Consider the following 57,671-nt stretch of genomic DNA (forward strand, 5'->3'; position numbering starts at 1 on the left):
AGAAGGTAACCCTCCTCTGGGTGAGCAAGGCATGTTCTGCATCAGCGGCGGACGCCCATTTATCGAGAAATTAAAGAGAGCCGCGGCGGGAGCCAGCGCGATTATCGCCTGGGGAACCTGCGCGTCCTGGGGCTGCGTTCAGGCGGCCCGGCCTAATCCAACCCAGGCGACACCTATCGATAAAGTGATCACCGACAAACCGATCGTCAAGGTCCCCGGTTGCCCCCCCATCCCGGATGTCATGAGCGCCATCATTACTTATATGGTGACCTTTGATCGTCTGCCTGACCTGGATCGTCTGGGACGCCCACTCATGTTTTATGGCCAGCGCATTCACGACAAATGCTACCGCCGCGCGCATTTTGATGCCGGTGAGTTCGTCGAGAGTTGGGATGATGACGCCGCCCGTAAAGGATACTGCCTGTACAAAATGGGCTGTAAAGGGCCAACCACCTATAACGCCTGTTCTACCACCCGCTGGAATGGTGGTGTCTCCTTCCCGATCCAGTCTGGTCACGGTTGTCTGGGATGTTCAGAGAACGGTTTCTGGGATCGCGGTTCGTTCTATAGCCGTGTGGTCGATATTCCACAGATGGGTACTCACTCTACCGCCGATACCGTGGGTCTCACCGCCCTCGGTGTCGTAGCCGCAAGTGTGGGCGTGCATGCTGTCGCCAGCGCCGTGAATCAACACAACCGACATAAACAGCAATTAGCAGAAGCCGGACAACAGCAGTCAGACAAAGAGGACAAACAGGCATGAGTAACCAGTATCAAACCCAGGGATATACAGTAAATAATGCCGGTCGTCGTCTGGTTGTAGACCCCATTACCCGTATCGAAGGACACATGCGATGCGAGGTAAACATTGATGAGCAAAACATCATTACTAATGCAGTTTCCTGCGGCACCATGTTTCGGGGCCTGGAGATTATTCTTCAGGGACGCGACCCGCGTGACGCCTGGGCGTTTGTCGAACGTATTTGCGGAGTATGTACCGGCGTACATGCGCTTGCATCGGTCTATGCCATTGAAGATGCCATTGGCATCAAAGTGCCCGATAACGCCAACATCATTCGTAACATCATGCTGGCCACACTGTGGTGCCATGACCACCTGGTGCACTTTTATCAGTTAGCCGGAATGGACTGGATTGACGTCCTGAACGCCCTGAAAGCCGATCCGCGCGCAACATCACAACTGGCGCAGAATCTCTCTTCGTGGCCGATGTCATCACCCGGCTACTTCTTTGACGTACAAAACCGTTTGAAGAAATTTGTCGAAGGTGGTCAGTTGGGGATCTTCCGTAACGGTTATTGGGGACACCCTCAGTACAAACTGTCGCCGGAGGCCAACCTGATGGGTTTTGCCCACTATCTGGAAGCCCTCGATTTTCAGCGCGAGATTATCAAAATCCATACCGTGTTTGGCGGTAAGAATCCCCATCCTAACTGGATTGTCGGCGGCATGCCGTGCGCTATAAACATCGATCAGAGCGGCGCGGTAGGCGCTGTCGATATGGAACGTCTCAACCTTGTTCAGTCGATCATCACCCGCACGGCCGACTTCATCAACAATGTGATGGTCCCTGACGCACTGGCCATCGGCCAGTTCAATAAGGCGTGGAGTCAAATTGGTACCGGACTGTCTGATAAATGCGTATTGAGCTACGGCGCTTTCCCGGACATCGCTAACGACTTCAGCCAGAAGAGTCTGCTGATGCCTGGTGGCGCTGTCATTAATGGCGATTTTAAAAACGTGATGCCAGTAGATCTGGCCGATCAGCAACAGATTCAGGAATTCGTAGATCACGCCTGGTATCGTTACCCTGACGATCAACTGGGCCGCCATCCGTTCGAAGGTATCACAGAGCCATGGTATAACCCGGGCGACGTCAAAGGCAGTGATATTCATATCCAGCAACTCAACGAGCAAGAACGCTATTCCTGGATCAAAGCGCCTCGCTGGCGTGGCCACGCCATGGAAGTTGGACCGTTAGCGCGCACGCTGATTGCCTACCACAAAGGAGATGCCGCCACGATTGAATCAGTAGATCGAATGATGTCCGCGCTCAACCTGCCATTATCGGGTATTCAGTCAACGCTGGGTCGCATCCTGTGTCGCGCACATGAAGCACAGTGGGCCGTGAGTAAACTGCAATACTTCTTCGACAAACTGATGACCAACCTGAAAAACGGCAATCTGGCTACTGCCAATACCGATAAGTGGGAACCTGCAAGTTGGCCGCAACACTGTCGCGGTATCGGTTTTACCGAAGCGCCTCGCGGAGCATTAGGGCACTGGGCGTCGATTCGCGATCATAAGATCGATCTGTATCAGTGTGTGGTTCCGACAACCTGGAATGCCAGTCCGCGCGACCCCAAAGGACAAATTGGTGCCTACGAAGCGGCATTGATGGGAACCCGGATGGCAATCCCGGATCAACCACTGGAGATCCTGCGAACTTTGCACAGTTTCGATCCCTGTCTGGCTTGTTCAACCCACGTACTCGGCGACGACGGCAGCGAACTCATCTCAGTCCAGGTACGCTAAGCGTTAAGGAAAGTAACGATGACTGGAACGACACTCAAACGCGTCGGGGAGGCGCGTGACACCGCCGTCACCCACTATGTGTTCGAAGCACCTGTGCGCTCGTGGCACTGGCTTACGGTGGGCTGCATGTTGGTTTTGATGGTGACGGGATACTTTATTGGCCGCCCTTTACCGTCCGTCAGTGGTGAGGCCACCTATCTGTTCTATATGGGAGACATCCGGCTGGTGCATTTCGCTGCCGCGATGCTGTTCACGGTGATACTGCTGGGGCGCATCTACTGGGCCTTCGTGGGTAACCGTTATTCACGAGAACTGTTTGTGGTACCGGTCTGGCGCCGCAGTTGGTGGCTGGGGGCATTTTCGGTGGTGCGCTGGTATCTGTTTCTGGAAAAAAAACCGGGGGATGATATCGGACATAACCCTGTCGCACAGGCAGCGATGTTCGGTTACTTCCTGTTATCGGTTTTTATGATCCTCACCGGTTTTGCCCTATACAGCGAGCATAGTCAGTACGCCATCTTTACCCCCTTCAACTATGTGACGGCATTTTTCTACTGGGCTGGTGGTAACTCTATCGACATTCACAGCTGGCACCGGTTAGGAATGTGGCTCATTGCTGCCTTCATCACCGGACATGTGTATATGGCAATCCGCGAGGACATCATGTCTGACGATACCGTCATCTCAACCATGATCAACGGCTACCGTAGCCACAAATTTCCCCGACGTCAGCACGACAAGGAGGCGTCATGAGTGAGCCAAACGTCATTGTGATGGGCCTGGGCAACTTGTTGTGGGCAGACGAAGGATTTGGCATTCGTGTCGCTGAACGCCTGTACGCCCATTACCACTGGCCGGAATACGTGGAGATCGTTGACGGTGGCACTCAGGGATTGAACCTTCTGGGTTACGTTGAGAGTGCCAGCCATTTGTTGCTGCTTGACGCCATCGACTACGGACTCGCACCAGGCACCCTGCAAACCTACGCCGGTGAAAAAGTTCCCAGTTACCTCAGCGCAAAAAAGATGAGCCTGCACCAGAACAGCTTTTCCGAGGTGCTTGCCCTGGCTGATATTCGCGGTCATCTGCCCTCGCACATTGCTTTGGTCGGGCTGCAACCGGCACAACTGGACGAATATGGTGGGAGTCTGACCGACATCGCGCGCGCTCAGCTACTGGCTGCGGAGCAAGCCTCACTTAGGCAACTGGCTGCATGGGGCATTGTGCCAGAAGCAAACGAAGAAGCGCGTTGCCTTAACTATGAATGCCTGTCGATGGAAAACTATGAAGGTATACGCATCCGCCAGTACCGGATGACGCTGGAGGAACAAGAGAAGTGTTGAATGACAACCCGTTTTCTGCGCTATGGCAACGGATGCTGGCCAGTGGCTGGCAGCCGCTGAACGCGTCTGAACTGGACACCTGGATAGAACGTGTTAGTGATGGCGTCGTACTGCTCAGTAGCGATCCCCGCCGCACACCTGAAGTCAGCGATAACCCGGTGATGATGGCCGAATTACTCCGTGAGTTTCCCCTGTTTGACTGGCACATAGCCATGGCTGACCTGGAACAAAGTGAAGCAATTGGCGATCGTTTCGGCGTATTTCGTTTCCCTGCCACCCTGGTGTTTACCCGCGGGGAACTACGCGGCATCCTCAGCGGCATCCACCCATGGGCCGATCTGCTTTCCCTGATGCGCCCACTGGTTGAAGAACACGTTCCAGCGGAGTCAGAAAAATGAGCGATTCCTTTTTCTATCTGCTGGGGCCGGGGACACAACCAGACGATGACAGTTTTACTATGAATCCATTGCCTCTCACCTGCCAGGTAAACAGCGCCCCCAGCATGGCGGCGCTGGAAAGCTGCCAGCATAGCCCGACGGTGATGGCATTGTTAGCCGAACTGCGCAAACAACTCACCCGGCGCATCCCTGCCAAAGAGGAAGTCCTCGGGTGGGATTTATCCGCACTAAATGCAGACGATCTCACGTTTCTCAATACATTGCTGGGTGAAGGAGAAGTTTCAGCACGTATTCAGCATGCAGATGGCAGCGAGAGCGAGATCCAGGAGTCAATTTTCTGTGGTATCTGGCGGATACGTCGCCAGTCCAGCAATCAGCAATGGGAAGAGCGACTGGAAGCGGGTAGCGCCCCTCTGGTGCTGTGGCAGGCGGCAACACTGAATACATTGCCGGACGATACCCTGCTGCCACCGCCAGTCGACGGGTTGATGAATGGCCTGACGCTGGCCCAGGAATTACTGGCACACGTTCGCAACCCGGCAACGCAACCCCACAGTATCAATCTCACCCAACTCCCGATTAGCGACGCTGACCGTCTGTTCCTCACACGCTTATGCGGCCAGGGCCACATCCAGATCCGCACTGTTGGTTACGGCGAAAACCAAATCGATGCCACGGCATTACGCCATGTCTGGCATGTCCGCTGTCTGGATACTCTCAAGGGGATCCTGCTCGATAGTTACGAAATCTGTCCGTTGCCTGAACTGGTGCAGGCCGCGCCGGAAGATCTGCTCGACTCACTCCAGCGCCTGAACGAAGTCTGCGGCTGGCTGGAAGGGCCTCCACATTTTTAAGGTCCGTTACCTGGGCCAGTTGCATTTTCTGTTGCTGGTCTGACGCAGTTTGTCTTTCCCATTATTTCCATTCATCTGATTATTGCCTACAGGAGTTCGCATGTGGGATGTCATTGACTTATCGCGCTGGCAATTTGCTCTGACCGCGCTTTATCATTTCCTGTTTGTCCCCCTGACACTGGGGTTGATCTTTTTACTGGCCATCATGGAAACCCTCTACGTGGTGACGGGCAAAACAATCTACCGCGATATGACGCGTTTCTGGGGTAAGTTATTCGGCATTAACTTTGCTTTGGGAGTGGCGACCGGCCTGACCATGGAGTTTCAGTTCGGCACTAACTGGTCACTCTATTCCAACTATGTGGGCGATATTTTCGGTGCCCCGCTGGCGATGGAGGCCCTGCTGGCCTTCTTTCTTGAATCCACTTTCGTGGGATTGTTCTTTTTCGGCTGGCATCGCTTAACCAAATATCAGCACCTGCTGGTGACCTGGCTGGTCGCGTTTGGCTCCAATATCTCGGCGCTGTGGATCCTCAATGCCAACGGCTGGATGCAATACCCGACAGGCGCGCACTTCAATATAGATACACTCCGCATGGAGATGAGCAGCTTTAGCGATCTGGTCTTCAACCCCGTCAGCCAGGTGAAATTTGTGCATACCGTGATGTCCGGTTATGTAACTGGCGCTATGTTTGTTATGTCTATCAGCGCCTGGTATCTGTTGCGTGGTCGCAATCGCGAGTTTGCCCTTCGCTCCTTCGCGGTTAGCTCAGTATTCGGCACACTGGCTATCCTCAGCGCTCTGCAACTGGGTGACAGCTCTGCCTATGAGGTTGCCCGGCTCCAGCCGGTAAAACTGGCAGCAATGGAAGGCGAGTGGCAAACCGAACCTGCGCCTGCCCCATTTCATGTGATCGCCTGGCCACAACAGGAACAAGAGCGTAATGCCTTTGCCGTGAAGATACCTGCACTGCTTGGCATTCTGGCTACCCACTCGTTAGATACGCCGGTTCCAGGGTTGAAGAATCTGATGGCGGAGACGTTACCCCGATTGCAACGTGGCCGGGTTGCGTGGCTGCTGATGCAGAAAATTGCCAATGGGGACCGCACACCTCAGGTGCTCAGCGCTTTCCACCGCGTAGAAAATGATTTGGGTTACGGCATCCTGCTGGCGAATTTTGCCCCCAACATGAACAATGTCACACCAGATCAATATCAGGCGGCGCAACGCGGCGCAATACCCCAGGTAGCACCTGTATTCTGGAGTTTTCGCATCATGGTGGGATGCGGCTCCGCTCTGCTGCTGGTAATGGCGATTGCACTGATACAGACCTTACGCATGCGCATCGACCAACATCGCTGGGTGCTGCGTATGACGCTCTGGAGCCTGCCGTTACCGTGGATCGCCATTGAAGCAGGCTGGTTTATGACCGAGTTTGGCCGACAACCGTGGGCGATTCAGGACATTCTACCGACCTGGTACGCTCATTCAGCCCTGACCGCAGGTCAACTGGCCTTCTCTATGGGACTGATCCTTACGCTTTACACCCTGTTTTTAATTGCTGAAGTCTATCTGATGCAGAAGTACGCACGTCTTGGGCCGAGTGCGATGCAGAATCAACAACCGATGCAACAACAGGGATAAAGGAGACAATCATGTTGGATTATGAAACGTTACGGCTCATTTGGTGGCTGCTGATAGGCATCATTCTGGTAGCATTTATGGTCACTGACGGATTTGATATGGGAGTGGGATGCCTGTTACCACTGATCGCACGTAACGATGACGAACGTCGGGTGTTGATCAATAGCGTCGGTGCGCACTGGGAAGGTAACCAGGTGTGGCTCATTCTGGCAGGCGGTGCATTATTCGCCGCCTGGCCACGTGTCTATGCCGCCGCGTTTTCGGGGTTTTACGTAGCGATGATTCTGGTGCTGTGTGCTCTCTTCTTTCGTCCGTTGGCCTTTGACTATCGCGGTAAGATTGTTAATAGTCGCTGGCGCGCCTTGTGGGACACCGGATTGGTTATAGGGAGTCTGGTGCCCCCTGTTATCTTCGGCGTTGCGTTCGGCAATCTGTTCCTCGGGGTTCCATTTGCCTTTACGTCGCAGCTTCATGTGGAATACTTTGGCTCCTTCTGGCAGTTACTCTCGCCCTTTGCTCTGCTGTGCGGCGCATTAAGTCTGATGCTGGTGATCCTGCAAGGGAGCGTGTGGTTGCAGCTGAAGACCGATGGCATTATTCGCCAACGGGCGTTGTCTGCCACCAGCCGCAGCGCAATGCTGGTAGTGCTCTGTTTCCTGTTAGCCGGATACTGGCTATGGGCGGGTATTAATGGCTTTGTACTGCTCAGCCAAAATGCTAATGGCCCTTCCAACCCGCTGCTAAAGGCCGTGACGATATTACCTGGTGCCTGGATGAATAACTTCATGCATACGCCGCTTCTGCTGATTATTCCGCTGCTTGGCATGCTTTTTCCGATGCTCACACTCTATGCCTGCACCCACCGTCGGATTGTCTGGGGATTCCTGTTTTCTTCACTGACCCAGGCCTGTGTGATCTTCACTGCCGGAATAACTCTGTTTCCGTTTGTGATGCCATCAAGCACGCACCCACTTTCCAGTCTGACGGTGTGGGATAGCACCTCCAGTCAAATGACGCTCAGTATTATGCTGATTATTGTGTTGATTTTTCTGCCGATCGTCCTGCTCTACACCTTGTGGAGTTATTACAAGATGTTGGGGCGAATTAATTCAGAAACTCTCCGCCGCCACCATCATGAACTTTACTAGGAGGTCTGTACCATGTGGTATTTATTTTGGTTCGTCAGCATTGTGCTGATGTGCTCGTTGTCTACGCTGGCCCAGGTATGGCTTGAATCTCGTCAGAAATAGATTTTAACCGGAGGGAGTGATACGCAACCTCCGGTTTATTTTATTGGTAATTGCAAAATATCCATTGTTAAGTCATGTGTAACATCAGAAGTGAAGAGTTTGCGCTCCTCACTACCAGCCAACATGTTACTTACTGATTTTACGGAGTTCTGTCACGGGCACGCCGCCAATACCCCAGTTATCTGTGTCAACCTCATCAATAACGACAATAGTTGTACTTGGATTTTTATTGAGCACATCGACCAACAATTGGGTAACCCCTTCCATCAACATTTTCTTTTGTTTATCTGTAGCACCTTCTTTCGTGATCTTTATATTTACGTAAGGCATGTTAACTCCTGTGAATTATATAAGTAACTATAACCAATTTCGGCTACATTATTTAATAGCGAACACCAACATGGCAATGCTATTTATTAGCAAACACTCTGTTTCATTTTTTACTAAAACTATCTAAGCATTTAACTTTTTCGTGCTGGAAATAGCTAATTCCTGCTGCGGCAAATAATGAACCTGCGCCCAAAAGAATCGATAGCGTCATCCCATTTTTGCTGGCCTGAAGCGCACTCACCATTAACGGTCCGGCGACTTGCCCGATGCCGTAGGTAAGCGTAACCAGCCCCAGCATGTTTATCTTACCTGGTGCTTTAATCTTTTTCGCCAGTGGCATGACCAGGGAACTTGTTCCCATAAATGTTGCACCAAAGCCAATACAACTTAAGGTCAATAGCCAGGGAGAATTTATGAATGATGCCAATACAACACAACTCGCCTGCATAATTAAGTTAACAGTCAGGCAAGGCAAGATATTCCACTGACGGGCAGCCCATAACCAACCGTAACACCCGGGGATAACCGCAAGACCAACAATCGACCATATATGATTTGCCAGAAAGTCATTTCCCATCCCTTGCGCCATTAACGGTAAATATGTAGCCACAATGATGTAACCAAAACCGGCCAGTCCATACAATAGTGCCAAATTCCACCATTGAATATCAGGCACTGACGTAGCGATCATTTTTTCGGGTGCGATAATATTTTTATTTTTTGGTAGCAAAATAATCAATACTACGAATAACATTGCAGATATAAACGCAGCACCTGACCATAAAAATTTTGAGTTTGCCGCGTAAGCAACACCGGCAATAACATATTCGTTACCAATAAAAATGCCTGCTCCGACACCGGCAAACAAGGAGGCGATGACAAAGGGATTGTGGGTATGCTGCAGGATAAGCATTGATCCAAATATCATCATGCCCGCACTCGCCACTCCGGCCATAAATCTGATGCATAAAACGATCTCAGGCGACGTCACAATGGCCATGAAATAAATAAGTATTCCGGTGGCTAGCGCAGCTGCCAGTAACATTCCCCTGAGATGATTCGCCCCGTTAAATATACCGAACGAGAAAAGAAGGCTTCCGACCAGGTATCCCGCATAGTTTGCGCTGGCAATCAGTGACAACTGCGAAAATGTGAAAATACCCTCATGCAGCATGACCGGAAGCATAGGTGTATATAAAAAACGCCCTATTCCCATTCCTAATGTTAGTACGATCATGCCGAATACAGCTGTACTCACTTGACGATGACCAGCAACGCTGTGCTCAAGATCCATTTTTTGGACTCAATATGCTAACCAAACTTAATTGTTATCTTACGTGATAAAATGATAATAAAAAGTTAATATAAATGACAAATGCGTTCACTTTGAGTAACAGTCCCTATGAACAGTACCTCCCTTAACTTGTTTAAAACCGTCGCTGAAACAGGCTCGATATCAGCAGCAGCCCGCAATCTCCACTGCGTTTCGTCCAATGTTACAACCCGTCTTAAGCAGCTGGAGTCAAGCCTTGATGTCTCGTTGTTTATACGTGAGAAAAACCGTCTCCATATCACACCTGAGGGTGAGCTTCTTCTGCGATATGCCAACAAAATTCTGGCACTTTTAGATGAAGCGGAGCTGTCCATGCAGGGGACAAAAGCGGCAGGTCCTTTACGCATAGGCGCAATGGAAACCACAGCAGCCGTACGTCTCCCATCCTTACTGGCAAATTTTCACCGGGAAATGCCTTCCGTTGAGCTGAATTTAAAGACGTCTTCAACAGAAGTGCTGGTACAACAGATCCTCAATAGCGAGCTGGATATTGCTTTCGTTGCTGACCACCATGGCTTACATGCTGAGAATTCGAGGCTGCAATCGCAGGTTTTATGTCAGGAAACGCTTGTACTGGTGACCGCAGCAGAGCACCAGGACGTTACTACAGGATCTGACCTTAAGGTGACAAGACCACTGGTCTTTGTGAAGGGGTGTAATTATCGCGCCAGATTAGGGCAATGGCTGCGACTGCAGAATGTAGATTATGCTGACCCTCTGGAGTTTGGCTCATTTCAGGCTATTCTCGGCTGCGTTAGCGCTGGGATGGGAATTGCACTTTTGCCGGAGAGCATCGTCAGGCAGTATGAAGGCAATTTCCCAATACGTTGGCACAGCATTACGCCAGAGATTGGTAATGTAAACACTGTGATGATCTGGTTGAAAAACCGGGAAGTCAGCCGCGTACTTAATTGCTTCGTATCATTTGTTGCAACGGCTTAATTTATAGATAAAAACCAGGGAATCCGTGAATATAAATACCTCAGACAATGCCTTGTCTGAGGTTCACGGTAGTATATAAAGAGCTTCAATATACTCACGCATTGGTATTATTTTTTTGTCGACCTCATCACCTTTTTCCTAAGTAAAATTCATTAGCTGAACTGGCACAAGACTAATACTTATCCTAGGGTTTAATCATGGCTTCCTGTATCACATTATTGCTTTTTTAAAGCAAAAAATGTGGTTATTTGAAAAAGGTAAAGAATATGGCTCCAGTCATAAGCGCACGCTTAATTCTTTTTTGCACCGCCTTTTCCATTCCTTCTGCAGCAAATGCCGCGACCGCGAATGGCACATTTCAAGTGCTTATGACTATTCAAAAAGCCTGTACCGTCACTACCGGTTCATCTTCAAATATTACTCTTGGGCCAGTTAATACCACTGCGACAAATACCAGCGCCAGTAACACAATTTCCATCAACTGCTCCAAAACTACTCCTTATTTTATTGGTCTGTCACCTTCAGCAGGCAATGGCGGTAATACAACAGGTGCAGGTGCTATGTCCTCTGTTGCTAACGCAGCGACGAACTCAGATAAAGTGCCTTATCAGTTGAATCAAACATCAGCAACTGGCCCGGTCTGGGGGAATACTGCAACCACAACGTCTGTGGGAAATGGTGTTGCCTCAATCGGAACCGGACAGGGGCAAAACTTCACCGTTTATGCCACAGCACCAAGCGCCAACTTCACTCCTGACGACTATGCCGACACCGTAACGGTTAACGTTAACTATTAACCTCAGGAAGACAAATGATATTTAAACTGCCTGTTCAGCAGTGCGCCTGCACGTGCCTGCTAGGGTTAGCTATGAGCATAAACACCGCCACGGCAAGCGGACTTCAGATAGCACCTGTTACGTTAACGCTGCAGGCAACGCAAAACGCCGATGGGATCTGGTTAAGCAACGCGGGTGATAGCGTGCTCAATGCCCAGGTCCGGGTTTTTCGCTGGAGTCAGAGCGCTTACGGCGACAGGTTATCCCCCTCCCAGGGACTTGTTATAAGTCCACCGATGCTGGCATTAGCACCGGGTGAACGTCAGTTGATTCGCGTTATTCGCACCGCTCCGCCATCAACCCAGGCAGAAGATGCTTACCGGTTATCCATCGATGAATTACCGCCCACAAAATTACAAAAAAATAAGCTGCAATTTGTCCTGCATTATTCCGTGCCCGTTTTTATTCAGCCAGCCACACAGGCTGAAACCGAAGCAAAACTTCAATGGAAGTTACAACTACTGGATGGCAAAAAATTCCTTGAAGTCAGTAATCAGGGAAACGGACATGCACAATTATCTGCTGCAACTTTTATTAATCATAACGGTACCAAAAAAGTCATTACGTCAGGACTGCTAGGTTATGTTCTTCCAGGCTCAACTATGCGGTGGATATTATCCCCGTCCGCCAGTGATACCCATAATGGCGGTAAAGTTGAAGTAACAGTAAATGGCCAAAAAACAGTACAAGATCTCTGACTGGTCATGCTTTCTGCTGAAATTTTGCTTACTCAACGGAGCATTAATATCTGCCATGGTTTCCGCACAAGCGCTTAATAATAACCAGACTAAAAATGGCATTATTAGTGACGCAACTCCACTTGTGGGTGCCGATTTATATCTTGATGTAACGTTAAATGGTAACCCCGTTGGGCTGGTTCACCTTGGCTATGATAATGGAAAACTCTACGCTGGCGCACAGACCCTGCGCCAGCTAGGTTTTCGCATACCACAGGAAACCTCCGGGCCTGTTAACCTGAACGACATCGACCAGTTAAATATTGACTACAACGTTCAGCAGCAAACCCTGGCGCTTACAGCACCATTGAACGTACTTGATCTTGCCACCACTCAGCTTAACCCCCCTGCAGAGAACGCACCGATGGCATCATCATCGCGTGGGGCGTTACTCAATTATGACGTCTATGCGCAACAGGGGGATGAAAGCAGTTTTAACACCTTTAGCGAACTGCGTGCTTTCAACAGCTTAGGGGTATTAAGTACAACCCAGCTTACGCAATATTCTACTGTTGCAAATGCGAACAACACTTTTAACCGGCTGGATACCAGCTGGCGTTCCTCGTTTCCGCAGGACATGCTGGCGATCACCGTTGGCGATACCCTGACAAGCTCACTCGCCTGGTCCCGACCTACCCACATCGGCGGTATTCAGATTGGGACCGATTTTGGTCTGCAACCCTATATGCCAACCACCCCACTCCCCGCCTACCTCGGCTCCGCAACCGTCCCCTCGAACGTTGAGCTGTACGTCAACGGAGTCAGGTACTACAACGGAGAAGTTCCGGCCGGGAGTTTTCAGATAAACACCATGCCAAACATCAGTGGCGCGGGTACCGGCCAGGTGATGATGACAGACGCGCTGGGCAGAACAACGGTACAAAACTTCTCTTTTTATAACGATCAACAACTCCTGCGGGCAGGGCTAACATCCTGGTCAGCTGAGCTGGGCGCAGTCCGGGAGAATTACGGTTACTCCTCATTTGATTATGCCAGCGTCCCTGTACTCAGCGGTACCTGGCGTCGGGGGATCAGCAATACGTTCACCGCTGGCGTCCATGCAGAAACAAGTGATGGGCTTATTAATGCGGGTTTCAGTAATGACTGGATCCCCGGTAGCCGCAGCGGAACGCTGTCCACCGCTCTGGCAGCCAGCGCCGACTCAGGGAAAAATGGTTTTTTGTACAGCGTGGGTTATCGCTGGTCTGCGGATAAATTTAATTTCAGCACCACTACCACCGCTACCTCCGGCGATTATCGGGACGTTGCCACCCATTATGGCGAGCCGCCGCCGACGCTGACCAGCAACACGGTTATTGGTTATTCAATGGCGTCTGCCGGGAATGTCAGCCTCAGCTACCTGCAGTTTCGCTATCCGCACGAAACGGCAGTGCGTTACGCCAACGCCAGTTGGTACAAATCTGTCACCGATAATGTCTCCCTCAATGCAGGCTTCAATCAGAACATTGATGATGACCGCGATCGCAGCATCTATCTGATGGTGACAGTCACCACCGGCAATAACCTGAGTGCCAGTAGCACCATACAACACACCAATAATGAAACCGGCTATCAGCTAAATGCCAGTCAGACACCGCCTGCCGACGGTGGATGGGGATGGAATATTGCCGCCAACCAACAGGCATCCCGCCAAAGCGGCCAGGGTGAGGTGGGATACCTGGGACGTTATGGGAAAGCATATACCGGCTTTAGTCGTTTACCGGACAACCACTATGGATATGCGGGGGTGACCGGTTCTCTGGTCACGATGGGCGGCGGCCTGTTTGCTGCCCGTGAAATCAATAATGGTTTTGCTGTGGTATCAACAGACGGCGTTCCTGACGTCCCTGTCAAACTGCAAAATAATCTTGTCGGGCACAGCGATGATCAGGGTCTGTTGTTAGTCACATCGTTGAACAGCTACCAAAGTAATCAGATCAGTATCGACCCGATGGATCTTCCCGCCAATATGCGGATCTCACGCGTTGAGGCTAACGCAACACCAGCGGATCGTTCTGGAACACTTGTCAGTTTTGGCATAACTCCCGTTCGCGCCGCACAAGTCATCCTGGTGGATGTTCAGGGTAAGGCGATTCCTGAGGGCAGCATGGCGAACGCTACCACCGGTTCGGGTCAGTCGTCTGTCGTCGGATTTGACGGTATGACCTGGTTCGACACGCTGGAACAACATAATCGTCTGCGCGTCGATACTGAAACCGGCAGTTGCAACGTGCAGTTTGACTACCCTCCTTCAGCAAAAGGCATTGTGCAGATAGGACCACTGGTATGCCGGTAAAAAGAACAGGAGAATTTTCTTGAGGTTAAGACATTGGCTACTCATGGTCGTTTTACCCGGATTTCCCGGAATAAGCTATGCAGTTACCTGTTCGGTAAGCAATGTTCAGCCAGTCAATTTTGGCTCCGTAAACCCGTTGTCGACGAATGGCGCGACATCAACAATGACGTTTGCCTATAGCTGCGCAAAGGAAGTTGGCGACGTGCTTGCAGGGATCAATCTCTGCTTTAATATTGGCGCGTCAAACGTCAGCGGGCAGGTTACCACGCGCACTATGTCATTAAGCGGTACACCGGCCAGAACGCTAAACTATCAACTCTACCAGGACACCGGATACAGCAAAATCTGGGGGAGCCAGTATCAGTCGGGAACCACCTTCCCGATGGTGCAGCTTAATCTGCTGAATCTGACGCCGGTAACAGGCACGCTAACGGTATTCGCGAAGATTGCCACCCCACAAACCGCCGCAGTCCCCGGCAACTATCAGGATAGCTATACGTCAGCAACCGCCCTGGTCACCCTCAATCCAGGACTACTTTTCCCGCCTACCACCTGCGGCGATACCGTTGCCGCCAGGTTGCCTTTCAACGTATCGGCCGTAGTCACGAAACAATGCAATATCAGCTATGCCAACAACATTGCCTTTGATCCGGTTAAGGCGAGCCAGCGTAATGCCACCGCGACAGGCTCCCTCGGCGTGGCATGCTCCACGAGTACCCCTTATACCATTGGGTTAACGCCCTCCAACGGCAATACAACAGGCAGTGGCATTATGGCCGGTACGGGTGCGAACAACGATAAGGTACCCTATCTGCTTAGCTCGACACCGGGGCCATCCGGTACAGTGTGGGGCAATACATCCCTCAATAACGTGGCAGGAACCGGCACGGGTTCAACCACGGCTTATCCGGTTTACGCCACTGTTCCCAGCGCGAACTATACCCCTGACAACTATGCCGACACCGTCACCATCTCTGTCACCTACTGACGCGCTGAACCGTCACCAAAAAACAACTAAAGAAAGCACAAATCATTATCATATTATTTACTTTTAGAGGTGCGTCATAAATCTGACAAATAGCACGCCTTAGGCATCATGCAGATTATGTGCATCAATTATCTATAAAAGCGCAAATTACGCCTTTAATATAAATAATTATTCATTAAGACTTTGCGTCAGCACCGAATTTTTGGCGGAGATTTCGTTTCTGGATGAGCCGATTCTTTGAAAAAATGTTAAATTTAAGTTTATATGGTGAGATTCACTGTATACCACGGCTAAATTAAGAACATATTACTTTTATAACTAAGGTTTATCATGGATAAGTTATCTTACGCTTCAGATAGCAGCACATCTGCCTGGAATACCTACCTGCAACAAATCGAGCGTGTGGCCCCTTACCTGGGCGAACTTTCCCATTGGGTGGATACCCTGCGTCACCCAAAACGCGCTTTGATTGTCGATATCCCGGTACAGATGGATGACGGTACCATCCGCCATTTCGAAGGATACCGCGTGCAGCACAACCTCTCACGAGGTCCTGGTAAAGGTGGTGTGCGTTATCATCCTGATGTTGATCTTAATGAAGTGATGGCCCTTTCTGCGTGGATGACCATCAAATGCGCAGCGCTGAACCTGCCCTACGGCGGCGCAAAAGGCGGCGTTCGCGTCGATCCGTTTAGCCTGTCCGAAGGCGAACTGGAGCGTTTGACCCGTCGCTATACCAGCGAAATCGGCATTATCATCGGGCCGCAGAAAGATATTCCTGCGCCGGATGTTGGTACTAACGGCAAAGTCATGGCCTGGATGATGGATACCTATTCCATGAACCACGGCACCACAGTGACCAGCGTGGTCACCGGTAAACCTATCCACCTCGGTGGCTCTCTGGGTCGTGATAAAGCAACCGGCCGCGGCGTTTTTGTTAGTGGTCTGGAAGTGGCACGCCGTGCAAACATCATGGTTGAAGGCGCTCGCGTGGCAGTGCAAGGTTTTGGTAACGTCGGCAGTGAAGCCGCCCGTCTGTTCGCAGCCGCGGGCGCTCGCGTCGTGGCGATTCAGGACCATACCGCTACGCTGTTTAACGCCACCGGGATCGATATGACCGCCCTCACCGCCTGGCAACTGGAGCACAAACAGATTGCCGGTTTCCCGGGTGCAGAAACGATTGCCAGCGAAACCTTCTGGAGCCTGGAGATGGATATTCTGATCCCAGCAGCACTCGAAGGCCAGATTACCCGCCACCGCGCGGAGACGCTGACCTGTAAGCTGGTGCTCGAAGGCGCAAACGGCCCAACTTATCCGGATGCCGATGACGTTCTGGCAAGCCGCGGTATTGTCGTCGTACCTGACGTTGTTTGTAACGCGGGCGGCGTAACCGTCAGCTATTTCGAATGGGTTCAGGACATGGCAAGTTTCTTCTGGAGTGAGGAAGAGATCAACGCGCGTATGGATAAAATCATGACCGATGCGATGGTGCACGTCTGGGAGAAAGCGGCTGAGAAATCCTGCTCCCTGCGTACCGCTGCCTACATCGTGGCGTGTGAGCGAATTCTGTTGGCTCGTAAAGATCGTGGTATTTACCCGGGCTAATGCCAGGCCAATCCTAAAAGACCACCTGCTCAGCAGGTGGTTTTATCTCTACAATACCCATCACGTTCACTTTCTGCGATAAACGCTGCCTAACCTCTCATTTCTGCTGATTTATGCACCAATACGTTCCAATACGGAACATTGCAAGCCATGAATGTTCCGTATTGAAACATACATGCTGTCAATTTTCTTTTGACTACCCTCGTGCACAATAACCTTATCGGCAGCGAGCGGTCGCCGTGCGTTGTACACAACCGATACCCTACATCAGATGTCTGCCCGATTTATGCAGCCATCTCAGGACTGTCTGCGGAGCATAAAAAATGAAAAAATTGATTAACCGTGTTGAAGACGTACTGAATGAACAACTCGCGGGACTGGCAAAAGCCTACCCTTCACTGTCACTGCATCAGGACCCTGTGTACGTTACTCGCGCAGACGCGCCGGTGATGGGCAAAGTGGCGCTGCTCTCTGGTGGCGGCAGCGGACACGAGCCGATGCATTGCGGTTATATTGGTCAGGGCATGCTTTCCGGTGCCTGTCCGGGTGAGATCTTCACCTCACCAACGCCTGACAAAATGTTCGAATGCGCAATGCAAATTGACGGTGGCGAAGGCGTCCTGCTCATCATCAAAAATTACACCGGTGACATTCTTAACTTCGAAACCGCTACCGAGCTGTTGCATGAAAGCGGCGTAAAAGTCACCACGATGGTGGTGGATGATGATGTTGCGGTAAAAGATAGCCTGTATACCGCGGGTCGCCGTGGCGTCGCCAATACGGTACTGATCGAAAAACTGGTTGGTGCTGCCGCTGAACGTGGAGATTCACTGGAAGCCTGCGCGGCGCTGGGTCGCAAACTGAATAATCTGGGTCATTCCATTGGTATCGCCATCAGCGCGTGTACCGTTCCTGCCGCCGGACAACCCTCTTTCACCCTACAGGACAATGAGATGGAGTTCGGCGTCGGTATTCATGGGGAACCCGGGATTGACCGTCGCCCCTTCTCTTCCCTTGACCAGACCGTGGATGAAATGTTCGATACCCTGCTGGAAAACGGTAGCTACAGCCGCTCATTACGTCACTGGGATAACGTCCAGGGTGCCTGGCAGGAAGGCAAAGAAACCAAGCAACCGCTACAGGATGGCGATCGCGTCATTGCGCTGGTCAATAACCTTGGTGCAACGCCGTTGTCCGAACTTTTTGGCGTGTATAACCGTCTTGAAAGCCGCTGTCAGGATGCGGGCATCATTATCGAACGCAACCTGATCGGTTCTTACTGCACCTCTCTGGATATGACCGGCTTCTCAATCACCCTGTTAAAAGTGGATGACGACACGCTGAACTTATGGGATGCACCGGTTCACACCCCTGCTCTTAACTGGGGTAAATAAGGAGATTCATGATGTCCCTCAACAGAACACAAATTGTTAACTGGCTCTATCGTTGCGGTGAAATATTCACCACAGAAAGTGATTTCCTGACCGGACTTGATCGGGAGATTGGTGATGCAGACCACGGCCTGAATATGCACCGTGGCTTCAGTAAAGTGGTCGAAAAATTACCGTCAATTGCGGACAAAGACATCGGCTTTATTTTGAAAAACACCGGAATGGTGCTGCTTTCAAGCGTCGGAGGTGCCAGTGGCCCGCTGATCGGCACCTTTTTCATCCGCGCGGCGCAGGTGACTCAGGCACACCAGAGTCTGACGCTTGAGGAACTTTATCAAATGATACGCGATGGCGCTGAAGGTGTGATCAGCCGGGGTAAAGCAGAGCCTGGTGACAAAACGATGTGCGATGTTTGGGTGCCGGTGGTTGAGTCGTTGCGCCAGTCCTGTGAACAGAAGCTAACGGTACAGGCAGCGCTGGAAGCAGCAAGCCAGCAAGCGGAAGCGGCGGCGCAAAGCACTATTACGATGCAGGCACGCAAAGGCCGCGCCAGCTATCTGGGTGAGCGCAGCATTGGGCATCAGGACCCTGGGGCAACGTCCGTTATGTTTATGGTGCAGATGCTGGCTCAGGCATCCAGAGAGTAAGGATAAAGCGATGGTAAACCTGGTTATTGTGTCTCATAGCGCTCAGTTGGGCGAAGGCGTCGGTGCGTTAGCCCGGCAGATGTTAATGGGTGACGGCTGTAAACTGGCGATTGCCGCGGGCATTGACGATCCTGAGAACCCCATCGGCACCGATCCGATTAAGGTAATGGAAGCCATTGAGTCAGTGGCGGATACCGATCATGTTCTGGTAATGATGGATATTGGTAGCGCATTACTGAGTGCGGAAACGGCGCTGGAGTTACTCGATCCGGCGATTGCCGCAAAGGTACGTTTATGCGCCGCCCCTCTGGTTGAAGGCACGCTGGCAGCGACGGTCAGTGCTGCTGCGGGGGCCGATATCGAGCGGGTCATCAAGGATGCCATGAACGCCCTCGACGCTAAATATGAGCAACTGGGTTTACCTTCGTCATCTCCGGATAAAACCGCACCGGCTGCACTGTCAGCCGACGCGGATGCACGTTCGGTTGCCGTAGTAGTGAAGAATCCCAACGGCATACACGTCCGCCCGGCGTCAAAGCTGGTCTCCACCCTGTCTGTTTTCAACGCTGACATGTTGCTGGAGAAAAACGGTAAGTGCGTAGTCCCTGACAGCCTTAACCAAATCGCCCTGCTTCAGGTACGTTGTAACGATACGCTGCGACTCATTGCCAAAGGTGAACAGGCGGACGATGCGCTGGCAGCATTCCAGCAGCTTGCAGCAGAGAATTTTGGCGAAACCATAGAAAAACCACATGCTGACAAATTGGCACATTCAACGCCCTCGCAGGTAACCGGTATGGCCTTCTGTTACACACCGTTCTCGCCGGAAATCCCCTGTCATGCAGCAGCAAATATGCAGGAAGAACAGCAGCAGTTACAGGTAGCTATACGCAAGACACTGGACGACCTGAGCTTTCTGACAGCTCTCGCGGAAGAAAAATATTCCGCCGATATCGCCGCAATTTTTTCTGGTCACCACACCCTGTTGGATGATCCTGAGCTGTATGATATGGCCTGCGATCTGATGCGTGAAAAACAGTGTAGCGCCGGGTATGCCTGGCAAAACGTTCTGAACGATCTGCGTCAGCAGTATCTCCAGCTCGACGATCCGTATCTACAGGCACGATATATTGATATTGAAGATTTGCTGTCCCGTTCGCTGAGGCATCTGACTGGGGAACATGCGCAAATCCCCACATTTGTTCGCCCAACAATCCTGGTCGCGGATGCCATTTACCCCTCTACCGTGTTGCAGCTCGATCCGCTGACTGTTAAAGGCATCTGCCTGCGAGACGGGAGCGAGACTTCTCATTCGGCGATTATTGCACGTGAAATGGGCATCTGCTGTATTTGCCAGCAAGGCGAAGCACTCGACGCGATTCAAACGGGTAATACCCTGACCCTTGACTGCGTGGCGAATAGACTGGTCTTTGTGAACTGATACTCACCGCACACCCTTACCGTCTGGGTGTGCGGCTTCCCCTGAGTACATCAGGAAATGTCTGTTTGTTCGCAAAATAGGGCCTCAATCACGCGCAACGGCCAATCCTGAACTAAGGTTTTCTCATGGTAAATGCCGCTACTTCGGCACGCCGCTAAGGAGATTAACCGATGATAACGCCAGCAATTCGCCATCCTGGCATGCTCTCTGTCGCAATAAAACTGACACTCGCAAGTACCCTTTTCGCCTTTAGCTCGTTTGCCGTTAATGCCGCGGAACAGCCAACCGACGCACCTCAGCCTCCTGATATCCTGCTCGGCCCCCTGTTTAATGATGTGCAAACAGCAAAACTATTCCCCGATCAGAAGACCTTTGCCGACGCCGTACCCAACAGCGATCCGTTAATGATCCTCGCTGATTACCGGATGCAGAAAAATCAATCCGGTTTCGATTTACGCCATTTTGTGAATGTAAACTTTACACTGCCCAAAGAGGGTGAAAAATACGTGCCGCCTGCAGGACAGTCACTCCGTGAGCATATCGATGGGCTGTGGCCGGTGTTAACGCGTTCAACAACAGATGCCGGGAAATGGGATTCGTTGCTACCACTGCCCGAACCTTATGTCGTACCCGGCGGTCGTTTTCGCGAAATTTATTACTGGGACAGCTATTTCACCATGCTGGGGCTTGCTGAAAGCAATCACTGGGACAAGGTTTCCGACATGGTGGCGAACTTTGCTTACGAAATCGACACATGGGGACACATACCTAACGGTAACCGTACCTACTATCTAAGTCGTTCTCAGCCTCCGTTCTTCGCCTTTATGGTCGAACTGCTGGCACAACATGACGGTGATGATGCTCTGAAAAAATATCTGCCGCAGATGCTCAAAGAGTACACGTACTGGATGGAAGGCGTCGAAACTCTCCAGCCTGGCCAGCAGAACAAGCGTGTCGTCAAACTGGCTGACGGAACCATTTTGAACCGCTACTGGGATGACCGCGATACACCAAGACCGGAGTCCTGGGTTGAGGACATCGCGACCGCCAAAAGCAACCCGAACCGCCCCGCCACAGAAATTTATCGCGACCTGCGATCTGCCGCGGCTTCGGGCTGGGATTTCAGTTCACGCTGGATGGATAATCCCAGCCAGTTGAGCTCCATTCGCACCACCAGCATCGTCCCGGTAGACCTCAATGCGTTGCTTTATAAAATGGAAAAAATGATCGCCCTCGCCAGTAAAGCCGCAGGCGACGACGCGAAGGCTGCGCAATACGAAGGCTTCTCCAACGCCCGGCAAAAAGGGATCGAAACCTGGTTATGGAATGATAAAGAAGGCTGGTACGCCGACTACGATCTGCAAAGTAAGAAAGTACGTAATCAGCTGACTGCCGCCACGCTGTTCCCGCTGTATGTCAATGCGGCAGCGAAGGATCGAGCCAGTAAAGTCGCTACTGCAACCCAGAAGCACCTGCTGCAACCCGGCGGTGTGGCTACCACGTCGGTGAAAAGTGGCCAACAGTGGGATGCCCCTAATGGCTGGGCTCCCCTGCAGTGGGTTGCCGCCTCCGGGCTACAAAACTATGGTCAGGATAACGTCGCCATGGACGTGACCTGGCGCTTCCTCACTAACGTTCAGCACACTTACGACCGTGAGAAAAAGCTGGTTGAAAAATATGACGTGAGCACCACTGGCACCGGCGGTGGTGGTGGCGAGTATCCGTTGCAGGACGGCTTTGGCTGGACCAACGGCGTGACATTAAAAATGCTCGATCTGATTTGTGCCAAAGAAAAACCCTGTGACAACGTTCCATCAACGCGCCCGACGCCTGCCAGCGTTACACAGACCGAAACCCAAAAGCAGACTCAAACAACCCCATAACGTGCATGTGTTGCCCGAAAATCCGCGCATCGTCGCGGATTTTTTATTTCAGTCTCCCTCTCTTTTCACTGTCCCCATTGCACATAACTCTTACGGGTTACCCGGGATTTTCATCAGTGTGAAATTGATTCTGAACATGTTTTTATTCGCTATATATGTAAATATATAGCGAATTTATCACCGTTCAGGATGAATATAATGCCACTGACAAGACGGATGTTTGCCCAGCTCGTGGCCTCTGCGCTGCTTTTACGCCACTTTCCGGCCAGCGCCCGTACGCCGCTCACCGTTGCTATCGGTTCCTCTCCCGGGACTAACGCTATTCAACGCGTGGTGAGCGCCGGAGCTCCCGCTGATGTACTGCTGTTAGCCGTCGCACCGGAAAAGCTGGTGGGATTTTCATCCTTTGATCTCTCCCACCAGGCTGCCATTCCTTTGTCAGATAACATCCGGGCATTACCCAAACTGGGCAGGCTGGCGGGTCGTGCCAGCACATTGTCTCTTGAAGCATTGCTGGCGCTGAAGCCCGATCTGGTCGTTGATTGCGGTAATGCGGACGAAACCTGGCTTTCACAGGCAAAGCAGGTCTACGCGCAAACGCAGATACCGTGGCTGCTGATTAACGGCGAACTTCGACAAACTCCGCAACAACTGCACGCCGCGGGTAAAGCACTGGGCACGGAAACGCGAACAGCAGCCCAGGCAGCACTTGCCCAGAAATTCATTGATGAAGCCGATATTTTTTCGCGCTCTCCAGCCGCCAAACTGCGTTTTTATGCCGCTCGCGGCGCCAGAGGACTTGAAACGGGGTTACAAGGCTCACTGCACACCGAAGCCGCAGAGCTACTGGGATTACACAATGTAGCGCAAATCCCAGGACGGCACGGACTGGCGCAGGTGTCGATGGAAAACCTGCTGAGCTGGCAGCCCGATATCATCCTGGTGCAGGATGCGGTTACAGCACAGTACCTGCGAGAAGATCCGGTCTGGCAAGGGGTAAAGGCCGTCGCCGATAAACGTATTCTTTTTCTCAGCGGTCTGCCGTTTGGTTGGCTCGATGCGCCTCCCGGCATCAACCGTTTACTGGGTTTACGCCGGCTGCACGCCTGGCTTGACCCACTGGTAAATGCAAGCTTTCAGGATGACATGCAGCGCTATTCACAGCTGTTCTGGCATACCTCTTTAAGCGACTCGCAGTATCAACAACTGGTGGCGGTCTGATGAGAACAACGACACTCAGTCTCCTGATGATTGTGACCATTGCGCTTTGTGTGGTTGTCGCTGTGCTTTCCGGAGCCTATCGGCTGGATATTCAGCATGTGATGGCGCTCATTGTCAGCCAGGAGGGTGTGACGGCGCAGGATAAAATCGTCTTCTGGCAAATTCGTCTGCCGCGTATTGTGGCCGCGCTGCTACTGGGGGCGGCACTGGCCGGAGCAGGCACAACCTATCAGGGAATGTTCCGTAATCCGCTGGTCTCACCGGATATTCTTGGCGTCGCGGCTGGTGCCGGTTTAGGTGCCTGCTCGGCCATCCTGCTGGGTTTGCCGATACTGTTTATTCAGCTTTACGCATTCGTCGGAGGTTTGCTGGTAGTCGCGGGCGTCTGGCTCATTACCTGCCGTGTTTCCCGCCACGATCCGGTATTAACGCTGGTACTGGTGGGGATTGCGCTGGGAACAGTATGTGGCGCGGGAATTTCGCTTATCAAGACGCTGGCTGACCCATATACCCAGCTCCCTTCGATTACCTTCTGGCTACTCGGCGGTTTATCCACCATTACGCTACATGACCTTTGGTTTTCAGCGCCGCTGATCGTGGCAGGTTCGATTCCGCTTTTGCTGCTGCGATGGCGCATGAACCTGCTTACGCTCTCGGATGATGAAGCACGCTCACTGGGAATTAACGTTTCTCGGCTGCGGCTGGGGTTGATCGTCTGCGCCACGCTCATTACCGCCAGTACCGTCGCCATTGCAGGCATTATCGGCTGGATTGGGCTGGTTGTGCCGCATATTGGCAGACTCCTCACCGGTAACAATCATCAGCAGTTACTGCCTGTTTCAATGGGAATTGGTGCCATTTTACTGCTGTTGACCGACACCCTCGCGCGCACGCTTAGCAGCACGGAAATCCCACTCGGGATCCTGACGGCCTTTATTGGTGCCCCCTTCTTTTTGTTACTGCTCCTGCGGGGTGGTCGCCCATGACGCTGCTAACCGTGTGCAACGCTTCGCTGGGATATTCTGCCCAACACCCGGTGTTGCGCAATGTCTCGTTCAACGTCTGCGAGGGGGCAATTTGCTGTCTGCTTGGCGCAAACGGTAGCGGAAAAACCACGCTGATGCGCACGCTCCTTGGCGTTATCCGGCCACTCCACGGCGATATTTTACTGGATGGCGTAGCGGTGAATCTTCTCAGCGAACGTGAGCGCGCGGGTGCCATCGCCTGGGTCCCGCAAGCCCACGACGGCGCTTTTGCCTTCACCGTTCTGGATATGGTGATGATGGGACTGACCCCGCAGATGGCCGCCTTTGCAGTCCCTGGCGTAAAAGAGCGCGAAATTGCATATCAGCAACTGGAGCTGCTGGGGATCCTCCATCTGTCAGCCAGACGCTGGAACACACTGAGTGGCGGTGAACGCCAGTTAGTGCTGATTGCCCGCGCGCTGGCGCAGCACCCACGTTTACTGTTGCTGGATGAACCGGCCTCCAGCCTCGATTTTGGTCATCAGATCCGCCTGCTCGACACGCTGGTTACACTGAAGAAGAGCGGAATGGCCCTGTTGATGTCCACTCACCACCCATTGCATGCGCGAGCAATAGCCGACAGCGTAGTGCGCATCGAACCAGACGGGCTGGTATCGCAAGGACTTCCCGAACAACAACTCGCCACAGATCGGCTGGCAACGCTGTACCGCGTCGCCCCTTCTCAAATCCACCACCACCTCTTTGGCACCCAACAATAAGGAATCACGATGCTCATTGACGACATTGATTTTGCTGACCTTTACCGTAAACAGTTACTTCTGGCGAACCGAACCGAGAAAAAGCCGGAGCACTGGGATAAACGTGCGGAAAAAATGGCAGAGAATTGCGCCTCATTAACCGACAGCTATCTGCAACAGCTGCTGGGAAAAATTAATCTTGAAGGTGTTGGATCACTGTTCGATATGGGCTGCGGTCCTGGTACGGTCTCACTGGCATTGGCAAAAAAGATCCCGACAATATACGGCGTGGATTATAGCCAGGGAATGCTGAGCGTGGCCGCCCGTCGCGCCGGGCAGATGGGAGGCAGCCATGTCCACTGGGTGCAACGTTCCTGGGAGGAACACTGGGACGATTTGCCCCCATGCGATATCGCCGTAGCGTCCCGCTCCACGCTGGTCGCCGATATGCGCCAGGCGATGACAAAACTGAACAATCAGGCGCGGCTGCGGGTTTACACCACCCATCTCGTGAGTTCTTCGTTTGTTTCTCCCACCATTCAGCGCGCACTGGGCCGCGAGGTGATTGAGCTTCCTAACTATATCTACGCGTTAAACGTTTTATACCAGATGGGCATCCACGCCCACGTTGATTTTATCCGGGGGCCGAACTGTCAGCAGGACAACAGCACCTGGTCCCGCTTTCTGGAAAATGTGCGCTGGAGTATGGGCGATCTCAGTGAAGATGAGGTTGATTGTCTGGATACCTGGTATCAGCAACAGGATCCCCGCGCCATTGCTCCCGCCAGTCGCGACTGGGCGCTGATCTGGTGGGACAGCGTCGCCCCGGAGGCGCTGCGATGATTTACTTTTCTCAGGCGCAGACCGACGCCTTGTTACTGGAAGATATTCAGGGGGGCGACCTGACTACCCGGGCACTGGGTATCGGTGCACAACCGGGAGTCATGGAATTCTGTCATCGCCAGGGCGGGTGCGTCAGCGGCATTACCATCGCCAGACAAATGCTTCATTCACTGGGACTGACCGTCACTGAACAACTGGCGGAGGGTGGACGGGCGACCGCCGGTCAGTTAGTTATTCGCGCACACGGGAATGCGGCCGCGCTACATCAGGGCTGGAAAGCCGTACAAAATGTTCTGGAATGGAGTTGCGGCGTTTCAGACTATCTCGACAATATGTTGACCATTGTTCGTAGCCGCTACCCTGACGCCCAGATAGCCTGTACCCGAAAAGCGATTCCTGGCACCCGAATGCTGGCCACACAAGCGATTCTCGCGGCGGGAGGGATTATCCACCGAGGCGGATGTGCCGAATCCGTACTGCTTTTTGCTAATCATCGCCGTTTTCTTGCTAACGAAAACAACTGGGCTGACGCTATCGCACAGTTGCGACGTCATGCGCCGGAAAAAAAGATTGTGGTCGAAGCGGACAATCCCACAGAGGCGCTGGACGCGCTACGCGCCGCGCCCGATGTTCTGCAGCTCGACAAGTTTAGCCCTGAACAGGCCGCTGAGATTGCACGCATAGCCCCTTCTCTGGCCCCCCATTGCACGCTGGCGCTGACTGGCGGCATTACTCTCGCCACCCTGGCGAGTTACCTCGATTGCGGCATCAGACTCTTTATCACTTCCGCACCTTACTACGCGCCACCAGCGGATATCAAAGTCACCCTGAGTCCGGAAGCTCGCGGTATTTAACATTCATAAATGGACTAAAAATAATGAATTTCAACAAGAGTTTTCTTTACACAGCGCTGTCGTTTGTTTTTGCACAGAATGCTTACGCCGGGCCAGAAAGCGAAACGATGACTGTCTGGTCAAGTCCAGCCTCTGCGGCCAGCACGACGGTACTTGGACAGGAAACAATGCAGGATCTGGACAAGCAAAACGTTGCCCAGGCGTTGAGTGTTATCCCCGGTGTAGTGCTACAAAAATCAGGCAACCGTAACGAACAGCAGGTGAAAGTACGCGGCTTTGATAGCCGTCAGGTGCCGGTATTTTTCGACGGTGTTCCTGTTTATATCCCCTATGATGGCAACCTGGATTTAGGACGTTTTCTCACCTCTGATATCGCCACAGTTGAAGTCTCTAAAGGTTACTCATCCTTGCTTCAGGGACCAAACCAGATGGGTGGCGCTATCAACATCACCACTAAAAAACCGACGAAACCCGTTGAGGGCAGTATCGGATATCGTCAGGGCTGGAGTCGCAGTAAAGACAATGCCCACGATATGCACGCCTCATTTGGTGCCAGTAACGACTTGGGATATATCCAGCTTAGCGGTAGCCAACTGAAGCAAGATTTTCTCGGCTTGCCGCATGGTACGGATAACCCGGTGGCGGGTCGCAATGGTAAAATGATTAACTCATCCGCTGATGATAAACGCGGGATCGTTAAACTGGGTTTCACCCCGCGTGACAATGATGAATATGTCCTCACCTACATCAACCAGGACGGCGAAAAAGATAACCCTCCCTACGCCGGTACCAGCAGCCAGAAATCACGCTACTGGCAGTGGCCACAATATGATAAAGAGAGTTATTACTACCAGGGCACGACACATCTGGGCGATCGCTTTACCCTGAAAAGTCGACTTTATCGCGACACCTTTGAAAATACCCTGATGATGTACAACTCTGTTGCTGATTTAAAAAATAAGAAAGGCAGCTACAGCCACTATTCTGACTATAGCGACGGGGCTGGCCTGCAGCTCGCCGCCGATATGCGTGAAAACGATCTGCTCTCTTTTGCTGTTAACTGGAAAGACGATGTTCACCGCGAAAAAGGCGCGCCGAACGCTGCTTACGATCGTTACGAAGACCGTACCTGGTCTGTCGCCAGTGAATACCAGTGGGCAGCAGCGGACAGTGTCGATGTCGTCGCGGGTATAAGCTACGACTGGCGCGACAGTCTGGAGGGGATGAAGCATGAGAAAAACGGTAGCGTCACCCATTATGATGACAACAATCAGTCGGCATTTAACTGGCAGGTGATGACCAAATATCACTTTGAAAATTCTGACACCCTGGCGCTTTCTTACTCTGACAGAACGCGCTTTCCGACGCTCAAAGAACGTTACACCACGTCGAAACCCGCTTATAACCAGGTGGCACTTGTTAATCCACAGCTAAAACCTGAACGTGCCCGCAGCGTCGACCTGACCTGGAATGGTTCGCTCACACAGGACTGGGGATTTGAAGTCAGCGTGTATTACAACCGCATTACCGATGCGATTCTTTCGCACAATATTGATGCAGACACTATCCAGAATCAGAACAGCGGTCGCGTGGATTACACTGGTCTGGATGCGGGTGTCAAAGGTAACGTCTTTGATATGCTGGACGTCGGGTTAAGCTATGGACTCATCCATGCAGACGCCAAACGCAGTGATATCGGCAAGATTACCGACCTGCCTACGCAAACGCTCACAGCCTGGATGACGCTAAAACCCTGGGATCCGCTCAGCATCACGCTGTCCGAAGAGGCACGTTCCTCGAGCTACAGTAATACGGATGGCTCACAAAAAGCAGCAGGTTTTGCCATCACCCATTTACGTGCCGACTACGCCATCGGTCACGGTTTTAGCGTTAACGCATCGGTCAATAACCTGTTTGATACGCAATATGTGTATAGCGAAGGGTTTATCGAAGAAGGTCGCAATTACTGGGCAGGCGTTGAGTATAAATTCTAGCTATTATTGTTTCAGAAAAACGGCCCCGAGGGGCCGTTCGATTAATTTCTGCGCACAAGGCGGAAAACACCCAGCACGACAATCGCACCAACGACAGCCACCAGGAAACTGTGGAGGTTAAATCCACTGATATCACCACCGAGACCAAACATTGTTGCCAGCCATCCACCAACCACGGCCCCGACGATACCGAGAATACAGGTCAGGATATACCCACCACCATCACGACCCGGCATGATCAGTTTGGCGATCACCCCCGCAATCAGACCAAAAATAATCCAGGCAATAATTCCCATTTTCAGGCCCTCTTTCCAGTGAATGCACGCGCAAGACATTCCTGCGCCACTAGGTTAAGTATAGGCAGTGCGTTTTCATTCAGACGTAATTCCGTGGATTTGATAAAAAATTTCATCCATTTGTATTAAGTTCCGTCACGTGATGCCGATAATCCAACGACAAACCAGGCATCCAGGAGTCATTAGGTGTGAGCAACTACAATGAGCAGTTCCTGAAGCAAAATCCATTAGCGGTGTTAGGCGTGCTCCGGGACTTAAATATCAACCAGGTTCCACTGCGTATCTCCTGGTCAGGAGGTCAGTTCATCAGCAAGATCCTCGCTGTTAACCCTGACGAACTGATCATGGATTTTGGCAGTCAGGAATATGAAAACCACGCCGTACAACGCGCGAATCAAATTTCGATAATCGCCGAAACGCAGGGGGCCAAGGTTGAATTCACCCTGCCAGAGCTCAAAAAAGGCGAGTATCAGCGGCTGCCGGCATTTATCTCATCACTGCCGCCTGCGCTATGGTTCATCCAGCGTCGGGAGTATTTTCGCATCTGTGCTCCACTGCATCCTCCCTATCACTGCACGGCAAAAATGCCGGACAACAGTATTCTGCGTTTCCGCTTATTCGATCTGTCTCTCGGCGGGATGGGCGCATTGTTAGAAGAGGCAAAACCCGAGGGGTTGACGGAAGGGATGCGCTTCTCGCAAGTTGAACTGAATATGGAACGATGGGGGGTATATCATGTTGACGCCCAGCTCATCTCCATTAGCGAACGCAAAGTTATTGACGGGAAAAATGAGACCATCACCACTCCCCGCCTGAGCTTCCGTTTTCTCAACGTTGGCCCGGCGGTGGAGCGGGAATTACAGCGGATTATTTTTTCACTTGAGCGCGAAGCCCGGGAAAAATCTAATAAGGTGCGCGAATAGCATCACGCTAACTACATGGCATCCAGCGCTTGCTGAAGCTTCCAGATATAGCGTGGAGCCTGCGGCGCAGGATGGTTATCGGCAACGTGTTCGACAAACTCATCGGCACTAAGATCGTTTATTTTGCTGATAGCCTTTTTCCTGTCGGAGGAGAATGTCCGCAGAAGCGCGCCGGCACCGTTGGCATATGACACTACCAGGGCATATTGCATTACCTGTGGATCTTCGATCCCAGCTAATGGTCCATTTTCCAGAATACTCAGGTATGCTGCACCCATAGAGATATTTCGCTCAGGGTTTTTCAGCTCACTGGTAGACGGCTCTCCACTCCATCCCATGCGACGATATACATCCCGTCCCGAAGTGGAGGCTTTTAATTGCATCAGTCCAATTGCATTGGATTTGCTGACGGCATTTGGGTTACCACCCGATTCAATCGCGATGATAGCCGTAATCAATTGTGGGCTAACCCCCCAGGCCGCGCCGGCTTTTTCACTAATAGGCATCCATTGCATTGCGCGTTTTACCGGAACTTCAGCATTCCATGGCGGATTTTTGTAATCCTGTTTTGAACTACAGCCCGCAAGTAATACAACCAAAAAAGCAAACCATCTCAATTTCACGTCATCTATCCTTATAGCCGGAACCTGTCGCTGAGGTGACAACGACATACCTACGCGGCATGATATACATTTGGTTTTAGTTGTAGCAAGGAAATGCCATGTCCCGGTTTCACTTAATTGCCCCTTCGGGCTACTGTCTCAACCAGCAAGCGGCGTTACGCGGGCTTCAGCGTCTTACTGAAGCTGGTCATCAGGTCGAAAACTCTGCAGTTATTGCCCGTCGCTACCAGCGTTTTGCCGGTACCGAAGCAGAACGACTGGCGGATGTAAATTCACTCGTTGACCTGAAAACGCCCAATACCATTGTGATGCCGGTACGCGGCGGCTACGGCGCCAGTCGTTTGCTGGAGGATATTGACTGGCAGGCGCTGGCCGCCAGACAGCAACACGATCCGTTGCTTATCTGCGGGCACAGCGACTTTACGGCAATTCAGTGTGGTCTGCTGGCGCAGGGCAATGTCATCACCTTCAGCGGTCCGATGCTGGCAGCAAACTTCGGTGCCGAGGAGATGGATCCGTTTACTGAACAGCATTTCTGGCTGGCGCTGCGCAATGCGCAATTTACAGTCGACTGGCAGGGTAATGGCCCTGAATGCGCGACTGAAGGAACGTTGTGGGGGGGAAATCTGGCGATGCTCATGTCGCTGATAGGTACGCCGTGGATGCCAGCTATCGATAACGGTATTTTGGTGCTGGAAGACATTAACGAGCACCCATTCCGCGTAGAACGTATGCTCCTGCAGTTGTATAACGCGGGTATTTTAGCTCGCCAGAACGCCATCATTCTGGGCAGTTTTAGCGGCAGTACGCCGAATGATTACGACGCCGGTTACGATCTGGATGCAGCCTGTACGTTTCTACGTTCCAGACTGTCTGTGCCATTGATTAGCGGCCTCGATTTTGGCCATGAGCAACGTACCGTCACGCTACCGCTGGGCGCTAATGCAGTGCTGAAAAATGATAAAAACGGCAGTCAGCTCACACTGACCGGACATCCGGTGATTAAATCGTAAAAAAAGCTTCATCCAGGGCTAAGTAAAACGCTGTTTCTGTCGTTATTATGTTAGGGTGTTATTAATACGAAACAGCGTAATTCAGGAGTAAACGAACGTTGGATGCCGCAGCAATTATCAGCCTTTTTATTTTAGGTTCCGTCCTCGTCACTTGTAGTATTTTACTCAGTTCATTCTCATCACGCCTTGGTATCCCTATTCTGGTGATATTTCTCGCTATCGGTATGTTGGCGGGCGTGGACGGTATTGGCGGTATTCCTTTCGATAACTACCCTTTCGCTTACATGGTGAGTAACCTGGCGCTGGCGATAATCCTGCTCGATGGCGGGATGCGAACCCAGGCCAGCTCCTTTCGCGTTGCGCTAGGTCCGGCGTTATCGCTGGCAACCATCGGGGTGTTGGTTACCTCAGGGTTAACCGGCATGATGGCCGCATGGCTGTTTCATTTGGATCTTATCGAAGGGCTGTTGATTGGTGCGATTGTCGGGTCAACTGATGCCGCGGCAGTCTTCTCTCTGCTCGGTGGTAAGGGACTTAACGAACGTGTCGGTTCCACGCTGGAAATAGAATCAGGTAGCAACGATCCGATGGCGGTATTTCTGACCATCACACTTATCGAAATGATCCAAAACCATGAGACCGGCTTAAGCTGGATGTTCGCGGTGCATATTATCCAGCAATTTGGTCTGGGTATCGCACTCGGTCTCGGCGGTGGTTATCTGCTGTTGCAAATGATTAACCGAATTTCGCTGCCTGCCGGACTCTATCCGCTGCTGGCGTTGAGCGGTGGGATCCTCGTTTTTGCCGTCACTACCGCACTCGAAGGAAGTGGAATTCTGGCGGTCTATCTGTGCGGATTTTTGCTTGGCAATCGCCCTATTCGCAACCGGTTTGGTATTCTGCAAAACTTTGACGGCCTGGCCTGGCTGGCGCAAATCGCGATGTTTCTGGTGTTGGGACTGCTGGTTACGCCGTCCGACCTGCTGCCAATTGCAGTGCCGGCGCTGATTTTATCTGCCTGGATGATTTTCTTTGCCCGCCCGTTGTCAGTGTTCGCCGGGCTGTTGCCGTTTCGGGGCTTCAATCTGCGCGAGAGAATTTTTATCAGTTGGGTTGGCTTACGCGGCGCGGTACCGATTATTCTGGCCGTATTCCCCATGATGGCCGGGCTGGAAAATGCGCGGCTGTTCTTTAACGTCGCGTTCTTCGTGGTGTTGATCTCGCTACTGTTTCAGGGCACGTCACTTTCCTGGGCCGCGAAAAAAGCCAAAGTGGTGGTCCCCCCGGTCGGCTGGCCTGTATCCCGTATTGGCCTGGATATTCATCCTGATAACCCCTGGGAGCAGTTCGTTTATCAGCTTAGTGCAGACAAATGGTGCGTTGGTGCAGCATTGCGTGATCTGCATATGCCAGAGGAAACACGAATTGCGGCACTGTTTCGCGACAACGTGCTGTTTCACCCGTCAGGCAGTACCCGTCTGCGTGAGGGCGATGTTTTGTGCGTGATTGGCCGCGAACGCGACCTCCCGGCATTAGGCAAGCTGTTCAGCCAGTCACCTCCGGTGGCATTAGACCAACGGTTTTTTGGTGATTTTATTCTCGAAGCCAGTGCCAAATATGCTGACGTCGCGCTGATTTATGGGCTGGAAGATGGCACCGAGTACCGCGAAAAACAACAAACGTTGGGTGAAATTGTCCAGCAACTGTTAGGTGCAGCACCGGTTGTGGGCGACCAGGTGGAGTTTGCCGGCATGATCTGGACCGTTGCTGAAAAAGAGGATAATGCGGTATTGAAGGTCGGTGTGAGGGTGGCCGAAGAAGAGAGTGAATAACTGAACTGACCGTAACTTTCGTGGGCCGGATTAGCATAAATACCATCCGGCCATGTGTAAAGTTACACCGTCACAACAGGCACACGCAGCGCCAGCGAACACATTAACTCATAGCCCACCGTACCTGCCGCTGCTGCCACATCATCGATTTTGATCTCTTTCCCCCACAGCTCTACAGGCGTACCTATTCCTGCCTGTGGACACGGTGTCAGATCAACGGCCAGCATATCCATGGATACCGTTCCTACCGTACTGGTTCGCACACCGTCCACCAGCACTGGCGTACCGCTTGCTGCATGACGCGGATAACCGTCGGCGTAGCCGGTAGCCACAATTCCTATTCGCTGCTCACCGCTGGCAGTGTAACGCCCGCCGTAACCGACCCGGTCCCCCGCTTTCAGCGTCTGCACACCAATGATTTCGCTGCTCAACGTCATGACGGGTTTAAGACCTGTGTTGGCAATATCACGCCATTGCCCGGACGGAGATGCGCCGTACAAAATTATACCCGGACGAACCCAGTCAAAATGCGCTTCCGGGTGCCACAGCGTCGCTGCCGAGTTAGACAGCGAACGTTTGCACTCCAGTCCTTCCGTCGCCAGCCCGATCCGCGTCATCGCCTCCTGAATGCCATCCGGGTGTTCAGCATCCGCAAAATGTGACATCAGCGTCATTTGACCGACGTTAGGCATCGCCCGCAGCTGTTGCCAGACGGTCAATATCCGTTCCGGTAAAAAACCCAGTCGGTTCATGCCGCTGTTAACCTTCAGATAAACATCCAGCGGCGCGTTAAGGCGGGCATTCTGCAACGCCTTAAGCTGCCAGTTACTGTGTACACAGGTGGTCAGACGATACGTGTCATACACCGTCAGGTCTTCAGCATGGAAAAAGCCCTCCAGCATGAGGATCGGGCCTTTCCATCCACGCTCGCGCAAGGTTATCGCCTCTTCAAGATTGAGCATGGCGAAACCGTCGGTCGTTCCCAGCGCATTCCAGACACGTTCTATGCCGTGTCCGTACGCATTAGCTTTTACCACTGACCAGACGCGGGCGTCCGGTGCAGCCTGGCGCGCAATTGCCAGATTTTGTTTCAACGCCTGCAGGTCAATGCTGGCCAGTATCGGGCGGGTCATCTCGCGTCCTTATCAGTTATGTGCGCCGTGTAAATGCCGAGGACGTGACGGAGTAAATCCAGGGCTGTAACGTGCCACGCTCAGGTCGTCGTACGGTATCGCGGGAGTGCGCCCGGACAGAATATCGCTCAGGAGCTGGCCTGAGCCACAGGCCATTGTCCACCCCAGTGTGCCGTGACCGGTATTGAGCAACAGATTCTTAAAGCGGGTACGCCCCACGACTGGCGTACCGTCCGGCGTCATCGGGCGCAGTCCGGTCCAGAAGGTCGCCTGCTCCACATGACCACCGCGCGGGAAGAGATCGCGCACCACCATCTCCAGCGTTTCACGACGCGGCTGTAATAACTCCGTATTGAAGCCCACAATCTCTGCCATACCGCCAACGCGAATACGGTTATCAAAACGGGTAATGGCGATTTTGTAGGTTTCATCAAGAATAGTGGAAACCGGTGCACCATTTTCCTCGGCAATTGGTATAGTCAACGAATAGCCCTTAAGCGGATACACAGGGATATCAACAATCCCTTTCAGCATTGCCGTGGAGTAAGAGCCAAACGCCATCACATAGGCATCGGCTTTGATGATTTCATCTCCGCACTGCACGCCGTATATCTGCTCGCCTTCGCTCAGCAGCTTATCAACCGGCGTGTTGTAGCGAAACTTAACGCCCGCCAGCTCCGCCATTTGCGCCAGCCGCTGGGTAAACAACTGGCAGTCTCCGGTTTCGTCATTAGGTAAGCGCAATCCGCCGGTCAGCTTATGCGCGACTTCAGCCAGCGCCGGTTCGACTTCCGCCAGGCGGTTAGCTTCCAGCAACTGATAAGGTACTCCAGCATCTTCCAGGACGGCGATGTCACGCGTGGCGTTCTCATACTGTTGCGCGGTGCGGAAAAGTTGTAACGTCCCACCCTGACGACCTTCATACTCAATGCCCGTCGTCGCGCGCAGTGCCTTCAGGCAATCGCGGCTGTACTCCGCCAGGCGTACCATACGACCCTTGTTTTCCATGTAATGGCTGGTGTCACAGTTACGCAGCATTTGCCACATCCATTTCAGCTGGAACTGCGTACCGTCAAGGCGAACGGCTAACGGAGCATGGCGCTGAAACATCCACTTAATTGCTTTTAGCGGTACACCCGGCGCCGCCCAGGGTGCGGCATAACCTGGAGAGATTTGCCCCGCATTCGCCGCGCTGGTTTCCAGTGCAGGGCCAGGCTCACGATCAATGACGGTGACATCGTGTCCAGCCTGACTTAAATACCAGGCGCTGGTCACGCCAACGACACCACTTCCCAGTATGACAACTCGCATAGCCACTCCGTTAACAGTAAAAGAACAATCTTCTAATTACATCTTGATAACTCAGTTGAAAATATTATTCAACATATGGCTTTTTTATGGTGACCTATCTCACACATAGCGGTGATTGCAGGGAACTCTCTGGTTTGGGATCTCCTGCTACGCGTTATTTTTATCCAGCATAAAATTTTGTGATTATTGCGTTTTTCGACTCCACGCTGATGAGATATCGCAAAGAAAAATTTTCTGCTTGAGCACGCTTTTTAACACCGTGTTCTATGCTTGAAATGAGGTACTCCAGACAGAGAGTGCCGCCAACAATGAGGGTGCGCGAATGGCTACGATTGATTCCATGAACAAGGACACCACACGGTTGAGCGATGGACCCGACTGGACGTTTGATCTGCTGGATGTCTATCTGGCGGAAATAGACCGCGTGGCGAAACTCTATAAGCTGGATACCTACCCGCACCAAATCGAGGTGATCACCTCCGAGCAGATGATGGACGCCTACTCCAGCGTCGGGATGCCGATCAACTATCCTCACTGGTCGTTTGGTAAAAAGTTTATTGAAACCGAACGTTTGTATAAGCATGGGCAGCAAGGACTGGCCTATGAGATTGTCATTAACTCTAACCCATGTATCGCTTATTTGATGGAGGAGAACACCATTACCATGCAGGCGCTGGTGATGGCGCATGCCTGCTACGGGCACAACTCCTTTTTCAAAAATAATTACCTTTTCCGCAGCTGGACCGACGCCAGCTCGATTGTCGATTATCTGATTTTCGCGCGGAACTACATTACCCAGTGCGAAGAGCGCTACGGGGTTGATGAAGTTGAAAAACTGCTCGACTCCTGTCACGCGCTGATGAATTACGGCGTTGATCGCTATAAACGCCCACAAAAAATATCATTACAGGAAGAGAAAGCCCGGCAAAAAAGCCGTGAAGAATATCTGCAAAGTCAGGTGAATATGCTGTGGCGTACCTTGCCGAAAAAAGAGGAAGAGAAAACCGTGTTTGAAGCGCGGCGTTATCCCTCTGAGCCACAGGAGAACCTGCTGTACTTCATGGAGAAAAACGCCCCGCTGCTGGAGTCCTGGCAGCGAGAAGTCCTGCGCATCGTGCGTAAGGTGAGTCAGTATTTTTATCCGCAGAAACAGACCCAAGTGATGAACGAAGGCTGGGCGACATTCTGGCATTACACCATCCTTAACCACCTTTATGATGAAGGTAAAGTCACCGAGCGGTTTATGCTGGAGTTTCTTCACAGCCATACCAATGTGGTATTCCAGCCACCGTACAACAGCCCATGGTATAGCGGAATCAACCCCTATGCCCTCGGTTTTGCAATGTTCCAGGATATCAAGCGTATATGTCAGTCGCCTACCGAGGAGGATAAATACTGGTTCCCGGATATTGCCGGTTCCGACTGGCTGGAAACTCTGCATTTCGCGATGCGCGATTTTAAAGACGAGAGCTTTATCAGTCAGTTCCTGTCACCGAAAGTGATGCGTGATTTCCGTCTGTTCACCGTGCTGGATGATGACAGGCATAACTATCTGGAGATTTCAGCAATTCACAACGAAGAGGGTTATCGTGAAATCCGCAACAGATTGTCGTCGCAATATAACCTGAGCAACCTGGAGCCAAATATTCAAATCTGGAATGTTGATCTGCGCGGCGATCGTTCCCTCACCTTACGCTATATCCCGCATAACCGCGCGCCGTTGGATAAAGGACGTAAAGAGGTGCTGAAACATGTACATCGTCTGTGGGGATTTGATGTGACGCTGGAACAACAGAATGAGGATGGGAGCGTTGAACTACTGGAGCGTTGCCCGCCAAGAATGAACGGTCTGTAAAATCTAATGCCGGATGACGCTGTCATCCGGCATTTAGCGATTAGCGATTAGCGATTAGCGGCCCTGAATAGCTAAATCACCCGGCAGATTCTTCTGCATACGATGCCAAATTTCACCACTATCGTGACCATAGCGGCGCACCGTTTCATATACCTGGTCATGAGAACCCTGCTCACACAGCTCTGACAGTTTACGGTAGAAATTCAGCGCCAGACCACGGGCTTCCGGGTTGGCAAAGTAATGACGGCCAATACGCGTATACAGCCCTTTCATTCCGTTCAGGATCAGACCATAAATCGGGTTACCGGACGCAAATGCCAGGCCGCGGAAAATGTTGTAGTCCAGATCGGCGAATGCGTCAGCATGATCGGCAACCTGATTCGCCGTCGCCAGAACGTCCTGCGCTTTGTCCGGATGCTGGCGGAACGCAGTACGAATAAAGATCGTCGAGATATTGGTTCGCACCGACAGCAAATTATCAATCAACTGCGGGACACTCTCATGATCGAGGCGCGCCAGCGTTTCCAGGATGTTCAGCCCGGACGTTTCCCAGAAATTATTCACTTTCGTCGGTTTACCGTGTTGAATGGTCAACCAGCCGTCCCGCGCCAGGCGTTGCAATACTTCACGCAACGTGGTTCGTGTGACTCCGATGAGTTCAGAGAGTTCACGTTCTGCGGGCAAAATAGTGCCAGGGGGGAAGCGGTTATTCCAGATACTTTCAATGATGTACTCTTCCGCGAACCCCGCCGGGCTTTGCGCCTTAATGACCATAGTAATAATTCCATTACACAGCAAAACATAGTTACAGTTATCATACCAGACGGGTTACATAGCTGATAGCTGACACCATGAAGAAAAAGTGGATCAAGGCTTCATTTTCCGGATAACGCTGAAGTACATCTGCCGCGAGGCGTCACGTGAAGAGCTTGCCTGCAATCCTTCGTCCCGCTAAGCTTTGCGGTCAAACATAAAAACATGATTTCATTTTTATAGGTAAGGGAAACTGCCATGGAGCTCTCCTGGAGTCGCGCGTTGTGGCGCAACTTTTTGGGCCAGTCGCCAGACTGGTACAAACTCGCATTACTTGTCTTCTTAATCGTTAATCCGGTCATATTTTTCATCAACCCGTTTGTCGCTGGCTGGTTACTGGTTGCTGAATTCATTTTTACGCTGGCAATGGCGCTAAAATGTTATCCGCTGCTACCGGGTGGGCTGTTGGCCATTGAAGCCGTGATCATCGGCATGACCAGCGCCGCACATGTTCGCGAAGAGGTTGCCGCCAATCTGGAAGTGTTATTGCTGCTGATGTTTATGGTGGCAGGCATCTACTTTATGAAGCAGTTGCTGCTGTTTATTTTTACCCGACTGCTGCTCAGCATCCGTTCCAAAATGATGCTGTCGCTGGCTTTTTGTGTTGCCGCAGCCTTCCTTTCCGCGTTCCTTGATGCATTGACTGTTGTTGCAGTGGTAATAAGCGTGGCGGTAGGTTTTTATGGCATCTACCATCGCATCGCCTCTTCCCGTGGTGAAGATAATAATATGCTCGATGACAGCCATATCGATCAGCATAATAAAGCCGTGCTTGAGCAGTTCCGCGGTTTTCTGCGCAGCCTGATGATGCACGCGGGGGTCGGTACAGCGCTGGGTGGCGTGATGACCATGGTGGGAGAACCGCAAAACCTGATTATCGCTAAAGCAGCGGGCTGGCATTTCGGTGACTTCTTCCTGCGCATGTCGCCAGTAACCGTCCCGGTATTGATTTGTGGACTGTTAACCTGCGTACTGGTCGAGAAATTACGTTGGTTCGGCTACGGTGAAACGCTGCCAGAGACGGTACGTGAAGTCCTGCAGCAGTTTGACGATCAAAGCCGCCTGCAGCGCACCCGCCAGGATAAAATTAAACTGATCATTCAGGCGATTATCGGCGTCTGGTTGGTGGTCGCCCTGGCTCTGCATCTGGCAGAAGTCGGGTTGATTGGCCTGTCTGTTATCATCCTGGCAACCTCTTTAACCGGTGTAACCGACGAGCATGCCATTGGGAAAGCATTCACCGAATCGCTGCCGTTCACCGCACTGCTCACCGTATTTTTCTCTATTGTTGCCGTGATTATCGATCAGCAACTCTTCGCGCCGATTATTCAGTTTGTTTTACAGTCATCAGAGCACGCACAGCTCACCCTGTTCTATCTCTTCAACGGCCTACTCTCTTCTATCTCCGATAACGTTTTTGTTGGGACAATTTATATCAACGAAGCGAAAGCGGCGATGGAACACGGAACAATCAGCCTTAATCAGTTTGAGCTGTTAGCCGTAGCGATCAATACCGGCACCAACCTGCCTTCCGTCGCCACGCCTAATGGTCAGGCGGCTTTTCTGTTCCTGCTGACCTCCGCACTGGCACCGTTGATTCGACTTTCCTATGGCCGCATGGTATGGATGGCTCTGCCTTATACGCTCGTTCTGACACTGGTTGGGCTTCTCTGCGTGGAGTTTACGCTCGTCCCGGTGACCGAGTGGATGACACAAACAGGCTGGTTAGCCACACTTTCATAGCAATTCACCGGGCAAATCACTGCCCGGTTTGACTTTTTGCATGATAATTATCCAATTACACAATATTTCAATTGTCGCTAGTGGCGCTTAAATTGAATTGGTTTAAACTGCGGTCTCTACGCATGTTGCAGGGAAATTATTATGTTGCGATTTTTAAACCAGTGTTCCCGTGGTCGTGGGGCATGGTTATTGTTGGCACTCACCGCTTTGGCTCTGGAACTGGTCGCGCTGTGGTTCCAGCACGTTATGCTGCTTAAACCTTGCGTGTTGTGTATTTACGAACGTAGTGCATTATTCGGCGTGATGGGTGCTGGAGTGGTGGGGGCAATCGCGCCGAAAACACCGCTGCGCTACGTAGCAATCATTATCTGGATTTACAGTGCATGGCGCGGCCTGCAGTTGGCGTATGAACATACGATGATTCAGCTTCACCCGTCACCCTTTATGACCTGTGATTTTGCCGCGCGTTTCCCGAGCTGGTTACCACTGGATAAATGGCTGCCGCAGGTATTCCTCGCATCCGGTGATTGTGCTGAACGTCAATGGTCCTTTTTAACCCTGGAAATGCCGCAGTGGCTATTGGGGATTTTTGCTGCTTATCTCATTGTCGCCGTGCTGGTGTTGATTGCTCAGCCGTTTAAACCGAAAAAACGCGACCTCTTCGGCCGCTAACAGAACGCTCCTCCGGGAGCGTTTTTTTTACCATAATGTCGTTGCCTGGTGGCATTTATAAGATGTATATTAAATACATCTTATAAATGCCACACCAAGGAGATGTCTTATGTCCCACTTACGCATCCCGGCAAACTGGAAAGTTAAACGCTCTACACCCTTCTTTACTAAAGACAATGTCCCTGCAGCATTGCTTTCTCACCACAACACGGCAGCAGGTGTCTTTGGACAACTCTGCGTGATGGAAGGAACGGTAACCTATTACGGTTTCGCCAATGAAGAAGCGACAGAACCTGAGGTGAAGGTAGTTATCAATGCCGGTCAGTTCGCAACCAGCCCACCGCAGTACTGGCATCGTGTTGAATTAAGTGACGATGCACAATTCAATATTAATTTCTGGGTTGAAGATGACAACCACGGAGATGAGATGTATCAGGCGAAAAAGTCTTAATCTTCAACGCCTGCTGATCAATGGGCGGTTCATTCCGCCCATGAAGGTTTGTTCAAAATATGGTCCTGCCAGTCATACACTTCCGATTCTTTCACTGCAATATGCCGTACCGAAATGCGTTCACCATGCATTGCCGCTTTAGAACCTGTCAGCAACGGGTGCCAGTCTGGTAACCCCTTACCTTCCGCTAACAGACGATAGGCACAGGTCATCGGTAGCCATTCAAAAGTCGGGAGATTATCACGCGTTAACTTAATACAATCAGGCTCATATTCGAATCGGCGTTCGTAATTACGGCACTGGCAGGTTTTAATGTTGAGCTGACGACAGGCGACGTTGGTAAAGTAAATTTCGTCGGTGTCCTCATCCATCAGCTTATGCAGACAGCATTGACCACACCCATCACATAATGACTCCCACTCGGCATCGGTCATTTCATCCAGGGTTTTGCTTTGCCAGAAAGGTTTGTCGCTCATCAGGGTATCCGCTATTGCAATAAAGCTGCACCTTATAACCAGTCTGGCACGCTGATGCAAGTTTTGCCGCCCGAAAAGGCGGCAAGAAGAGATTACAGCACTCGGGTCGTGAGAGTCTGACCATGGAAACTAATAGCCAGCTCATCGCCACTGTGCAATGGCCCAACACCTTCCGGCGTCCCCGTCAGCACAACATCACCCGCTTTAAGCGTGAAGAAACGGCTCATATAGGCAATCAACGGGACAATTTGATGGATCATATCCGCTGTGGAACCGTGCTGACGTTTTTCACCGTTTACTGTCAGACCGAGCTGCGTATTTTGCGGATCGCCGTTAAATTCCGAAACAGGAATAAAGCCAGACAACGGACAGGAGTTATCAAATCCCTTCGCTTTCTCCCACGGCTGACCCGCCTTCTTCATTTTGCCCTGAATATCACGCAGGGTCAGATCCAGAGCCACACCATAGCCAGCGATGGCTTTGCGCACGTGCTCTTCCGTCGCCTGGCGCAGAGTCGAACCAATCAGCACCGCCAGCTCAACTTCGTGGTGAACAGATCCCATATCCGCCGGGATCACCAGCGGCTGACGCAGATCGCACAGTGCGGTTTCAGGTTTTATGAACAGGACCGGTTCATCGGGCGTTGCACTACCCATCTCTTTAATATGCTTTGCATAATTGCTGCCTACACAAACCACTTTACTTACCGGGTAATCCAGCAGAGCACCATGCCAGTTGTGATGTTGATACATTACTTTCCCCTAACGTAGTCATTGATTTCATAAACTGCATCGATGGGACACGCTACTGCCGGATACAGTTTAAGGTTTAACGTCTGGTGTATTTTGTTTAACCACAGACAGATGCTGTTTGAGTAAATCTTCTGGCGGTGGCGGTAATTGTAAATAATAGCCCTGCTCAGTTAACGCCTGTTTTACTTTTTCAAGATCGGCGTTGACGAGTTTTTTACGGCCATCAAGCGGTAAAATCATTGCCAGCTTCGGTTGACCAAATCCTTTCATCAGTTCTTCAGGAACGCGTGAGAAATCGTCTTTTTTTTCGACATATAAATAGGTCTGGTCACGTTTGCTGCTTCGGTAGATCACACAAAACATATCTTTTACTCTGAATTCAGGGAATGGTGGCTTGCCTCAATATAATACTGACTATAACATGCCTTATAGTCTTCGGAATATCACCCCGCGCTGGGGATGATAAATAGCAAATTGAGTAAGGCCAGGATGTCAAACACGCCAATCGAGCTTAAAGGCAGTAGCTTCACCTTATCAGTGGTTCACTTGCACGAAGCAGAACCCGAGGTTATTCGTCAGGCGTTGGAAGACAAAATCGCGCAGGCACCTGCTTTTTTAAAACATGCTCCCGTGGTGATCAACGTCAGTGGCCTTGAAAGCCCGGTAAACTGGCCGGCGCTGCAAAAAGTGGTCGCATCTACCGGCCTGCGTATTATTGGCGTCAGCGGCTGTAAAGACGCCAAACTTAAGGCTGAAATAGACGAATTGGGTCTTCCTTTACTCACTGAAGGTAAAGAAAAAACCATCCGTGCCGCGCCAGTTAATACCCCGGCCCCTGCCGCGCCACCACAAAACGTTACTCCCATCACAAAAACGCGATTAATAAATGTACCGGTTCGTTCCGGTCAGCGTATTTATGCACCACAATGTGATCTGATTGTTACAAGCCACGTCAGCGCAGGCGCTGAGCTTATCGCTGATGGTAACATTCACGTGTATGGTGTGATGAGAGGCCGTGCACTGGCGGGCGCCAGCGGTGACCGGGAAGCACAAATTTTTTGTACCCATCTGACGGCAGAACTGGTGTCTATCGCAGGTGTATATTGGCTGAGTGATAATATCCCAGCAGAATTTTATGGCAAAGCGGCTCGTCTGCAATTAGCAGAGAACGCTTTGACAGTTCAACCGTTGAATTGATCCCTTTTTAACAAGGAATTTCTATGGCACGCATTATTGTTGTTACTTCGGGTAAAGGGGGCGTTGGCAAAACAACCTCCAGCGCGGCCATCGCTACAGGTTTGGCCCAGAAGGGAAAGAAAACTGTCGTTATTGATTTTGATATCGGCCTGCGTAATCTTGATTTGATTATGGGTTGTGAACGCCGCGTCGTTTACGACTTCGTCAACGTGATCCAGGGCGATGCGTCGTTAAATCAGGCGTTAATCAAAGATAAGCGTACCGAAAATCTCTTTATTCTTCCGGCCTCACAGACTCGCGATAAAGACGCGCTGACGCGCGAAGGCGTCGCAAAAGTTCTGGATGATCTGAAAACGATGGGCTTCGATTTCATCGTCTGCGACTCCCCGGCAGGTATTGAAACCGGCGCGTTGATGGCCCTGTATTTTGCTGATGAAGCTATCATCACCACCAACCCGGAAGTTTCATCCGTACGTGACTCTGACCGTATTCTGGGTATTCTGGCGTCGAAATCTCGTCGCGCTGAAAATGGTGAAGATCCGATTAAAGAGCACCTGTTACTTACGCGCTACAATCCGGGCCGCGTAAACAAAGGCGACATGCTCAGCATGGAAGATGTACTGGAGATTCTGCGAATCAAGCTGGTCGGCGTGATTCCTGAAGATCAGTCAGTCCTGCGCGCGTCTAACCAGGGTGAGCCGGTTATTCTCGACATCAATGCTGATGCCGGCAAAGCCTACGCAGATACCGTAGACCGTCTGTTGGGAGAAGAACGTCCTTTCCGCTTCATTGAAGAAGAGAAGAAAGGTTTCCTCAAACGCCTGTTCGGAGGATAAGTTATGGCATTACTGGATTTTTTTCTCTCGCGGAAAAAGAGCACAGCAAACATCGCTAAAGAGCGACTGCAGATTATTGTTGCGGAACGTCGTCGCAGTGACGCCGAGCCGCATTATTTACCGCAGTTGAGGAAAGATATTCTCGACGTTATCTGTAAGTATGTACAAATTGACCCCGAAATGGTCACCGTACAACTTGAACAAAAAGACGGCGATATTTCTATCCTCGAACTTAACGTGACATTACCTGAAGCAGAAGAGTCTAAATAACGTCTTTTGTAAAAGAGTATGGTCAGCAGCAAAAAGGCAGATTATTCTGCCTTTTTTATTTTTCCCCCAGCCAACTCGCATTTATTCCAGAGAAAACCTGGGGTAATTCTCCTCAAAATAGCGGCGCAAAAACTCAACCGTAATACGAATTTTGGCCGATGTCGCCAGGCGAGAAACATATACAGCCCAGATATTAGCTGGCTGATAATACTCTGGTAATATCTGAACCAGATGTCCGCTAGTAATGTTGTCGCATACATCCCACCACGAACGCAGCGCAATACCCTGCCCATCCAGACACCACTGATGAACAACCTCACCGTGATTAGATGATAATGGACCCGTCACTTTAATCGAGTGCTCACCTTCTTTATTACGCAATTGCCAGATGCCAAACGGATGATCACGTTCTTTAATTACCAGGCAGGGAAAGCTTGCCAGTTCATTCAGTTGCTTAGGCGCACCGTATTGCGTCACAAATTCTGGTGAAGCGCACAGGATGCGATAATTAGTCGCCAGCTTTCGTGCTATCAAATTAGGAGCAATATCATCACCAATACGAATATCAAGATCGACACCTTCATTAACCAGATCCACCAACCGATCCTCAACATCGAATCTTAGCTCCAGCTGCGGATACTGTTTCGCCAGTGCAGACAGTGCAGGCGCCACCACCTGGCGACCAAAGCCAAAGCTACTGATAATGCGCAACATACCCTGAGGGATCTGCCGGACATCAGACAACTCATCCATCATCTGATCCACATCCTGCAGGATCCGCTGTGCCCATTCGTAGATCCGCTCTCCCTCTTCCGTGATGGTCACTCGCCGCGTGGTGCGGTGTAACAACACGACATTCAGCGTCTGTTCAAGCAGCGCAACGCGCTTGCTGATAAACGCGGGAGAAACGCCCAACTCCTCAGCAACAGCGGCAAATCCTGCACGACGGGCAACCAGCATAAAGACGCGTAAATCATTTAGCAGCGGCAGATTATTCATGATCTGTGTTTTATGTTTCACCAGTTAGGGGGATTAACTCTTAATCAGTCAATTATAGGATAAGGGGAAAGTCAATTTTGATGGCGTACAAGTGAGAGCTGCTATGAAGAAAACCTGTCGTATTGCCGCTATTCCCGGAGATGGTATTGGTAAAGAAGTCCTGCCTGAAGGCATTAATGTGTTACAGGCGGCTGCGGAGCGTTGGGATTTGTCGCTCAGCTTTGAGCAAATGGAATGGGCCAGCTGCGAATACTATACGCATCACGGAAAAATGATGCCGGATGACTGGCATGAGCAGCTAAAATCATTCGATGCTATCTATTTTGGAGCTGTCGGTTGGCCAGATACCGTGCCGGATCACATCTCATTATGGGGATCATTACTCAAGTTTCGGCGCGAATTCGATCAGTACGTCAACCTGCGTCCGGTTCGCCTGTTCCCCGGCGTTCCCTGTCCACTGGCAGGAAAAAAACCAGGCGACATTGATTTTTATGTCGTGCGCGAGAATACCGAGGGGGAATACTCTTCACTGGGCGGGCGAGTAAACGCAGGAACCGAGCATGAAGTGGTCATTCAGGAATCCGTCTTCACCCGTCGTGGAGTCGACCGCATTTTGCGTTACGCGTTCGAACTGGCCCAGAGCCGTCCACGCAAAACGTTAACCTCTGCAACCAAATCAAACGGTCTTGCCATCAGTATGCCCTACTGGGATGAACGCGTTGAAGCCATGGCAGCTCAATATCCTGAGATTCGCTGGGATAAGCAGCATATCGATATTCTGTGCGCCCGTTTTGTTATGCAGCCTGAACGCTTTGACGTGGTGGTCGCCTCGAACCTGTTTGGCGATATCCTTTCCGATTTAGGCCCTGCTTGCACAGGGACAATTGGTATTGCCCCTTCTGCAAACTTAAACCCGGAACGCACCTTTCCATCGTTGTTCGAACCGGTACACGGTTCGGCACCAGATATCTACGGCAAGAATATCGCCAACCCGATTGCCACAATCTGGGCGGGAGCCATGATGCTGGATTTCCTCGGCAACGGTGATGCAAATTATCAGGCTGCTCACGATGGGATCGTGGCGGCGATTGAACAGGTCATTGCCAGTGGTCCTAAAACACCGGATATGAAAGGGACCGCCACCACATCACAGGTTGGCCAGGCCATCTGTCAGGCCCTTCGTTAAAGGTCAAACCACTTAATTTGAGCCGCGTCACTGACGCGGCTTTTTTATGCGTTCAATTGCTGAAATAACCTGCGCGAATTCACCTTTTATTATTTCCGTTCCGTGTTTTATTGCTTCACGCATCGGGCAATTGTTTAATTCATGTAAAGAACAAATAATTAAAATGTTAAATAACGAAGCGACACATTGTACCCCTACAGCATGATAACAACGACAGGCTAATGCCAAACGCGGGCAACTTATGCCCAGGAGATCACCCATGTTGAGCAACGTAAAGAAAAAAGATGTGCCACTCATAGCCATCAGCCTGGTGGCCATTCTTTTTATCGCAGCCACACTGAGTTTCTTCCCTCAGCAATCCGCACAAGCGGCAAACACCATTTTTAATGGTGTCACCCGCATGCTGGGTTCAGCAGTCCAGATACTGGTCCTCATGGCTATGGGACTGGTCATCTATCTTGCCACCAGCAAGTACGGCAACATTCGTCTGGGAGAAGGCAAAGCGGAATACAGCACTCTTTCCTGGCTGTTTATGTTTATCTGCGCCGGGTTAGGTTCTTCCACGCTCTACTGGGGCGTTGCAGAATGGGCCTATTATTACCAGACACCGGGCCTGAATATCGCCCCCCACTCGCAAAAAGCACTGGAATTCAGCCTGCCCTACTCTTTTTTCCATTGGGGGATCAGCGCGTGGGCAACCTATACGCTGGCCTCATTAACCATGGCTTATCACTTCCATGTGCGTAAAAACAAAGGGTTGAGCCTGTCCGGTATTATTGCTGCAATTACTGGCGTTCATCCGCAAGGCGTCTGGGGGCGCTTAGTCGACCTGATGTTCCTGATTGCCACCGTCGGCGCGTTAACCATCTCCCTGGTCGTCACCGCAGCCACCTTTACTCGTGGCTTATCGGCTCTCACTGGTCTGCCGGATAACTTTACGGTGCAGGCATTTGTGATCCTGTTTTCGGGGGGCATCTTCTGTCTCAGCTCCTGGATTGGCATCAATAACGGCTTACAACGTCTGAGCAAAATGGTTGGTTGGGGCGCGTTTTTGCTGCCGCTGCTGGTATTGATCGTCGGACCAACCGAGTTCATCACTAACAACATCATCAATGCCATCGGCCTGACAACACAAAACTTTTTGCAAATGAGCCTGTTTACCGACCCTCTCGGTAATGGTGAGTTTACCCGCAACTGGACGGTATTTTACTGGCTGTGGTGGATCTCCTATACCCCTGGCGTGGCGATGTTTGTTACCCGCGTTTCCCGTGGACGCAAAATTAAGGAAGTGATCTGGGCATTGATCCTTGGTAGCACCGTCGGTTGCTGGTTCTTCTTCGGGGTGATGGAAAGTTACTCTATCCATCAGTTTGTTAACGGTGTAATTGATGTTCCGCAAATAATGGCAACGCTTGGCGGCGAAACGGCCGTCCAGCAGGTACTGATGTCACTACCCGCCGGGAAACTGTTCCTGGTGGCCTATCTGGCTATCATGATTATTTTCCTCGCCTCACATATGGATGCTGTGGCCTATACCATGGCGGCCACCAGCACGCGCAATCTTCAGGAAGGTGAAGATCCCGAGCGCGGCTTACGCCTGTTCTGGTGCGTGGTCATTACCTTGATTCCATTATCGATTCTGTTTACCGGTGCTTCACTGGAAACCATGAAGACTACCGTGGTACTGACCGCACTCCCCTTCCTCGCCATTTTGCTGGTGAAGGTCGGCGGTTTTCTTCGCTGGGTTAAACAGGACTATGCCCATATTCCTGCTCACCAAATTGAAAGTCATCTTCCCGACGCACAGGGCGGCGAGCCAGTCACGCCACCCGCCGGGGCATTACTCAAAGGCGACAGTTGAGCGCCAGTACAAAAACATCCTCTTACTCACAAATTAAAGGTAATCCAATGAGCAATCTGAGCCCTGAGTTTATTCTGCCGCAAAATTTTTGTGCCAACCCGCAGGACGCATGGACCATCCCGGCACGGTTTTATACCGATCAACAGGCGTTTGAGCACGAGCAAGAGAACGTGTTTGCCAAAAGTTGGATTTGCGTAGCCCACAGCAGCGAACTGGCAAAACCAAATGACTATGTCACTCGTGAAGTGATTGGCGAAAATATCGTGCTGGTACGGGGTCGCGATAATGTGCTGCGCGCTTTCTACAACGTCTGCCCACATCGGGGTCATCAGTTGCTAAGCGGCGAAGGGAAAGCGAAGAATGTCATTACCTGTCCCTATCACGCCTGGGCTTTTAAGCTCGATGGCAACCTGGCACACGCCCGTAACTGTGAAAACGTGGCCAATTTCGATAGTGAGAAAGCCCATCTCACACCGGTACGTCTTGAAGAATATGCCGGATTCGTATTTATCAATATGGATCCGAATGCCGGCAGCGTTGAAGATCAACTCCCGGGACTGGCAGCGAAAGTTGTCGAAGCCTGCCCTGATGTACACGATCTGAAACTGGCTGCGCGCTTTACGACTCGCACACCTGCCAACTGGAAAAATATCGTTGATAACTATCTGGAGTGCTACCACTGCGGTCCGGCACACCCTGGTTTTTCCGACTCGGTACAGGTTGACCGCTACTGGCACACCATGCATGGCAACTGGACTCTGCAATACGGTTTTGCCAAACCATCAGAGCAGTCATTTAAGTTCGAAGAAGGCGTTGATGCCGCCTTCCACGGTTTCTGGTTGTGGCCATGCACCATGCTCAACGTCACGCCAATTAAAGGCATGATGACCGTTATCTATGAGTTCCCGGTGGATGCAGAAACCACACTGCAAAACTACGACATCTACTTCACCAATGAAGAACTCACCGAAGAGCAGAAAGAGCTGATTGAATGGTATCGCAATGTCTTCCGCCCTGAAGATTTACGTCTGGTCGAAAGCGTACAAAAAGGGCTGAAATCACGCGGCTATCGCGGTCAGGGACGCATTATGGCAGATACCAGCGGCAGCGGGATTTCTGAACACGGTATTGCCCATTTCCATAACCTGGTAGCCCAGGTGTTTCAGGATTAATCCTTGAAGGAGTTCGTCATGACCGTCTTTCAGACTTCACTTTTCCGCCAGCAGGCGTTTATCGCCGGGAACTGGTGCGACGCCGATGACAACAATACGTTATCGGTCAGCAATCCGGCGACAGGCGCTATTCTGGGGAAAATACCCAATATGGGAATGTCAGAGACTCAGCGGGCTATTGATGCCGCCTCTCAGGCGTTACCCAACTGGCGTGCAATGACCGCAGCCCAGCGTTCCACTCTGCTCAAAGCCTGGCATCACTTAATTCTCGACAACAAAACGGCGCTGGCGCAAATCATGACTGCCGAACAGGGAAAACCGCAGACAGAAGCGGAAGGCGAAATTGTCTATGCCGCTTCGTTTATTGAGTGGTTTGCCGAACAGGCAAAACGCACCAACGGTGAAATCATTCCCTCTCCTACAACGGACAAGCGGTTGATGGTGATCCGCCAGGGCGTCGGCGTCTGCGCCGCGATTACGCCGTGGAACTTCCCCGCCGCCATGATCACCCGCAAAGCCGGTCCGGCACTGGCTGCAGGCTGTACGATGGTGATAAAACCGGCCAACGAGACGCCGTTCACAGCACTGGCACTTGCCGAGCTCGCACGTCAGGCCGGCATTCCCTCAGGCGTCATCAACGTCGTAACAGGAAAATCACGCGAAATTGGCGCTCAGTTCACCGCTGATGATCGTATACGTAAGCTCTCGTTCACGGGTTCAACAGAAGTCGGACGCGTCCTGATGCGCCAGTGTTCTGACTCCATCAAAAAGGTGTCACTGGAGCTGGGGGGTAATGCGCCGTTTATTGTGTTTGATGACGCAGATATTGATAAAGCCGTCGAAGGGGCGTTGGTTGCCAAGTTTCGCAACGCCGGACAGACCTGTGTCTGTGTGAATCGTTTTTATATTCATCAGGCCATTGACGACACGTTTTGCGAGAAGTTTGTCGCCCGTGTCGCCGCGCTGAAGGTAGGCAATGGTGAGCAACCAGGCGTACAGACCGGACCACTGATCAACAGCGCCGCCGTAGACAAAGTACAATCACTTCTTGATGACGCCCTGACGCGTGGTGCCACGCTGTTAACCGGCGGCCAACGCCATGCGCTGGGCGGAAACTATTTTACCCCTACCGTCATCGGCAACGTGCAACCAGGCACGCAGCTGTTACAGGAAGAAATCTTCGGACCGGTCGCCGCGCTAGTGAAATTTGACGATGAACAGGACGTGATCCACCAGGCAAACGATACGATCTACGGTCTGGCATCTTACTTCTATAGTAATGACGCTGCGCGTATCTGGCGGGTTTCTGAGCAGCTTGAATACGGCATGGTGGGGATCAATACCGGGCTTATCTCTAATGAGGTTGCCCCGTTTGGCGGCGTCAAACAGTCCGGCCTTGGGCGTGAAGGCTCTGAACACGGTATCGAAGATTACCTGGAGATGAAATATCTCTGCCAGGGGCTGTGACACAGATTCCGGCGCGCAGGGTTAACCCGCGCCGGACAGATTTTTAAGGGAGTGCCGCGATGTCTGAATATCAAATGCATGAAGTGCGGGTCAGCCGGATTGAGACCATTACTCCACATGTAAAACGTTTCACCTTAGTTGCCTCTGCAGGCGGCTCGTTACCCGCGTTCAGTGGAGGCAGCCATATAATCGTGCAGATGCGCGATGGCGAAAATCTCTACAGCAATGCCTATTCGCTGATGAGTTCACCGCTTGATACCACCGCTTATCAAATAGCTGTACGACTGGAGGATGAGTCCAAAGGCGGCTCACGTTTCTTACACCAGAACGTGAACGCTGGCGACACGCTGACGATATCCACACCAAATAATCTCTTTGCCCTCGAACCTCAGGCACGAAAACATATACTGATTGCAGGAGGCATTGGCATAACCCCCTTTTTATCGCAGATCCCGGAGCTGGAACAATCACACGCTGAGTGGCAACTGCATTACTGCTCCCACAGCCCGGAAAGCTGCGCATTTCATCATGAACTCACTCAGCACATCAACGCCGAGCGCATTCATCTGCACCTTTCTACCGAAGGCACCCGCCTTGACCTGCCGCGTCTGCTGGCCGATGTAGAACCCGGCACGCATATTTACACCTGCGGCCCTGCTGTACTTAACGATGCCGTAAAAAGCGAAGCCGCCCGCCACGATCTGGACAACGATACGCTACATTTCGAACAATTTGCCGTGGAAGATAAGAGCGGTAATGCGTTCACCCTTGTGCTGGCACGTTCTGGACGTGAATTTGTCGTGCCGGAAGAGATGACTATTTTACAGGTTATCGAAAATAACAAAGCGGCCAGGGTGGAATGTCTATGTCGCGAAGGCGTGTGCGGTACCTGTGAAACAACAATTATTGAAGGGGAAGCGGATCATCGCGATCAGTATTTCAGCGACGATGAGAAGGCCAGCCAGCAAAGTATGCTCATCTGTTGCTCGCGCGCCAAAGGCAAACGTCTGGTCCTTGATTTGTAATCACGTCAGGCCGGGTAAGCGATAGCGCTACCCGGCTTAGTCTGGTCAACTTACTGCGGATATTCCAGCAACAGTGCGTTAAGACGCTCGGCCATCAGTTCACCACGCCAACCGGAAATCAGTTCCGGCAGGGAAGCCTGCGGCTTTAGTTTCCAGTGCCAGTTGAGGAGCTGATTAATCTGACGGCGCGAAGCCAGTAACTCAACGCTGAGATTATGTTCCGCACTCACCTCTGCAACCAGTGCCTTAATGGCCTTGAATGCCTTGCGATATCCCGGCATATCCATCAGGTTCAGCAACGGTTCCGGCAATGATTCTTCCGGCAGAGCCTGAGCCTTCTCCACCAGTGAAATCAGCGTCTTGCCGTGAAAACGAATCTCGCTACCGGAAAGACCCAGACTGTCCAGTTCACCCAGACTACCTGGCATATAGCGAGCGACAGACCACAGGTGTTCTTCACGTACCACAAAGTTCACCGCCAGATCGCGCTCACGCGCCTTACGTAATCGCCAGTCAGCCAGCAGTTGCAGGCAGGCAAGCTGGCGGGTTCGTAGTTGCCAGGCATTGGTTATCTCGCGCCACGCATCTTCAGGCGCCAGAATTTCCTGACGACGCTGCTGCATCAAACGGCACTCATCCAGCGCGGCGGGCAGCCAGCCAGAGGCATCAGTCTCTGTCATCAGCTTTTGGGTGATCGGTAATAAATACCAGACATCCGCTGCCGCATACTCACACTGACGCTCAGTTAACGGACGCGCCAGCCAGTCAGTGCGGGATTCGCTTTTATCCAGCGCCACCCCCGTATACTCTTCCACCATCGCGGCAAATCCCCACGATAATGGACGTCCGCAGAACGCAGCCAGAATTTGTGTATCAATCAGCGGCTGTGGAAGTTCGCCAAAGGCGTTGAGAAACACTTCCAGGTCTTCACTTCCTGCATGCAGGAATTTGGTAATGGCAGTGTCCTGCAAAATGGTCTTCAGCGGTGACCAGTCGGTGATCCCAAGCGGATCAATCAGAGCAACGTGTTTGCCATCAAACAACTGGATCAGACCCAGTTGCGGGTAATAGGTACGTGTGCGAACAAATTCAGTATCCAGGGCAATAGCCGGAAACTCACGAACGGCTTCGCACAGCGTGGCCAACGCGTCGTTCGTGGTGATCATTTGGTAATTCAAATCGTGCTCTCTCAGGTTTGCACCAAAAAAAACGCCGGTTTAACCGGCGCTTTCTGATGGCTGTCTTAACGCTTAGCTTTTATTGTCCACTTTGCCACGTGCTTCGTCACGTAATTCTCGTCGCAAAATTTTGCCAACGTTTGATTTTGGCAGCTCATCACGGAATTCCACCAGCTTCGGCACTTTATAGCCCGTCAGCTGACGTCGACAAAAGGTAATCAAGGCCTCATCGGTTAACGAGGCGTCTTTCTTCACCACAAAAATTTTCACAGCCTCACCGCTGCTGCCCGACGGCACACCAACTGCGGCCACTTCCTGGACACCTGGGTGTTGCATCACCACATCTTCAATCTCGTTCGGATAGACGTTGAAACCTGAAACCAGGATCATATCTTTTTTGCGATCGACAATCCGCAGGAAACCTTCATCATCCATCACCGCAATATCACCGGTGTGCAACCAACCGTCTTTGACAATTTCATCTGTTGCATCTGGTCGCTGCCAGTACCCCAGCATTACCTGCGGACCTTTAACGCACAGCTCGCCAGGTTCCCCTGGTGGCACTTCGTTATCGTCGTCATCCACCAGTTTAACGTCAGTGGAAGGAACCGGCAGGCCGATACTGCCACTGTGATAATCGATATCGTGAGGGTTGACACTCACCAGCGGCGCACACTCGGTCAGGCCGTAACCTTCCAGCAGATACTGTCCGGTCAGCTTCACCCAGCGTTCTGCTACCGCCTGCTGTACCGGCATACCACCACCCGCGGAGAGATGCAGTGATGAAAAGTCCAGTTGCTGAAATTCTTTGTTATTCAACAAAGCGTTAAACAGCGTATTGACGCCGGTCATCGCGGTAAACGGGTATTTTGCCAGCTCTTTCACCAGACCCGGAATATCTCGCGGGTTAGTGATCAACAGGTTTTGACCACCCAGTTCAATAAACAACAGGCAGTTCATGGTCAACGCGAAGATGTGATACAACGGCAGCGCAGTCACCACCAGCTCTTTACCCGGATGCAGCAATGGACCGTAGGTAGCATTGACCTGTTCCAGGTTAGCCAGCATATTGCGGTGCGTTAGCATTGCGCCTTTCGCCACGCCAGTGGTGCCACCGGTATACTGCAGGAAAGCCAGATCTTCAGAAACCACTTCAGGCTTCACATACTGCATGCGATAGCCGTTTTGTAACGCGCTGCGAAACGAGATGGCATCAGGCAGGTGATATTTCGGCACCAGACGCTTGATGTACTTGACGACAAAGTTAACCAGCGTCCCTTTAGCGGTAGAAAGCTGATCGCCCATACGTGTCAGGATCACATGTTGAACCGACGTTTTATCGACCACTTTCTCCAGCGTATGAGCAAAGTTGGAGACAATCACGATCGCCGCCGCACCGCTGTCATTAAGCTGATGCTCCAGTTCCCGCGGCGTATACAACGGGTTAACGTTCACGACGATCATTCCGGCACGCAGGATGCCGAACAATGCCACAGGATACTGCAGCAGGTTAGGCATCATTAGCGCGACACGATCGCCCTTTTTCAGCCCAAGCCCCTGTTGCAAGTAGGCCGCAAATGCCCGACTACGCTCCTCCAGTTTGCGGAAGGTCATCACCTCCCCCATATTTACAAACGCGGGCTGGTCAGCATAGCGCCTTACTGAGTGTTCAAAGAGCTCCACCAGGGATTGATAACGGTCAGGATTGATCTCCGCGGGAACGCCCTCGGGATAACGGTTAAGCCAAACCTTTTTCAATACATCACCTCTAAAATGCGTATTCGTCGTCATCACAACCCCAGACAATAAACAAACTGTTAACATAATATTAACTCAGCGTACCAGTTTGTTTATTACACAACGACAAGGTTGCGAAGCGCGTCACTATTTATTTTTTTTATATCCACGTTAATGCAGAAACAGCGGACGAGCCGCTGTTTCTTTTACCAATAAAACAAAGAGTTACTCTGTTACTATCGTCTGAACCTGTGCGGGACCGGGATTGTACCATCCCCAACCGCCATAGCCGTATGGCCAGCCACGCGCACCATAGAACCAGGGGTCAATCGGTTGCGGTGGCATCACGATCTGCTGAGTAATATGCCAGCGTTTATAACCTGTTACCTGCATCAGCATAAACTTATATGGCGTACTACCGATTTTACCGTCTACCGTGCCGCTAATCGGTCCCACGACGGTAACCAGTTGTCCACGAAAATCAACCGGATCGAGGAAGCCGTTTACATCAGCATAAATCCTTCCGCGTGAGGCTTCTCCCAGTATTGGTCGCGCGCCACTGTCGAGCGGAACGGTAGCAATTTCCAGACGGGATTTCCCCTGCTGATTCTGAATGTCCACCACTTTACCGCCGAAACGCGCTTCCTGTCCGACGTACAACTGCGGTGCATTCATCACCCGCACCAGATCCTGCTGCGGTGTAGGGCTTGAACCTTTAATCGCATCCGGAATGGTGACGCAACCGCTTAGCATTAATGCTAATACACCAGCCAGTACACCTTTCATTACCTGTTTTTGAACCGCCATGTGCGACTCCCTTTTCTCAGCGCCTGCCCTGTCTCTGTCAAACTGCCGCGTATGAACTGCAATTCAAATTAATCAGGGTATTTACTACTAAGATTCATTCTTTCCCGGGAAGTTTCTTCCACGCTACGGTGTTACGTAAATAAACCGGTTCAGCATGTTCCACCGCAACCGTCTTTCCTGCTGCCAGCATTTGAGTGGCGACAGGCAACATGTCTTCAGCAGCCGGAAGCAAAACGCCGCCATCAATCAGCATCAGACCACTGTCTTTGCCGAGTTCAGGCCATGCCGACCAGCCTGTGCCAACCGTCGCCCAATCGCCGGAAAGTTGCAGCAAACGCTCATGAACTTGTTCTGGTGTTAATACCGCTTCCGTCTCTTCGCCGTTCCAGACGCCGTCTTCATCACGCTGGTATTCGGCCCAGTAAACTTCACCCATACGTGCGTCAATCGCCGCCAGCACGCGCATTGCCCCAGTTTTACGCCAGGCTCCCTGCGCCATTGTTGCCAGAGTTGAAACGCCGATCATGGGTAATTCCGCACCTAATGCCAGCCCCTGAGCAATACCGATACCAATACGTACACCGGTAAAACTTCCGGGACCGCGACCAAACGCTAGCGCGTCGATCTCCGTTAAGGTAGTACCGTCATCAGCCAGGATGTCCTGAACCATCGGCAGGATTCGTTGGGTATGTTCTCGTGGGCAAAGCTCGAAATGAGCCTTGATATTACCGTCATTCCACAGGGCAACAGAGCACGCTTCTGTGGCGGTATCGATAGCCAGAATTCGCATGGGTCTTCGTGATCAGATCAATAAATTTGGCGCGCATCTTACCATACTCCGTAACAAATTACTCAGCCGTTGGTATAGCAAGAAATCGAACAGCGCGGGCAATGTCACGCGTACGCGGTGCCGGCGGCAGACTCGCCAGGAAGGTG

56 protein-coding genes (2 of these 56 cut by a window edge) are annotated in these 57,671 nt (G+C 51.6%); 40 read left to right on the forward strand and 16 right to left on the reverse strand.

What is annotated here, in order from left to right; translation table 11 throughout:
- The 9 genes from hyaA to cbdX all read left to right on the forward strand — a co-directional run.
- Positions 1 to 763, forward strand: partial view of a hydrogenase 1 small subunit gene (gene hyaA, locus AACS05_RS13015; protein ID WP_045449661.1) — the 3' portion only. 359 nt of this gene lie to the left of the window's left edge; only the last 763 of its 1,122 coding nucleotides appear in the window; its start codon lies beyond the left edge, outside the window; its stop codon occupies positions 761 to 763.
- Positions 760 to 2,553 carry a Ni/Fe-hydrogenase large subunit gene (gene hyaB, locus AACS05_RS13020; protein WP_045443778.1) on the forward strand — a complete coding sequence of 598 codons (1,794 nt, stop codon included), beginning with the start codon at positions 760 to 762 and terminating at the stop codon, positions 2,551 to 2,553. The genes hyaA and hyaB overlap by 4 nt, the downstream gene beginning before the upstream one ends.
- An 18-nt stretch (positions 2,554 to 2,571) precedes the next feature.
- Positions 2,572 to 3,306, forward strand: a complete 735-nt coding sequence (gene hyaC / locus AACS05_RS13025; protein ID WP_045443781.1) for a Ni/Fe-hydrogenase b-type cytochrome subunit — start codon at positions 2,572 to 2,574, stop codon at positions 3,304 to 3,306.
- Positions 3,303 to 3,896 carry a hydrogenase 1 maturation protease gene (hyaD, locus tag AACS05_RS13030; protein ID WP_045443784.1) on the forward strand — a complete coding sequence of 198 codons (594 nt, stop codon included), beginning with the start codon at positions 3,303 to 3,305 and terminating at the stop codon, positions 3,894 to 3,896. The genes hyaC and hyaD overlap by 4 nt, the downstream gene beginning before the upstream one ends.
- Positions 3,890 to 4,294 carry a hydrogenase-1 operon protein HyaE gene (hyaE, locus tag AACS05_RS13035; protein WP_045443787.1) on the forward strand — a complete coding sequence of 135 codons (405 nt, stop codon included), beginning with the start codon at positions 3,890 to 3,892 and terminating at the stop codon, positions 4,292 to 4,294. The genes hyaD and hyaE overlap by 7 nt, the downstream gene beginning before the upstream one ends.
- On the forward strand, positions 4,291 to 5,148 hold the full coding sequence (locus AACS05_RS13040) for a hydrogenase expression/formation protein (protein ID WP_045443790.1): 858 nt from the start codon (positions 4,291 to 4,293) through the stop codon (positions 5,146 to 5,148). The genes hyaE and AACS05_RS13040 overlap by 4 nt, the downstream gene beginning before the upstream one ends.
- A 100-nt stretch (positions 5,149 to 5,248) precedes the next feature.
- On the forward strand, positions 5,249 to 6,793 hold the full coding sequence (gene appC, locus AACS05_RS13045) for a cytochrome bd-II oxidase subunit 1 (RefSeq protein ID WP_045443793.1): 1,545 nt from the start codon (positions 5,249 to 5,251) through the stop codon (positions 6,791 to 6,793).
- 11 nt (positions 6,794 to 6,804) lie between these two features.
- Positions 6,805 to 7,941 carry a cytochrome d ubiquinol oxidase subunit II gene (gene appB, locus AACS05_RS13050; protein WP_045443796.1) on the forward strand — a complete coding sequence of 379 codons (1,137 nt, stop codon included), beginning with the start codon at positions 6,805 to 6,807 and terminating at the stop codon, positions 7,939 to 7,941.
- A 12-nt stretch (positions 7,942 to 7,953) separates the two neighbouring features.
- Positions 7,954 to 8,043 carry a cytochrome bd-II oxidase subunit CbdX gene (gene cbdX / locus AACS05_RS13055; RefSeq protein ID WP_071828965.1) on the forward strand — a complete coding sequence of 30 codons (90 nt, stop codon included), beginning with the start codon at positions 7,954 to 7,956 and terminating at the stop codon, positions 8,041 to 8,043.
- Between the two features lie 126 nt (positions 8,044 to 8,169).
- Here the strand turns inward: cbdX and AACS05_RS13060 are convergent, their stop codons facing one another.
- Positions 8,170 to 8,373, reverse strand: a complete 204-nt coding sequence (locus AACS05_RS13060; protein WP_045443799.1) for a 2-hydroxymuconate tautomerase family protein — start codon at positions 8,371 to 8,373, stop codon at positions 8,170 to 8,172.
- 103 nt (positions 8,374 to 8,476) lie between these two features.
- Positions 8,477 to 9,667: an MFS transporter gene (locus AACS05_RS13065; protein WP_045443802.1), complete on the reverse strand. Its 1,191-nt coding sequence runs from the start codon at positions 9,665 to 9,667 to the stop codon at positions 8,477 to 8,479.
- A gap of 108 nt (positions 9,668 to 9,775) precedes the next feature.
- Here AACS05_RS13065 and AACS05_RS13070 point away from each other — a divergent pair, with 108 nt between their 5' ends.
- From AACS05_RS13070 to AACS05_RS13145, 16 genes are all read left to right on the forward strand, one after another.
- Positions 9,776 to 10,648, forward strand: a complete 873-nt coding sequence (locus tag AACS05_RS13070; protein ID WP_045443805.1) for a LysR substrate-binding domain-containing protein — start codon at positions 9,776 to 9,778, stop codon at positions 10,646 to 10,648.
- Between the two features lie 266 nt (positions 10,649 to 10,914).
- Positions 10,915 to 11,445, forward strand: a complete 531-nt coding sequence (locus AACS05_RS13075; protein ID WP_045443808.1) for a Csu type fimbrial protein — start codon at positions 10,915 to 10,917, stop codon at positions 11,443 to 11,445.
- 14 nt (positions 11,446 to 11,459) lie between these two features.
- Positions 11,460 to 12,182: a fimbrial biogenesis chaperone gene (locus AACS05_RS13080; RefSeq protein WP_045443811.1), complete on the forward strand. Its 723-nt coding sequence runs from the start codon at positions 11,460 to 11,462 to the stop codon at positions 12,180 to 12,182.
- Positions 12,183 to 12,237: 55 nt separating this feature from the next.
- Positions 12,238 to 14,517, forward strand: a complete 2,280-nt coding sequence (locus AACS05_RS13085; RefSeq protein WP_045449663.1) for a fimbria/pilus outer membrane usher protein — start codon at positions 12,238 to 12,240, stop codon at positions 14,515 to 14,517.
- A 19-nt stretch (positions 14,518 to 14,536) separates the two neighbouring features.
- Positions 14,537 to 15,505, forward strand: coding sequence for a Csu type fimbrial protein (locus AACS05_RS13090; protein ID WP_045443814.1), 969 nt, complete (start codon positions 14,537 to 14,539; stop codon positions 15,503 to 15,505).
- Positions 15,506 to 15,835: 330 nt separating this feature from the next.
- Positions 15,836 to 17,110 (forward strand): Glu/Leu/Phe/Val family dehydrogenase, encoded by a 1,275-nt coding sequence (locus AACS05_RS13095; protein ID WP_045443817.1) that lies wholly within the window; start codon positions 15,836 to 15,838, stop codon positions 17,108 to 17,110.
- A 323-nt stretch (positions 17,111 to 17,433) separates the two neighbouring features.
- A complete protein-coding gene (gene dhaK, locus AACS05_RS13100) occupies positions 17,434 to 18,504 on the forward strand; it encodes a dihydroxyacetone kinase subunit DhaK (RefSeq protein WP_045443820.1) in 1,071 nt (356 codons plus the stop codon).
- A gap of 11 nt (positions 18,505 to 18,515) precedes the next feature.
- Entirely contained in the window at positions 18,516 to 19,148 is a 633-nt protein-coding gene (gene dhaL, locus AACS05_RS13105; protein WP_045443823.1) for a dihydroxyacetone kinase subunit DhaL, read from the forward strand.
- A 10-nt stretch (positions 19,149 to 19,158) separates the two neighbouring features.
- Positions 19,159 to 20,589: a dihydroxyacetone kinase phosphoryl donor subunit DhaM gene (gene dhaM / locus AACS05_RS13110; RefSeq protein ID WP_045443827.1), complete on the forward strand. Its 1,431-nt coding sequence runs from the start codon at positions 19,159 to 19,161 to the stop codon at positions 20,587 to 20,589.
- A gap of 170 nt (positions 20,590 to 20,759) precedes the next feature.
- Entirely contained in the window at positions 20,760 to 22,472 is a 1,713-nt protein-coding gene (locus AACS05_RS13115) for an alpha,alpha-trehalase (RefSeq protein WP_045443830.1), read from the forward strand.
- A 198-nt stretch (positions 22,473 to 22,670) separates the two neighbouring features.
- The gene (locus AACS05_RS13120) at positions 22,671 to 23,693 is read left to right on the forward strand and encodes an iron ABC transporter substrate-binding protein (RefSeq protein ID WP_045443833.1); all 1,023 of its coding nucleotides are present in this window, start codon (positions 22,671 to 22,673) and stop codon (positions 23,691 to 23,693) included.
- Positions 23,694 to 23,719: 26 nt separating this feature from the next.
- On the forward strand, positions 23,720 to 24,679 hold the full coding sequence (locus AACS05_RS13125; protein WP_404842382.1) for a FecCD family ABC transporter permease: 960 nt from the start codon (positions 23,720 to 23,722) through the stop codon (positions 24,677 to 24,679).
- Complete coding sequence (locus AACS05_RS13130) at positions 24,676 to 25,437, forward strand: ABC transporter ATP-binding protein (RefSeq protein ID WP_045443839.1); 762 nt, start codon at positions 24,676 to 24,678, stop codon at positions 25,435 to 25,437. The genes AACS05_RS13125 and AACS05_RS13130 overlap by 4 nt, the downstream gene beginning before the upstream one ends.
- 9 nt (positions 25,438 to 25,446) lie before the next feature.
- Positions 25,447 to 26,259 carry a class I SAM-dependent methyltransferase gene (locus AACS05_RS13135; protein ID WP_045443842.1) on the forward strand — a complete coding sequence of 271 codons (813 nt, stop codon included), beginning with the start codon at positions 25,447 to 25,449 and terminating at the stop codon, positions 26,257 to 26,259.
- Positions 26,256 to 27,113, forward strand: a complete 858-nt coding sequence (gene modD / locus AACS05_RS13140; protein ID WP_045443846.1) for a ModD protein — start codon at positions 26,256 to 26,258, stop codon at positions 27,111 to 27,113. The genes AACS05_RS13135 and modD overlap by 4 nt, the downstream gene beginning before the upstream one ends.
- A 23-nt stretch (positions 27,114 to 27,136) precedes the next feature.
- Positions 27,137 to 29,107: a TonB-dependent receptor plug domain-containing protein gene (locus AACS05_RS13145; RefSeq protein ID WP_045443849.1), complete on the forward strand. Its 1,971-nt coding sequence runs from the start codon at positions 27,137 to 27,139 to the stop codon at positions 29,105 to 29,107.
- Between the two features lie 41 nt (positions 29,108 to 29,148).
- Here the strand turns inward: AACS05_RS13145 and AACS05_RS13150 are convergent, their stop codons facing one another.
- On the reverse strand, positions 29,149 to 29,403 hold the full coding sequence (locus AACS05_RS13150; protein ID WP_045449665.1) for a GlsB/YeaQ/YmgE family stress response membrane protein: 255 nt from the start codon (positions 29,401 to 29,403) through the stop codon (positions 29,149 to 29,151).
- 188 nt (positions 29,404 to 29,591) lie between these two features.
- Here AACS05_RS13150 and ycgR point away from each other — a divergent pair, with 188 nt between their 5' ends.
- Positions 29,592 to 30,326, forward strand: coding sequence for a flagellar brake protein YcgR (ycgR, locus tag AACS05_RS13155; protein WP_045443852.1), 735 nt, complete (start codon positions 29,592 to 29,594; stop codon positions 30,324 to 30,326).
- A gap of 11 nt (positions 30,327 to 30,337) precedes the next feature.
- Here ycgR and emtA read toward each other — a convergent pair whose 3' ends face one another.
- Positions 30,338 to 30,949, reverse strand: a complete 612-nt coding sequence (gene emtA / locus AACS05_RS13160) for a membrane-bound lytic murein transglycosylase EmtA (RefSeq protein WP_045443855.1) — start codon at positions 30,947 to 30,949, stop codon at positions 30,338 to 30,340.
- Between the two features lie 98 nt (positions 30,950 to 31,047).
- On the opposite strand from emtA, the gene ldcA reads away from it, so the two are divergent.
- Positions 31,048 to 31,962, forward strand: coding sequence for a muramoyltetrapeptide carboxypeptidase (ldcA, locus tag AACS05_RS13165; RefSeq protein ID WP_045443859.1), 915 nt, complete (start codon positions 31,048 to 31,050; stop codon positions 31,960 to 31,962).
- A gap of 98 nt (positions 31,963 to 32,060) precedes the next feature.
- Positions 32,061 to 33,794, forward strand: coding sequence for a potassium/proton antiporter (locus AACS05_RS13170; protein WP_045443861.1), 1,734 nt, complete (start codon positions 32,061 to 32,063; stop codon positions 33,792 to 33,794).
- Between the two features lie 62 nt (positions 33,795 to 33,856).
- Here AACS05_RS13170 and dadX read toward each other — a convergent pair whose 3' ends face one another.
- Positions 33,857 to 34,927, reverse strand: coding sequence for a catabolic alanine racemase DadX (dadX, locus tag AACS05_RS13175; RefSeq protein ID WP_045443863.1), 1,071 nt, complete (start codon positions 34,925 to 34,927; stop codon positions 33,857 to 33,859).
- 12 nt (positions 34,928 to 34,939) lie between these two features.
- A complete protein-coding gene (locus AACS05_RS13180; protein ID WP_045443866.1) occupies positions 34,940 to 36,238 on the reverse strand; it encodes a D-amino acid dehydrogenase in 1,299 nt (432 codons plus the stop codon).
- A gap of 322 nt (positions 36,239 to 36,560) precedes the next feature.
- Between AACS05_RS13180 and AACS05_RS13185 the strand changes: the two genes are divergently transcribed.
- Positions 36,561 to 38,093, forward strand: coding sequence for a SpoVR family protein (locus tag AACS05_RS13185; RefSeq protein ID WP_045443867.1), 1,533 nt, complete (start codon positions 36,561 to 36,563; stop codon positions 38,091 to 38,093).
- Positions 38,094 to 38,147: 54 nt separating this feature from the next.
- On the opposite strand, the gene fadR is transcribed toward AACS05_RS13185, so the two are convergent.
- Positions 38,148 to 38,867, reverse strand: coding sequence for a fatty acid metabolism transcriptional regulator FadR (fadR, locus tag AACS05_RS13190; protein WP_045443868.1), 720 nt, complete (start codon positions 38,865 to 38,867; stop codon positions 38,148 to 38,150).
- Positions 38,868 to 39,104: 237 nt separating this feature from the next.
- Here fadR and nhaB point away from each other — a divergent pair, with 237 nt between their 5' ends.
- The 3 genes from nhaB (at position 39,105) to AACS05_RS13205 (ending at position 41,772) form a co-directional block, all read left to right on the forward strand.
- The gene (nhaB, locus tag AACS05_RS13195) at positions 39,105 to 40,649 is read left to right on the forward strand and encodes a Na(+)/H(+) antiporter NhaB (protein WP_045443873.1); all 1,545 of its coding nucleotides are present in this window, start codon (positions 39,105 to 39,107) and stop codon (positions 40,647 to 40,649) included.
- A gap of 141 nt (positions 40,650 to 40,790) precedes the next feature.
- The gene (gene dsbB / locus AACS05_RS13200) at positions 40,791 to 41,321 is read left to right on the forward strand and encodes a disulfide bond formation protein DsbB (protein ID WP_045443875.1); all 531 of its coding nucleotides are present in this window, start codon (positions 40,791 to 40,793) and stop codon (positions 41,319 to 41,321) included.
- 109 nt (positions 41,322 to 41,430) lie between these two features.
- Complete coding sequence (locus tag AACS05_RS13205) at positions 41,431 to 41,772, forward strand: DUF1971 domain-containing protein (RefSeq protein ID WP_045443877.1); 342 nt, start codon at positions 41,431 to 41,433, stop codon at positions 41,770 to 41,772.
- 29 nt (positions 41,773 to 41,801) lie between these two features.
- On the opposite strand, the gene AACS05_RS13210 is transcribed toward AACS05_RS13205, so the two are convergent.
- The 3 genes from AACS05_RS13210 to AACS05_RS13220 all read right to left on the reverse strand — a co-directional run bounded on the left by AACS05_RS13210 (position 41,802) and on the right by AACS05_RS13220 (position 43,363).
- A complete protein-coding gene (locus AACS05_RS13210) occupies positions 41,802 to 42,248 on the reverse strand; it encodes a YcgN family cysteine cluster protein (protein WP_045443879.1) in 447 nt (148 codons plus the stop codon).
- Positions 42,249 to 42,340: 92 nt separating this feature from the next.
- Positions 42,341 to 43,000 (reverse strand): fumarylacetoacetate hydrolase family protein, encoded by a 660-nt coding sequence (locus AACS05_RS13215; RefSeq protein ID WP_045443881.1) that lies wholly within the window; start codon positions 42,998 to 43,000, stop codon positions 42,341 to 42,343.
- A 69-nt stretch (positions 43,001 to 43,069) separates the two neighbouring features.
- Positions 43,070 to 43,363, reverse strand: a complete 294-nt coding sequence (locus AACS05_RS13220; protein WP_045443883.1) for a YcgL domain-containing protein — start codon at positions 43,361 to 43,363, stop codon at positions 43,070 to 43,072.
- 126 nt (positions 43,364 to 43,489) lie between these two features.
- On the opposite strand from AACS05_RS13220, the gene minC reads away from it, so the two are divergent.
- Genes minC through minE form a run of 3 tightly spaced genes read left to right on the forward strand, consistent with a single transcriptional unit; the run spans position 43,490 to position 45,303 of the window.
- Positions 43,490 to 44,197, forward strand: a complete 708-nt coding sequence (gene minC, locus AACS05_RS13225; RefSeq protein WP_045443885.1) for a septum site-determining protein MinC — start codon at positions 43,490 to 43,492, stop codon at positions 44,195 to 44,197.
- Between the two features lie 23 nt (positions 44,198 to 44,220).
- On the forward strand, positions 44,221 to 45,033 hold the full coding sequence (gene minD, locus AACS05_RS13230; protein ID WP_045443887.1) for a septum site-determining protein MinD: 813 nt from the start codon (positions 44,221 to 44,223) through the stop codon (positions 45,031 to 45,033).
- 3 nt (positions 45,034 to 45,036) lie between these two features.
- Entirely contained in the window at positions 45,037 to 45,303 is a 267-nt protein-coding gene (gene minE / locus AACS05_RS13235) for a cell division topological specificity factor MinE (protein ID WP_003833739.1), read from the forward strand.
- Positions 45,304 to 45,384: 81 nt separating this feature from the next.
- Here the strand turns inward: minE and AACS05_RS13240 are convergent, their stop codons facing one another.
- Positions 45,385 to 46,302 (reverse strand): LysR substrate-binding domain-containing protein, encoded by a 918-nt coding sequence (locus AACS05_RS13240; RefSeq protein ID WP_045443897.1) that lies wholly within the window; start codon positions 46,300 to 46,302, stop codon positions 45,385 to 45,387.
- A gap of 103 nt (positions 46,303 to 46,405) precedes the next feature.
- Here AACS05_RS13240 and AACS05_RS13245 point away from each other — a divergent pair, with 103 nt between their 5' ends.
- The 5 genes from AACS05_RS13245 (at position 46,406) to AACS05_RS13265 (ending at position 53,013) form a co-directional block, all read left to right on the forward strand.
- On the forward strand, positions 46,406 to 47,488 hold the full coding sequence (locus AACS05_RS13245; RefSeq protein WP_045443899.1) for a tartrate dehydrogenase: 1,083 nt from the start codon (positions 46,406 to 46,408) through the stop codon (positions 47,486 to 47,488).
- A gap of 259 nt (positions 47,489 to 47,747) precedes the next feature.
- Entirely contained in the window at positions 47,748 to 49,349 is a 1,602-nt protein-coding gene (locus tag AACS05_RS13250; RefSeq protein ID WP_045443903.1) for a BCCT family transporter, read from the forward strand.
- A 47-nt stretch (positions 49,350 to 49,396) separates the two neighbouring features.
- Positions 49,397 to 50,521 carry a carnitine monooxygenase, oxygenase subunit YeaW gene (gene yeaW / locus AACS05_RS13255; RefSeq protein WP_045443906.1) on the forward strand — a complete coding sequence of 375 codons (1,125 nt, stop codon included), beginning with the start codon at positions 49,397 to 49,399 and terminating at the stop codon, positions 50,519 to 50,521.
- An 18-nt stretch (positions 50,522 to 50,539) separates the two neighbouring features.
- Positions 50,540 to 51,988, forward strand: coding sequence for an NAD-dependent succinate-semialdehyde dehydrogenase (locus tag AACS05_RS13260; RefSeq protein ID WP_045443909.1), 1,449 nt, complete (start codon positions 50,540 to 50,542; stop codon positions 51,986 to 51,988).
- 59 nt (positions 51,989 to 52,047) lie between these two features.
- The gene (locus AACS05_RS13265; RefSeq protein WP_045443912.1) at positions 52,048 to 53,013 is read left to right on the forward strand and encodes a PDR/VanB family oxidoreductase; all 966 of its coding nucleotides are present in this window, start codon (positions 52,048 to 52,050) and stop codon (positions 53,011 to 53,013) included.
- A gap of 50 nt (positions 53,014 to 53,063) precedes the next feature.
- On the opposite strand, the gene rnd is transcribed toward AACS05_RS13265, so the two are convergent.
- From rnd to AACS05_RS13290, 5 genes are all read right to left on the reverse strand, one after another.
- Complete coding sequence (rnd, locus tag AACS05_RS13270) at positions 53,064 to 54,179, reverse strand: ribonuclease D (RefSeq protein WP_045443915.1); 1,116 nt, start codon at positions 54,177 to 54,179, stop codon at positions 53,064 to 53,066.
- An 84-nt stretch (positions 54,180 to 54,263) separates the two neighbouring features.
- Positions 54,264 to 55,949, reverse strand: coding sequence for a long-chain-fatty-acid--CoA ligase FadD (fadD, locus tag AACS05_RS13275; protein WP_136345473.1), 1,686 nt, complete (start codon positions 55,947 to 55,949; stop codon positions 54,264 to 54,266).
- 204 nt (positions 55,950 to 56,153) lie between these two features.
- Positions 56,154 to 56,735 (reverse strand): Slp family lipoprotein, encoded by a 582-nt coding sequence (locus AACS05_RS13280; RefSeq protein WP_045443922.1) that lies wholly within the window; start codon positions 56,733 to 56,735, stop codon positions 56,154 to 56,156.
- A gap of 94 nt (positions 56,736 to 56,829) precedes the next feature.
- Positions 56,830 to 57,525, reverse strand: coding sequence for a tRNA (adenosine(37)-N6)-threonylcarbamoyltransferase complex dimerization subunit type 1 TsaB (gene tsaB / locus AACS05_RS13285; protein ID WP_045443925.1), 696 nt, complete (start codon positions 57,523 to 57,525; stop codon positions 56,830 to 56,832).
- 58 nt (positions 57,526 to 57,583) lie between these two features.
- Positions 57,584 to 57,671 carry the 3' portion of an ATP-dependent DNA helicase gene (locus AACS05_RS13290; protein WP_045443927.1) on the reverse strand. Its footprint extends 1,823 nt past the window's final position, so the window shows 88 of its 1,911 coding nt (coding positions 1,824-1,911); the start codon falls outside the window, past its right edge — the gene reads right to left on this strand; the stop codon is at positions 57,584 to 57,586.

This window comes from Citrobacter sp. S-77 (genome assembly GCF_963864895.1).
GTDB lineage: Bacteria > Pseudomonadota > Gammaproteobacteria > Enterobacterales > Enterobacteriaceae > Citrobacter > Citrobacter murliniae.

Excerpts from the sequence above, each read along its gene's own strand:
- hyaB (WP_045443778.1), top strand. The coding sequence starts at position 760 with ATGAGTAACCAGTATCAAACCCAGGGATATACAGTAAATAATGCCGGT.
- hyaC (WP_045443781.1), top strand. The coding sequence starts at position 2,572 with ATGACTGGAACGACACTCAAACGCGTCGGGGAGGCGCGTGACACCGCC.
- hyaD (WP_045443784.1), top strand. The coding sequence starts at position 3,303 with ATGAGTGAGCCAAACGTCATTGTGATGGGCCTGGGCAACTTGTTGTGG.
- AACS05_RS13040 (WP_045443790.1), top strand. The coding sequence starts at position 4,291 with ATGAGCGATTCCTTTTTCTATCTGCTGGGGCCGGGGACACAACCAGAC.
- appC (WP_045443793.1), top strand. The coding sequence starts at position 5,249 with ATGTGGGATGTCATTGACTTATCGCGCTGGCAATTTGCTCTGACCGCG.
- appB (WP_045443796.1), top strand. The coding sequence starts at position 6,805 with ATGTTGGATTATGAAACGTTACGGCTCATTTGGTGGCTGCTGATAGGC.
- cbdX (WP_071828965.1), top strand. The coding sequence starts at position 7,954 with ATGTGGTATTTATTTTGGTTCGTCAGCATTGTGCTGATGTGCTCGTTG.
- AACS05_RS13060 (WP_045443799.1), bottom strand. The coding sequence starts at position 8,373 with ATGCCTTACGTAAATATAAAGATCACGAAAGAAGGTGCTACAGATAAA.
- AACS05_RS13065 (WP_045443802.1), bottom strand. The coding sequence starts at position 9,667 with ATGGATCTTGAGCACAGCGTTGCTGGTCATCGTCAAGTGAGTACAGCT.
- AACS05_RS13070 (WP_045443805.1), top strand. The coding sequence starts at position 9,776 with ATGAACAGTACCTCCCTTAACTTGTTTAAAACCGTCGCTGAAACAGGC.
- AACS05_RS13075 (WP_045443808.1), top strand. The coding sequence starts at position 10,915 with ATGGCTCCAGTCATAAGCGCACGCTTAATTCTTTTTTGCACCGCCTTT.
- AACS05_RS13080 (WP_045443811.1), top strand. The coding sequence starts at position 11,460 with ATGATATTTAAACTGCCTGTTCAGCAGTGCGCCTGCACGTGCCTGCTA.
- AACS05_RS13085 (WP_045449663.1), top strand. The coding sequence starts at position 12,238 with ATGGTTTCCGCACAAGCGCTTAATAATAACCAGACTAAAAATGGCATT.
- AACS05_RS13095 (WP_045443817.1), top strand. The coding sequence starts at position 15,836 with ATGGATAAGTTATCTTACGCTTCAGATAGCAGCACATCTGCCTGGAAT.
- dhaK (WP_045443820.1), top strand. The coding sequence starts at position 17,434 with ATGAAAAAATTGATTAACCGTGTTGAAGACGTACTGAATGAACAACTC.
- dhaL (WP_045443823.1), top strand. The coding sequence starts at position 18,516 with ATGTCCCTCAACAGAACACAAATTGTTAACTGGCTCTATCGTTGCGGT.
- dhaM (WP_045443827.1), top strand. The coding sequence starts at position 19,159 with ATGGTAAACCTGGTTATTGTGTCTCATAGCGCTCAGTTGGGCGAAGGC.
- AACS05_RS13115 (WP_045443830.1), top strand. The coding sequence starts at position 20,760 with ATGATAACGCCAGCAATTCGCCATCCTGGCATGCTCTCTGTCGCAATA.
- AACS05_RS13120 (WP_045443833.1), top strand. The coding sequence starts at position 22,671 with ATGCCACTGACAAGACGGATGTTTGCCCAGCTCGTGGCCTCTGCGCTG.
- AACS05_RS13125 (WP_404842382.1), top strand. The coding sequence starts at position 23,720 with ATGATTGTGACCATTGCGCTTTGTGTGGTTGTCGCTGTGCTTTCCGGA.
- AACS05_RS13130 (WP_045443839.1), top strand. The coding sequence starts at position 24,676 with ATGACGCTGCTAACCGTGTGCAACGCTTCGCTGGGATATTCTGCCCAA.
- AACS05_RS13135 (WP_045443842.1), top strand. The coding sequence starts at position 25,447 with ATGCTCATTGACGACATTGATTTTGCTGACCTTTACCGTAAACAGTTA.
- modD (WP_045443846.1), top strand. The coding sequence starts at position 26,256 with ATGATTTACTTTTCTCAGGCGCAGACCGACGCCTTGTTACTGGAAGAT.
- AACS05_RS13145 (WP_045443849.1), top strand. The coding sequence starts at position 27,137 with ATGAATTTCAACAAGAGTTTTCTTTACACAGCGCTGTCGTTTGTTTTT.
- AACS05_RS13150 (WP_045449665.1), bottom strand. The coding sequence starts at position 29,403 with ATGGGAATTATTGCCTGGATTATTTTTGGTCTGATTGCGGGGGTGATC.
- ldcA (WP_045443859.1), top strand. The coding sequence starts at position 31,048 with ATGTCCCGGTTTCACTTAATTGCCCCTTCGGGCTACTGTCTCAACCAG.
- dadX (WP_045443863.1), bottom strand. The coding sequence starts at position 34,927 with ATGACCCGCCCGATACTGGCCAGCATTGACCTGCAGGCGTTGAAACAA.
- AACS05_RS13180 (WP_045443866.1), bottom strand. The coding sequence starts at position 36,238 with ATGCGAGTTGTCATACTGGGAAGTGGTGTCGTTGGCGTGACCAGCGCC.
- AACS05_RS13185 (WP_045443867.1), top strand. The coding sequence starts at position 36,561 with ATGGCTACGATTGATTCCATGAACAAGGACACCACACGGTTGAGCGAT.
- fadR (WP_045443868.1), bottom strand. The coding sequence starts at position 38,867 with ATGGTCATTAAGGCGCAAAGCCCGGCGGGGTTCGCGGAAGAGTACATC.
- nhaB (WP_045443873.1), top strand. The coding sequence starts at position 39,105 with ATGGAGCTCTCCTGGAGTCGCGCGTTGTGGCGCAACTTTTTGGGCCAG.
- dsbB (WP_045443875.1), top strand. The coding sequence starts at position 40,791 with ATGTTGCGATTTTTAAACCAGTGTTCCCGTGGTCGTGGGGCATGGTTA.
- AACS05_RS13205 (WP_045443877.1), top strand. The coding sequence starts at position 41,431 with ATGTCCCACTTACGCATCCCGGCAAACTGGAAAGTTAAACGCTCTACA.
- AACS05_RS13210 (WP_045443879.1), bottom strand. The coding sequence starts at position 42,248 with ATGAGCGACAAACCTTTCTGGCAAAGCAAAACCCTGGATGAAATGACC.
- AACS05_RS13215 (WP_045443881.1), bottom strand. The coding sequence starts at position 43,000 with ATGTATCAACATCACAACTGGCATGGTGCTCTGCTGGATTACCCGGTA.
- AACS05_RS13220 (WP_045443883.1), bottom strand. The coding sequence starts at position 43,363 with ATGTTTTGTGTGATCTACCGAAGCAGCAAACGTGACCAGACCTATTTA.
- minC (WP_045443885.1), top strand. The coding sequence starts at position 43,490 with ATGTCAAACACGCCAATCGAGCTTAAAGGCAGTAGCTTCACCTTATCA.
- minD (WP_045443887.1), top strand. The coding sequence starts at position 44,221 with ATGGCACGCATTATTGTTGTTACTTCGGGTAAAGGGGGCGTTGGCAAA.
- minE (WP_003833739.1), top strand. The coding sequence starts at position 45,037 with ATGGCATTACTGGATTTTTTTCTCTCGCGGAAAAAGAGCACAGCAAAC.
- AACS05_RS13240 (WP_045443897.1), bottom strand. The coding sequence starts at position 46,302 with ATGAATAATCTGCCGCTGCTAAATGATTTACGCGTCTTTATGCTGGTT.
- AACS05_RS13245 (WP_045443899.1), top strand. The coding sequence starts at position 46,406 with ATGAAGAAAACCTGTCGTATTGCCGCTATTCCCGGAGATGGTATTGGT.
- AACS05_RS13250 (WP_045443903.1), top strand. The coding sequence starts at position 47,748 with ATGTTGAGCAACGTAAAGAAAAAAGATGTGCCACTCATAGCCATCAGC.
- yeaW (WP_045443906.1), top strand. The coding sequence starts at position 49,397 with ATGAGCAATCTGAGCCCTGAGTTTATTCTGCCGCAAAATTTTTGTGCC.
- AACS05_RS13260 (WP_045443909.1), top strand. The coding sequence starts at position 50,540 with ATGACCGTCTTTCAGACTTCACTTTTCCGCCAGCAGGCGTTTATCGCC.
- AACS05_RS13265 (WP_045443912.1), top strand. The coding sequence starts at position 52,048 with ATGTCTGAATATCAAATGCATGAAGTGCGGGTCAGCCGGATTGAGACC.
- rnd (WP_045443915.1), bottom strand. The coding sequence starts at position 54,179 with ATGATCACCACGAACGACGCGTTGGCCACGCTGTGCGAAGCCGTTCGT.
- AACS05_RS13280 (WP_045443922.1), bottom strand. The coding sequence starts at position 56,735 with ATGGCGGTTCAAAAACAGGTAATGAAAGGTGTACTGGCTGGTGTATTA.
- tsaB (WP_045443925.1), bottom strand. The coding sequence starts at position 57,525 with ATGCGAATTCTGGCTATCGATACCGCCACAGAAGCGTGCTCTGTTGCC.